General features: G+C 64.9%; 48 protein-coding genes and 1 pseudogene (2 of these 49 running past the window's edge). 31 read left to right on the top strand and 18 right to left on the bottom strand.

Going from position 1 to position 57,134, the window contains the following annotated elements:
• The 3 genes from J2R80_RS03810 to J2R80_RS03800 all read left to right on the top strand — a co-directional run.
• Window positions 1-378 carry the 3' portion of a carboxymuconolactone decarboxylase family protein gene (locus J2R80_RS03810; protein ID WP_083715163.1) on the top strand. The gene continues 12 nt to the left of window position 1, outside the view, so the window shows 378 of its 390 coding nt (coding positions 13-390); its start codon lies beyond the left edge, outside the window; its stop codon occupies window positions 376-378.
• A gap of 60 nt (window positions 379-438) precedes the next feature.
• Window positions 439-1,800 (top strand): adenylosuccinate lyase family protein, encoded by a 1,362-nt coding sequence (locus J2R80_RS03805; protein ID WP_076832646.1) that lies wholly within the window; start codon window positions 439-441, stop codon window positions 1,798-1,800.
• Window positions 1,801-1,914: 114 nt separating this feature from the next.
• A complete protein-coding gene (locus J2R80_RS03800; RefSeq protein WP_076832644.1) occupies window positions 1,915-3,171 on the top strand; it encodes an aminopeptidase in 1,257 nt (418 codons plus the stop codon).
• A 205-nt stretch (window positions 3,172-3,376) separates the two neighbouring features.
• On the opposite strand, the gene J2R80_RS03795 is transcribed toward J2R80_RS03800, so the two are convergent.
• The 3 genes from J2R80_RS03795 to J2R80_RS03785 form a co-directional block, all read right to left on the bottom strand.
• Complete coding sequence (locus J2R80_RS03795; RefSeq protein ID WP_253637991.1) at window positions 3,377-4,309, bottom strand: GNAT family N-acetyltransferase; 933 nt, start codon at window positions 4,307-4,309, stop codon at window positions 3,377-3,379.
• A gap of 11 nt (window positions 4,310-4,320) precedes the next feature.
• Window positions 4,321-5,370: an amidohydrolase gene (locus J2R80_RS03790; protein WP_076832638.1), complete on the bottom strand. Its 1,050-nt coding sequence runs from the start codon at window positions 5,368-5,370 to the stop codon at window positions 4,321-4,323.
• 133 nt (window positions 5,371-5,503) lie between these two features.
• Window positions 5,504-6,448 (bottom strand): EamA family transporter, encoded by a 945-nt coding sequence (locus tag J2R80_RS03785; protein WP_141340537.1) that lies wholly within the window; start codon window positions 6,446-6,448, stop codon window positions 5,504-5,506.
• A gap of 90 nt (window positions 6,449-6,538) precedes the next feature.
• Here J2R80_RS03785 and J2R80_RS03780 point away from each other — a divergent pair, with 90 nt between their 5' ends.
• Window positions 6,539-7,162, top strand: coding sequence for an ABATE domain-containing protein (locus J2R80_RS03780; RefSeq protein ID WP_076832632.1), 624 nt, complete (start codon window positions 6,539-6,541; stop codon window positions 7,160-7,162).
• A 12-nt stretch (window positions 7,163-7,174) separates the two neighbouring features.
• Here J2R80_RS03780 and J2R80_RS03775 read toward each other — a convergent pair whose 3' ends face one another.
• The gene (locus tag J2R80_RS03775) at window positions 7,175-8,002 is read right to left on the bottom strand and encodes an MBL fold metallo-hydrolase (protein WP_076832882.1); all 828 of its coding nucleotides are present in this window, start codon (window positions 8,000-8,002) and stop codon (window positions 7,175-7,177) included.
• A 174-nt stretch (window positions 8,003-8,176) separates the two neighbouring features.
• Between J2R80_RS03775 and J2R80_RS03770 the strand changes: the two genes are divergently transcribed.
• Entirely contained in the window at window positions 8,177-9,127 is a 951-nt protein-coding gene (locus J2R80_RS03770; protein WP_076832629.1) for an alpha/beta fold hydrolase, read from the top strand.
• Here J2R80_RS03770 and J2R80_RS03765 read toward each other — a convergent pair.
• Together J2R80_RS03765 and J2R80_RS03760 are read right to left on the bottom strand one after the other, a co-directional pair.
• Window positions 9,111-10,628 (bottom strand): permease, encoded by a 1,518-nt coding sequence (locus J2R80_RS03765; protein ID WP_076832626.1) that lies wholly within the window; start codon window positions 10,626-10,628, stop codon window positions 9,111-9,113. The genes J2R80_RS03770 and J2R80_RS03765 overlap by 17 nt on opposite strands.
• Complete coding sequence (locus J2R80_RS03760) at window positions 10,625-11,377, bottom strand: ABC transporter ATP-binding protein (RefSeq protein WP_076832624.1); 753 nt, start codon at window positions 11,375-11,377, stop codon at window positions 10,625-10,627. The genes J2R80_RS03765 and J2R80_RS03760 overlap by 4 nt, the downstream gene beginning before the upstream one ends.
• Before the next feature lie 295 nt (window positions 11,378-11,672).
• On the opposite strand from J2R80_RS03760, the gene J2R80_RS03755 reads away from it, so the two are divergent.
• The 6 genes from J2R80_RS03755 to J2R80_RS03730 all read left to right on the top strand — a co-directional run bounded on the left by J2R80_RS03755 (window position 11,673) and on the right by J2R80_RS03730 (window position 18,512).
• Entirely contained in the window at window positions 11,673-12,548 is an 876-nt protein-coding gene (locus J2R80_RS03755; protein ID WP_028336612.1) for a branched-chain amino acid ABC transporter permease, read from the top strand.
• Window positions 12,549-12,558: 10 nt separating this feature from the next.
• Window positions 12,559-13,710, top strand: a complete 1,152-nt coding sequence (locus tag J2R80_RS03750) for a branched-chain amino acid ABC transporter permease (protein WP_076832621.1) — start codon at window positions 12,559-12,561, stop codon at window positions 13,708-13,710.
• Window positions 13,707-14,465, top strand: a complete 759-nt coding sequence (locus tag J2R80_RS03745; RefSeq protein ID WP_028336610.1) for an ABC transporter ATP-binding protein — start codon at window positions 13,707-13,709, stop codon at window positions 14,463-14,465. The genes J2R80_RS03750 and J2R80_RS03745 overlap by 4 nt, the downstream gene beginning before the upstream one ends.
• 10 nt (window positions 14,466-14,475) lie before the next feature.
• Complete coding sequence (locus tag J2R80_RS03740) at window positions 14,476-15,255, top strand: ABC transporter ATP-binding protein (RefSeq protein ID WP_076832616.1); 780 nt, start codon at window positions 14,476-14,478, stop codon at window positions 15,253-15,255.
• 139 nt (window positions 15,256-15,394) lie between these two features.
• Window positions 15,395-17,233, top strand: a complete 1,839-nt coding sequence (locus tag J2R80_RS03735; RefSeq protein WP_057020092.1) for a long-chain fatty acid--CoA ligase — start codon at window positions 15,395-15,397, stop codon at window positions 17,231-17,233.
• Window positions 17,234-17,312: 79 nt separating this feature from the next.
• Entirely contained in the window at window positions 17,313-18,512 is a 1,200-nt protein-coding gene (locus tag J2R80_RS03730) for an ABC transporter substrate-binding protein (RefSeq protein WP_050382511.1), read from the top strand.
• A 126-nt stretch (window positions 18,513-18,638) separates the two neighbouring features.
• On the opposite strand, the gene J2R80_RS03725 is transcribed toward J2R80_RS03730, so the two are convergent.
• On the bottom strand, window positions 18,639-19,391 hold the full coding sequence (locus tag J2R80_RS03725; protein WP_229190241.1) for a transglutaminase-like cysteine peptidase: 753 nt from the start codon (window positions 19,389-19,391) through the stop codon (window positions 18,639-18,641).
• Between the two features lie 595 nt (window positions 19,392-19,986).
• Between J2R80_RS03725 and J2R80_RS03720 the strand changes: the two genes are divergently transcribed.
• Together J2R80_RS03720 and J2R80_RS03715 are read left to right on the top strand one after the other, a co-directional pair.
• The gene (locus tag J2R80_RS03720) at window positions 19,987-24,153 is read left to right on the top strand and encodes a VCBS domain-containing protein (RefSeq protein WP_253637990.1); all 4,167 of its coding nucleotides are present in this window, start codon (window positions 19,987-19,989) and stop codon (window positions 24,151-24,153) included.
• Window positions 24,154-24,253: 100 nt separating this feature from the next.
• Window positions 24,254-26,488, top strand: coding sequence for a CHASE2 domain-containing protein (locus J2R80_RS03715; protein ID WP_057020089.1), 2,235 nt, complete (start codon window positions 24,254-24,256; stop codon window positions 26,486-26,488).
• 148 nt (window positions 26,489-26,636) lie between these two features.
• On the opposite strand, the gene J2R80_RS03710 is transcribed toward J2R80_RS03715, so the two are convergent.
• A complete protein-coding gene (locus tag J2R80_RS03710; protein WP_057020088.1) occupies window positions 26,637-28,244 on the bottom strand; it encodes an ABC transporter substrate-binding protein in 1,608 nt (535 codons plus the stop codon).
• Window positions 28,245-28,453: 209 nt separating this feature from the next.
• Here J2R80_RS03710 and J2R80_RS03705 point away from each other — a divergent pair, with 209 nt between their 5' ends.
• The 7 genes from J2R80_RS03705 to J2R80_RS03675 all read left to right on the top strand — a co-directional run bounded on the left by J2R80_RS03705 (window position 28,454) and on the right by J2R80_RS03675 (window position 35,815).
• Window positions 28,454-30,106, top strand: a complete 1,653-nt coding sequence (locus J2R80_RS03705) for an ABC transporter substrate-binding protein (protein WP_057020087.1) — start codon at window positions 28,454-28,456, stop codon at window positions 30,104-30,106.
• Window positions 30,107-30,305: 199 nt separating this feature from the next.
• Window positions 30,306-31,259, top strand: coding sequence for an ABC transporter permease (locus J2R80_RS03700; RefSeq protein WP_050382524.1), 954 nt, complete (start codon window positions 30,306-30,308; stop codon window positions 31,257-31,259).
• A gap of 2 nt (window positions 31,260-31,261) precedes the next feature.
• Entirely contained in the window at window positions 31,262-32,149 is an 888-nt protein-coding gene (locus tag J2R80_RS03695; RefSeq protein WP_141340536.1) for an ABC transporter permease, read from the top strand.
• 3 nt (window positions 32,150-32,152) lie between these two features.
• On the top strand, window positions 32,153-33,226 hold the full coding sequence (locus J2R80_RS03690) for an ABC transporter ATP-binding protein (RefSeq protein ID WP_076832607.1): 1,074 nt from the start codon (window positions 32,153-32,155) through the stop codon (window positions 33,224-33,226).
• Window positions 33,223-33,432, top strand: coding sequence for a hypothetical protein (locus J2R80_RS03685; protein ID WP_076832604.1), 210 nt, complete (start codon window positions 33,223-33,225; stop codon window positions 33,430-33,432). Before J2R80_RS03690 ends, J2R80_RS03685 begins: the two co-directional genes overlap by 4 nt.
• Window positions 33,429-34,841, top strand: a complete 1,413-nt coding sequence (locus tag J2R80_RS03680) for an Asp-tRNA(Asn)/Glu-tRNA(Gln) amidotransferase GatCAB subunit A (RefSeq protein ID WP_076832601.1) — start codon at window positions 33,429-33,431, stop codon at window positions 34,839-34,841. Before J2R80_RS03685 ends, J2R80_RS03680 begins: the two co-directional genes overlap by 4 nt.
• Entirely contained in the window at window positions 34,838-35,815 is a 978-nt protein-coding gene (locus J2R80_RS03675) for an ABC transporter ATP-binding protein (RefSeq protein WP_076832598.1), read from the top strand. Before J2R80_RS03680 ends, J2R80_RS03675 begins: the two co-directional genes overlap by 4 nt.
• Here J2R80_RS03675 and J2R80_RS03670 read toward each other — a convergent pair.
• Window positions 35,812-36,765 (bottom strand): LysR substrate-binding domain-containing protein, encoded by a 954-nt coding sequence (locus J2R80_RS03670; protein WP_246786564.1) that lies wholly within the window; start codon window positions 36,763-36,765, stop codon window positions 35,812-35,814. The genes J2R80_RS03675 and J2R80_RS03670 overlap by 4 nt on opposite strands.
• Before the next feature lie 65 nt (window positions 36,766-36,830).
• Between J2R80_RS03670 and J2R80_RS03665 the strand changes: the two genes are divergently transcribed.
• The 3 genes from J2R80_RS03665 (at window position 36,831) to J2R80_RS03655 (ending at window position 40,834) form a co-directional block, all read left to right on the top strand.
• The gene (locus J2R80_RS03665) at window positions 36,831-37,625 is read left to right on the top strand and encodes an acyl-CoA thioesterase domain-containing protein (RefSeq protein WP_076832593.1); all 795 of its coding nucleotides are present in this window, start codon (window positions 36,831-36,833) and stop codon (window positions 37,623-37,625) included.
• 150 nt (window positions 37,626-37,775) lie between these two features.
• Window positions 37,776-39,527, top strand: coding sequence for a type I secretion system permease/ATPase (locus J2R80_RS03660; RefSeq protein WP_076832591.1), 1,752 nt, complete (start codon window positions 37,776-37,778; stop codon window positions 39,525-39,527).
• A complete protein-coding gene (locus J2R80_RS03655; protein ID WP_076832588.1) occupies window positions 39,524-40,834 on the top strand; it encodes an HlyD family type I secretion periplasmic adaptor subunit in 1,311 nt (436 codons plus the stop codon). The genes J2R80_RS03660 and J2R80_RS03655 overlap by 4 nt, the downstream gene beginning before the upstream one ends.
• 314 nt (window positions 40,835-41,148) lie before the next feature.
• Here J2R80_RS03655 and J2R80_RS03650 read toward each other — a convergent pair whose 3' ends face one another.
• Window positions 41,149-41,631 (bottom strand): CinA family protein, encoded by a 483-nt coding sequence (locus J2R80_RS03650; protein WP_076832586.1) that lies wholly within the window; start codon window positions 41,629-41,631, stop codon window positions 41,149-41,151.
• A 173-nt stretch (window positions 41,632-41,804) separates the two neighbouring features.
• Between J2R80_RS03650 and J2R80_RS03645 the strand changes: the two genes are divergently transcribed.
• The 4 genes and pseudogenes from J2R80_RS03645 to J2R80_RS43640 all read left to right on the top strand — a co-directional run bounded on the left by J2R80_RS03645 (window position 41,805) and on the right by J2R80_RS43640 (window position 45,080).
• Window positions 41,805-42,881 carry an amidohydrolase family protein gene (locus J2R80_RS03645; RefSeq protein ID WP_076832583.1) on the top strand — a complete coding sequence of 359 codons (1,077 nt, stop codon included), beginning with the start codon at window positions 41,805-41,807 and terminating at the stop codon, window positions 42,879-42,881.
• Entirely contained in the window at window positions 42,878-43,987 is a 1,110-nt protein-coding gene (locus J2R80_RS03640; protein WP_076832580.1) for an amidohydrolase family protein, read from the top strand. Before J2R80_RS03645 ends, J2R80_RS03640 begins: the two co-directional genes overlap by 4 nt.
• Before the next feature lie 53 nt (window positions 43,988-44,040).
• A complete protein-coding gene (locus J2R80_RS03635; RefSeq protein WP_076832577.1) occupies window positions 44,041-44,454 on the top strand; it encodes a Rieske (2Fe-2S) protein in 414 nt (137 codons plus the stop codon).
• 51 nt (window positions 44,455-44,505) lie between these two features.
• A pseudogene (locus J2R80_RS43640) lies at window positions 44,506-45,080 on the top strand (class I SAM-dependent methyltransferase).
• Window positions 45,081-45,119: 39 nt separating this feature from the next.
• Here the strand turns inward: J2R80_RS43640 and tcuB are convergent.
• The 4 genes from tcuB to J2R80_RS03610 all read right to left on the bottom strand — a co-directional run bounded on the left by tcuB (window position 45,120) and on the right by J2R80_RS03610 (window position 50,257).
• The gene (gene tcuB, locus J2R80_RS03625; protein WP_076832575.1) at window positions 45,120-46,223 is read right to left on the bottom strand and encodes a tricarballylate utilization 4Fe-4S protein TcuB; all 1,104 of its coding nucleotides are present in this window, start codon (window positions 46,221-46,223) and stop codon (window positions 45,120-45,122) included.
• Window positions 46,224-46,239: 16 nt separating this feature from the next.
• Window positions 46,240-47,640: an FAD-dependent tricarballylate dehydrogenase TcuA gene (gene tcuA, locus J2R80_RS03620; RefSeq protein ID WP_200844559.1), complete on the bottom strand. Its 1,401-nt coding sequence runs from the start codon at window positions 47,638-47,640 to the stop codon at window positions 46,240-46,242.
• Between the two features lie 128 nt (window positions 47,641-47,768).
• Window positions 47,769-49,079 (bottom strand): MFS transporter, encoded by a 1,311-nt coding sequence (locus J2R80_RS03615; protein WP_076832572.1) that lies wholly within the window; start codon window positions 49,077-49,079, stop codon window positions 47,769-47,771.
• A gap of 278 nt (window positions 49,080-49,357) precedes the next feature.
• Window positions 49,358-50,257, bottom strand: coding sequence for a transcriptional regulator GcvA (locus J2R80_RS03610; RefSeq protein ID WP_076832569.1), 900 nt, complete (start codon window positions 50,255-50,257; stop codon window positions 49,358-49,360).
• A gap of 118 nt (window positions 50,258-50,375) precedes the next feature.
• Between J2R80_RS03610 and J2R80_RS03605 the strand changes: the two genes are divergently transcribed.
• On the top strand, window positions 50,376-50,579 hold the full coding sequence (locus tag J2R80_RS03605; protein WP_076832566.1) for a DUF1127 domain-containing protein: 204 nt from the start codon (window positions 50,376-50,378) through the stop codon (window positions 50,577-50,579).
• Between the two features lie 70 nt (window positions 50,580-50,649).
• Window positions 50,650-51,273 (top strand): GNAT family N-acetyltransferase, encoded by a 624-nt coding sequence (locus J2R80_RS03600; RefSeq protein WP_076832564.1) that lies wholly within the window; start codon window positions 50,650-50,652, stop codon window positions 51,271-51,273.
• Between the two features lie 171 nt (window positions 51,274-51,444).
• Here the strand turns inward: J2R80_RS03600 and J2R80_RS03595 are convergent, their stop codons facing one another.
• The gene (locus tag J2R80_RS03595; protein ID WP_076832874.1) at window positions 51,445-52,275 is read right to left on the bottom strand and encodes an enoyl-CoA hydratase; all 831 of its coding nucleotides are present in this window, start codon (window positions 52,273-52,275) and stop codon (window positions 51,445-51,447) included.
• 238 nt (window positions 52,276-52,513) lie between these two features.
• Entirely contained in the window at window positions 52,514-53,215 is a 702-nt protein-coding gene (locus J2R80_RS03590; RefSeq protein WP_076832562.1) for an SDR family NAD(P)-dependent oxidoreductase, read from the bottom strand.
• 71 nt (window positions 53,216-53,286) lie between these two features.
• Here J2R80_RS03590 and J2R80_RS03585 point away from each other — a divergent pair, with 71 nt between their 5' ends.
• Window positions 53,287-55,068: an acyl-CoA dehydrogenase family protein gene (locus J2R80_RS03585; RefSeq protein ID WP_076832560.1), complete on the top strand. Its 1,782-nt coding sequence runs from the start codon at window positions 53,287-53,289 to the stop codon at window positions 55,066-55,068.
• Between the two features lie 53 nt (window positions 55,069-55,121).
• Window positions 55,122-56,210 (top strand): Zn-dependent alcohol dehydrogenase, encoded by a 1,089-nt coding sequence (locus J2R80_RS03580; protein WP_018269116.1) that lies wholly within the window; start codon window positions 55,122-55,124, stop codon window positions 56,208-56,210.
• 139 nt (window positions 56,211-56,349) lie between these two features.
• Here J2R80_RS03580 and J2R80_RS03575 read toward each other — a convergent pair whose 3' ends face one another.
• Window positions 56,350-56,703: a nuclear transport factor 2 family protein gene (locus tag J2R80_RS03575; RefSeq protein ID WP_057020071.1), complete on the bottom strand. Its 354-nt coding sequence runs from the start codon at window positions 56,701-56,703 to the stop codon at window positions 56,350-56,352.
• Between the two features lie 123 nt (window positions 56,704-56,826).
• Window positions 56,827-57,134 carry the 3' portion of an amidase gene (locus J2R80_RS03570; protein WP_076832557.1) on the bottom strand. Its footprint extends 1,165 nt past the window's final position, so the window shows 308 of its 1,473 coding nt (coding positions 1,166-1,473); the start codon falls outside the window, past its right edge — the gene reads right to left on this strand; its stop codon occupies window positions 56,827-56,829.

Genomic DNA, 57,134 nt, shown 5'->3' with positions numbered 1-57,134 from the left:
AGCGATCTCCATGCGCGCGGACTGCGCCGGCGCCAGAAGATGTTCGGCGAGGTCGATGTCGCCAAGCGGATGGCGGCTGCGGGTGACTTCGGCACGCCGCTGCAGAACATCATCAATGCCTATGTCTACGGCGACGTCTGGGAGCGTAGCGGGCTGTCCGACCAGATCCGCAGCCTCGTGATGCTCGGCATCACCGCGGCGAGCAGCAAGCCCGCCGAGTTCCGCGTCCATGCCAAGGGCGCGCTGGCCAATGGCTGCACCGCCGCGCAGGTGCAGGACGTGCTGCTGCTGGTGGCGATGTATTGCGGCATTCCGGCCGCGATCGAGACCAGCAAGATCGCAGCCGAGGTGTTCGGCGAGGCGCCGCCGGAGGGGTAGGGCACCGGCCTCTGCCGTGATAGGGACGTTGCCGACCGCGACCGGCAACAGGATCTGCCCATGTCCGCCTTCCCGACCTCGACCACCGTGCTTGATTCCGTATTGTTTCGCGATGCCTTCGGCACGCGCGAGATGCGCGAGGTGTTTTCCGACCTGCGGCTGATCGAGCGCTATGCCGAGGTCGAAGTAGCGCTGGCCAAGGCCGAAGCGCGCTGCGGCGTGATTCCCGCTGAAGCCGCCGCGGAGATCGCAAAACGTACCGATGTTGCCGCGCTCGATTTCGATCTGCTGCGGCAGGAGACCGACGTCGTCGGCTACCCGATCCTGCCGCTGGTGCATCAGATGGCCAAGCAGTGCGGCGAGGCCGGCCGCTACGTTCATTGGGGCGCGACCACGCAGGACGTCATGGACACCGCCGTCGTGCTGCAACTGCGCGATGGATTGAAGATCATCGAGGACGACATCGGTGCGCTGCGCGGCATCCTCGCCGATCTCTCGAAAAAATACCGCGACACGCCGATGGCCGGCCGCACCCATCTGCAGCAGGCGCTGCCGGTGACGTTCGGCTACAAGACCGCGATCTGGCTAGCCGCGTTCGATCGCCACGCCGCGCGGCTTGTGGAGCTGAAGCCGCGCGTGCTGGTCGGCCAGTTCGCCGGCGCCGCCGGCACGCTGGCCTCGCTCGGCGACAAGGGATTCGAGGTTCAGCGGGCGCTGTGCGAGGAACTCGGGCTCGGCGTGCCCGTCGCGACCTGGCATGTCGCGCGCGACGGTCTGGCCGAAGCGGTGAATTTCCTCGCGCTGGTCACGGGAACGCTCGGCAAGATCGCGCTCGACATCATGATCATGGCGTCGACCGAGTTCGCCGAGGTCTACGAGCCGTTCGTGAAGGGGCGCGGCGCGTCCTCGACCATGCCGCAGAAGCGCAACCCGATCTCGTCGGAGCTGATGCTCGCCGCCGCCAAGGCGGTGCGCCAGCATGCCGGCCTGATGCTGGATGCGATGGTGCAGGATTTCGAGCGCGCCACCGGTCCGTGGCACGCCGAATGGATGGCGATCCCGGAGAGCTTCGTGCTGACCGCGGGCGCGCTGCACCAGGCGAGGTTCGCGCTTGGCGGTCTGATCGTCGACGAGCAGCGAATGGCCGACAATCTCGACATCAGCCGCGGGCTGATCGTGGCCGAAGCCGTGATGATGGGCCTCGCGCCCGCGATCGGCCGGCAGGAGGCGCATGACGTGGTTTATGACGCCTGCCGCCGCGCCAACGACGAGGGCCTGACGCTGGCCGAGGCGCTGGCGGCGGATGATCGCGTTGCCAGCCGGATCGATCGGGCGACGATCGACCGCCTCACCGCGCCGAAAAACTATCTCGGCCTGGCGCCGCAGATGGTCGACCGGGTGCTGGCCTCGGTGAAGCGGTAAAATTCGAGGCAATTGCTCGCCGTCGCGTGATCGGGCGCGGCGGGCAGGAACCTTGCGGATGCGGATCGAATTGGACTACGAATCCCAAGGGTTCCTCAAACGACACGGCGCTTCATGACCGCACATCAACGCAACCTTTCCGCATCGATCGATCCCGTGAAGCTCGACCGGCTCGCCGAAGTCGCGATCAAGGTCGGCCTGCAGCTGCAGCCGGGGCAGGATCTCCTGCTCACGGCGCCCGCCGGAGCGATGCCGCTGGTGCGGCGGGTGGTGGAGCATGCCTACAAGGCCGGTGCGGGTCTCGTGACGCCATTCTTCTCGGACGAGGAGCTCACGCTGGCGCGCTACCGCTACGCCAACGATGCGAGTTTCGATCGCGCCGCAAGCTGGCTCTATGAGGGCATGGCGAAGGCGTTCGGCGCCAACACCGCGCGGCTTGCGATCGTCGGCGACAATCCGATGCTGCTGTCGGGCGAAGACCCGGTCAAGGTGGCGCGCGCCAGCAAGGCCAATTCGATCGCCTACCAGCCGGCACTGGAGAAGATCGTCAATTTCGACACCAACTGGAACATCATCGCCTATCCGAGCACGTCCTGGGCCAAGCAGGTGTTCCCCGACGATGCCGAGGACGTCGCGGTGGCCAAGCTTGCCGATGCGATCTTCTCCGCCTCCCGCGTCGATCAGGATGGCGCCGTCGCCGCCTGGGCACAGCACAATGCGAAGCTCCGCGAGCGCACCGAATGGCTGAACGGCCAGCGCTTCCACGCGCTGAAATATTCCGGACCCGGCATGGACCTCACGATCGGCCTCGCCGACGGTCATGAATGGGAGGGCGGTGCGTCGACTGCCAAGAACGGCATCGTCTGCAATGCCAACATCCCGACCGAGGAAGTCTTCACCACCCCGCACTGCCGCCGCGTCAGCGGCCACGTCGTCAGCTCCAAGCCGCTGTCCTATCAGGGCACGCTGATCGACAATATCTCGGTCAAGTTCGAGGAAGGCCGCATCGTCGAGGCCAAGGCCTCGCGCGGCGAGGAAGTGCTGAAGAAGGTGCTCGACACCGACGAGGGCGCGCGCCGCCTCGGCGAGGTCGCGCTGGTGCCGCATTCCTCACCGATCTCGAAGAGCGGGCTGCTGTTCTTCAACACGCTGTTCGACGAGAACGCCGCCTCGCACATCGCGCTCGGCCAGTGCTACTCGAAATGCTTCGTTAATGGCGACAAGCTGACGCCGCAGCAGATCGCCGAGCTGGGCGGCAACAAGAGCCTGATCCATATCGACTGGATGATCGGCTCCGCCCACACCGATATCGACGGCATCCATGCCGACGGTCGCAGCGTGCCGGTGTTCCGCAAGGGCGAGTGGGCGTAAGGGGGCCGACGCTCTTCACCTCGCCCCGCGTGCGGGGAGAGGTCGGATCGCATCTTCAGATGCGATCCGGGTGAGGGGGCGCCTCCGCGAATGCAGCTGTCACCGAATATGTGGAGAGGCCCCTCACCCCAACCCTCTCCCCGTAAGAACGGGGCGAGGGAGCGCAATCCCGTCGCCGTCGCTCCCGACCCAATCTCATCGCGCTCTACTGAAACCTCCGCCCCCGCGCGGCAATCAGCTCGCCCCGCGGCGCGCTGAAGCGGCAGGTCTCGTGCTGCGGCTTGAATCCGAGCCGCCGATAGATTTTCAGCGCGGGAGCATTGCGGCTCGAGACGTTGAGCCAGCAGGGGTGCTCGACCGAGACATCATGTGCAGCCAGCACGCGATAGACCAGCAGCTGGCCGAGCCCGCGTCCCTGCCGCACCGGATCGACGGCGACCGACTCGATCCACATCGAGTTCCGCTCCGGCTCGGTCAGGCAGAAGCCCGACATCTGTCCATCCTCCGACGCGATCCAGACTTCGCTCTCGGTCAAGACCTGCGCCATCTCCTCCGGCGAATACAGGCGGAAGGCGGCATCCGACGCATAGGCGGCGTTATGGATGCGCGCGACCTCGCCCGCGCAGGCGGTGACGTCGCTGACCTGCTCGATGGTGGCGCGCGCGGCCGCGAGCGTGCGCGCCGGCTGCAACGGCTCGACGCACTTCATCCCGATCTCGGACTCGACATGAACAAAGCCGAAGGCGGCCACGAAGGCCATTCCGGCCGGCCAGTCGCTGCTCACCAGCGTCTGAACGGTGAGATCGGCGTCGGCGTCGATCGCAAGCACCTCGTCGAACAGCGCGAGGCCAATCCGGCGGCGGCGCATCTCGGGCGCCACGACGATCTTGAGGAATCGGGTGTGATGCGCGCCCTGGTCGCGCAACGACGACTCGGCGAGGCCGACGAGCACGCCATCGCGCTCGGCTACGCGAAAGTCGCGCCCGCCGCGGTTCTGCGGCAGCTTCAGGAACTGGTCCCATTGCGGCAGCGTGACAGGGCCTAGCCGCGGTTCCACCGCGGCTGCCTTTGCGTAAAGTTCGACCACCGCTTCCGCATCAGCCTCTCGAAGCGGCCGGATGGTGATGCCGTCATCCATGAGTCGAGAGCTTACCCGATATCGAGCCGATAGACATCCTTTGCCGTCTTCAAGAACAACGCCGTCTTTTCGGCTTCGCTATATTGTGATGCAAGCCGTTTAAAGGTGTTGAAGATGACCTGGTAGCTGCATTGCCCCTTATCAGGTGGGAAGTTGCTCTCGAACATGCAACGGTCCGGACCGAACGCCTCGATGCAGGTCTCGACATAAGGCCGCCAGGCGGCAGCAAGTTCCTCCGACGAGGGCGGCCTGGGGCGGAGGTGGAAGTCGTAGCCGAGCAGGCACATCGCCAGCCCGCCGAGCTTGACCACGACGTTCGGGCATTTGGCGATCTCCTGGATCGACGCCTGCCAGACCGGAAAGGTCTCCGTGCGCTTGCCGGCGAAACGGCCGGTGCCGACCGGCCCGCCGCAATGATCGAGCACGATCCGAGTGTCGGGGAAGGTGCGGGCGAGGTCGGTCAGCTCGCCGATCTGCGGGTGGAACAACCAGGCATCGAAGCTGAGGCCGAGCGGTGCCAGGCAGGCGAACCCCCTACGAAAGGTGGAGTCCAGCAGAATGCCCTTCGGACGGTTCGCGTACATATGCGCGACGTTGGGGTCTTCATCCCAGGCCGAGGAGTGGCGGATGCCGCGGAACCGGCCGTTGCCGGCGGCAATCTCCGCCTCCAGCACCGCCTTGGCCTGATCGCCGATCAGAAGGTTAACGTGGCTGACGATGCCGGCGCAGATCGCCGCCTTGCCGTAGCCGCCGCTCGCCGCCATCGCCGCGACGCCGTTGGCGAACTCGACCTCGCCGACCGGACGGAACGCCTCCGGACCGTCGGCGCGGTACATCGACCGGCAATCGACATAGACGGTGGCCACGATGTTGTGGCCGGACGCGATGTCGTCGCGCATCTCCTCGATCAGATAGCGCAAGCCCCCGCGGTCCCAGAGATGGTGATGCGGATCGACGATCGGACGGGCCGGATCGATGATCTCCTCGGTGTATTGGGCGAGCCAGTCTTCGCGCGGATTGGCATAGAGCCCGCTGGCGGAGGCGGGCAGAGTGCTGGCCATGGATGATGCTCCCTGTTCTTGCTCTTGTCGGCCGCCGATACGATGTCGGCTTTGGGGAGGATAACGAGCCGCGCAGGAGCGCGTCAAACCGGGCCTCTGCCTGAGGAGGCATGCGTACGTCTGCGCGTGCCGGTCACCCCGACCGTATTGCCGGTCGCGACCATGTCATCGACTGAGCTTGCCTCGCCGACGCCGGCGATGCCTGCTCGGTGCGCCAGGTGATGATGACCGAGGCGATGACAAGAAGCGCTCCAAACAACATCGTGACGGAAAACGGCTCGCCCAGAATCAGCGTGCCGAGCAGCACGGCGATGATCGGGTTGACGAAGATGTAGGTCGAGACCATGAACGTCGACACATTGTCGAGCAGCCAGCGAAATGCCGTGAAGCCGATGACGCTGCCGGCGATGGCGAGATAGATCACGGCCGCGAGCGAGGGCGCCGAAACGTCGCGCGGCGAGAAGCCTTCCAGTTCACCCGACGCAAGACTGATTGCAAACAGGACCGCGCCGCCGATCGACAGTTGCATGCCTGACGACAATGTTGGCGAACCATGATCCGAAGTCCGACGCGACAGCACCGTGCCCACCGCCCAGGAGAACGCCGCAGCGAGCAGCAGCAGAATGGGAAGGATACTGAAATGGCCCTGTTCGGCCGATTGCCAGCCCACGATTGCCACACCAGCAAGGCCGGGCAGCAATGCGGCCAGCGTCATGGTCGCGGGACGCCGGGTTTGCGGATACAGGAAATCGATGAGCAACACCCAGAACGGGATCGTAGCCAGCATGATCGCGGCGATGCCGGACGGAACCGATTGCTGGGCATAAGCGAGAACACCATGGCAGCCGACGAAGAACAGCACGCCGCAGAGTGCTGCGGTCAGCCAGTTCCACCGCGAAACGCGCGTGACGTCAGCCCCGTTCAGCGCGATCAGGATCAGGCCGCCGCCAAGCGAGCGAAGGCCCATCAGCAGGAACGGCGGGATCGACTTCAAGCCGAGCGCGATCGCGAAGTAGGTGGAACCCCAAAGCAGATAGATGGCGGCGAACGCGCCGACAATCAAAAGGCGCTTGGGCATACGGGGCTCCCGAGCTAGATTCTAACCCCTTAATGGGTTATCAAATCCAACCCATTAAGGGGTTATGCGTTCCGGAGGAGTTGCTGGACCATGCCGCGCGTTCCTTCGCCTGAGGCGTCGTCCCGGGAAGAGCTCAGCATCAAGTTCGTCAATACGGTCGCATGGCGTCTCCGCGACCTGGTTGAGGATCGGATCGCGACCTCGGATTCCATTCTGAAATGGCTGGTCGATGCCGAACTGGCGGATAGCCGGATCGCCGCGCAGCTCAGGGCGCGATGGAAAGCCTCACCGCACGAGGCCGATGCCTTTCTGAATGCGGCGCATGGTCTGCGCGAGGCGCTCTACAGGATCTTTATCGCCCGCATCGGAGGCGGCCGGATCGATCCGACGGCGCTGGCCGATATCAACCGATACCTTGAAGCCGCGTTGGGCGGTGTTGCGCTCGCACCTGTCGGCGACACCCTGCGGTGGCTGCCGACAGCCGGGAAAGTTGCGCCCGAGACGCTGCTCAAGCCGATCGCATGGTCGGCGGTGAGCCTTCTGACCGGGCCCCGTGCGCTGAGGGTGAAGCAGTGCCAGGATGAGCGGGGTTGCGGTTGGTTGTTCGTTGACGAGAGCCGTACTCAGAACCGGCGGTGGTGCTCGATGGGCGATTGCGGCAATCTTGCCAAATCGCGGCGGCACTACCGGCGCAGCCAGGCGGCGGAGGAATGAGTGCGTTGAGCCTCACACCCCATCGAGGATGATCACCGTCGGCGTCGCCGGCAGGGTGTCGCGCGAAATCCGCAAAGTGCGCTCGCCGCCGCGGCGATCGATCTCGAACTGCTGGCCGATCAGGCGCATGAACTCGTCGAGCGGGGTGGCGAAGCGGTGCATCGGCAGCACGACGGCGGCGCGCAATCGCCTGGTGATCTCGGAGATGCCGTCGAGCGACATCGTATAGGTGCCGTCGATCGGCACCATCACGATGTCGAGCCGGCCGATCGCGGCGAAATGGCTGTCGTCGAGTTTGACGTGGAGGTGGCCGAGATGGCCGATGCAGAGGCCGGCGACCTCGAAGATGAAGATCGAATTGCCGTCCTTGATCATCTCGCCGCCGGGGTCTTCGCCCCAGTAGCGGCGAATGTCGGTGGTGACGTTGCGGATATAGACGTCGCCGATGCGCATCGCGTAATGCGCGGCCTGGCCGTTCTCGCCCCAGCCATGCAGCACGTGGGGAATCTTGGGGTCGGGAAACAGCGTGTAATGGGTCGCGTGGGCCCGGTTCATGGTCGCGACGTCGGGCAGCCGCCCGGTCCGATAGACGCCGTTGTAGTCGGTCGCGATCCGGATGCCGCCGGGCGTGTCGATATAGTAGGTCGAATGGCCGGCATAGGTGATCGCGACTTCGTCGGACTTGGTCGCGTTCTTGTCCGCGACGCGGCGGTAGCTCACGGGAACGGCGCGCGGCGGCGCATTTGCCATCGCCAGGCATTCGCTGCGCCGGGCGTCCTGCGCGAAGGCGTGACCGGTCAATGATCCCAGCAAGACGAGCGCGGCGAGCAATCTCAGCATGACCTGTTCCGTCTGCGGCGGCATCCGCGGACGGAAGAGTAGCGCGCAATTGGCGCGCCGTCATGATGAGGCCCGTGCATCGCTCCATGGCGCGGGCTGCAACACGAGCCGGGCGATTATTGCGTCGGGACACGCTAGGATGCCGCGCAAACGATCGAGATCAGGGAGTTCTGCGTGACTGATACCGTCTCTTCGCAGCGCGCGCCTTCGACCAAACGGCTCGAGCCATTGCGCCATGTCGACGCCGGTGTGCTCAACATCGCCTATTACGAAGCGGGCCCCTCCATTGGGCCGGCCGTGCTGCTGATGCATGGCTTCCCCTACGACATCCATTCCTATGTGGACGTCGCGCCCATGCTGGCGGCGCAAGGCTGTCGGGTCATCGTGCCCTATCTGCGCGGCTACGGACCGACGGCGTTCCGCGACAAGGCGACGCCGCGCTCGGGCGAGCAGGCGGCGGTCGGCGCCGACTTGATCGCGCTGATGGACGCGCTCGGCATCGCGCGCGCGGTGTTCGCCGGCTATGACTGGGGCGGCCGCGCCGCATCGATCGGTGCGGCGCTGTGGCCGGAACGATGCATCGGACTCGTCTGCACCAACGGCTACATGATCCAGGACATCGCGCATGCGATGGTGCCGGCGCCGCCTGATCGCGAGGTGCCGCTTTGGTATCAGTACTACTTCCAGCTCGAGCGGGGGCGGGCGGGGCTCGCCGCCAACCGGCGCGGCATCGCCAAAATCCTGTGGTCGCAATGGTCGCCGAGCTGGGCGTTCGACGACGCCTGCTTCGAGCGGACCGCGGTTGCGTTCGACAATCCTGATTATGTCGACGTCGTGATCCACAGTTATCGGCACCGTTACGGCGTTGTCGACGGGGATCCGCAATATGCGGATTTGCAGCGGCGGCTCGACACATTGCCTGTCATCAGGGTCCCCGCCATCTCGCTCGACGGCGCCGACGACGGCGTGACGTTCGCGACCGACGGCAGTCGCACCGCGGCAAAGTACACCGGCCGCCTTGCCCATCGCCTGATTCCGCATGCCGGCCACAATCTGCCGCAGGAAGCGCCCGAGGCGTTTGCCTCGGCGGTGATCGAGGTGATGAAGGCTAGCGCCGCGGGCTGATCTTCCAGGCGATGGCAAGCGTCAGCAGCGTCAGAATGCCGCTGACCAGCGCGGCCGTCGGGATTGTCAGGGCCAACGCCGCGGTTGCGGCCCAGCCGATCGAGGAAAAGGCTTCCGCGAAGGTGGCGATGCGGGAGGAGGTTTGGCGCCGGCGGAATTGGCTGCGCTTGGCCTGTGCGCGGAACCAGAGCTGGACCGCGGCGGCGGATGCGGTCGCGATGAGGATTGCGATCGCCGTGACCGCGGCCTGCCCTGGCGAGGCAAACGCCAGCGCGGCCACCAGCGGGGCGAAGATTGCGGCGATCGCGATCAGGACCACCTCGACCTTGGCGCGGGTCACGCGTGACGGCGGCAGCGGCGCGGTCGCCACCAGATCGGGCGCGTCCTCGCCGGAGATGGTCAGCCAGGCGAGCCCGCCGGCGAGCTGGCCTGCGGCCATCACGATGACGGGCGTAATCAGCACGATCGCGGTCGACGTACCGGAGAAGCTGCGCCACAGCATCAGCGCCGGCGGCAGCAGATAGAGCATCTGCATCAGGGTCTGCGACAGCAGCCACGGATCGCGGCGCAGCAGCAAGAATTCCTTGCGCCGCAGCGCCTGCTGCCGCGAGCCGGCCCGGAAGGCGCGGGCGCGTCCCCGCGTCACCGCAGCCGGATTGGCCGCGACGCTGGCGACCGTATCGGCAAACCGCGGTGCGAATAGCGCCATCACGCCGCCGAGCATCACCAGCGCCGCGGCGAGCAGCAGCAGCATGATTTCGAGGTCGCCGAGCGATGCCCGCGCCGGCCACCACAGCAGGCTGTCGGGGGCGGGGGCAATTCGCGCCGCGGTTTCCGAGGTCAGAAAGGCAAAGCGCGACAGCGTGCCGTAGGACAGCACGGCCACGACCTGCAGCGCGATGACGAAGCCGGCGCCGATCACGGCGGAGACGACCTGCGCTACCAGCCGCGTCCGGCTCGGCCCGATCAGGCGGAACAGGAACGCGGTGACGGCGATCGCGGCGGCTGCCGCCGACAGCCCGATCGCAAGGACGACGCCGAAGCCGGCGAGCCAGCGCGGGCCGCCGAGATAGATCAGCACGTCGATGAACGGCGTCGACAGCAACAGCGCCATGCTGCTCACCGTCAGCGCGATCGCGGCGATCCGGATCGAGAAGATGTTGGTGAGTTTTGCCGGCGACGACATGATCAGATCGAGATCGGCGCGGGCGTAGAACACGCGCGTCACCGACTCGATCGCCTGCGAGAGCATCAGCGCCCAGGCCAGGAAGATCGTCGCGGTCAGCACGATCAGCGACGACGGGTCGAGCGGAAACCGCAGGTCGGCATAGCGGTTGACCACGGCATAAGCCGGCAGATGCAGGATCGCCGCGAAGATCAGAAGGCCGATCACGGCGCGATTGCGCCGGCGACGGCCGCCGGTCATCATCGCCAGCCATTCGCGCCACGCCAGGCGGAATTCGTGCCGCGCGAACCAGGTGAGGTGGGCGACCGAGCTCACGCGGCCGCCGCTTCGGTATCGACCAGCGCGATGAACATGTCCTCGAGGGTGGTGTCGTTGCGGCCGTTCTGCGCGCGCAGCTCGGCCAGCGTGCCCTCGGCGATCAGCCTGCCGGCCGCGATCACGCCGATCCGGTCGGCCATCCGCTCGGCGACTTCGAGAATGTGGGTCGTCATGATCACGGTGCAGCCGGCGCGGACGCGCTTCTGCAGCAGTCCCTTGACGTGACGCGCCGACAGCGCGTCGAGGCCGGTCAGCGGTTCGTCGAGAATGATCAGGCGGGGATCGTGCACCAGCGCGCCGGCCAGCGCCACCTTCTGGCGCATGCCCTTGGAGAAGCCTTCGCAGCGCTCGTTGAGATGCGGCTCGAGCCCGAGCGACATCAGGAGATCGCGCGCCGAGCTCTCCGACGTGCGCGGATCGATGCCCCACAGGCCGGCGACGAATTCGAGATATTCCAGCGGCGTCAGCTTGTCGTAGATCATCGGCTCGTCGGACACCCAGGCCATGATCTGCTTGGCGGCGACCGGATCGGCCAGCGCGTCGATGCCGAGGATCGACACCGAGCCGGCATCGGGCCGCAATAGCCCCGCCACCATGCGCAGCGTCGTGGTCTTGCCGGCGCCGTTCGGTCCGAGCAGCGCATAGAACTCACCGACACGGATCGTGAGATCGAGCGCGTCGACCGCCGGGCGGTCAAAACGCTTGGTTAACCCTCGCACGGCGAGTGCGGACAGTTCAGGTGTCATGGCGGGGTGGCGATCCGGAATTTCGCTCGTCGGTTGCGCAAAGCTTGGACAAAAACCGTTTCGGTGCAGTGAATCGCACGGGGCAAATCAAAGGTGATATCCGTATTAGTCCGTGCTGCGGCAAATCTCCGCAAATGTGATGATACAGCGACAACAGCGGTTTGTTGACAGGGATCGGGCCTTTTGGCTCAATCGGGGCGGACATAGGCGGCTTTCGGCGCTCCAGACACAAGGGCGTGAAGGCGGGATGCAACGAGCGATCGGATAAGAATCGCCGGGCATCGGGGAGGGAACGATGCTGGACTTTGTTCAGCAGCTCGTCAGCGGCATCGCGCTCGGCTGCGTTTACGGCCTGATCGCGCTCGGCTTCGTGCTGGTCTACAAGGCAACCGAGGTCGTCAATTTCGCGCAAGGCGATTTGATGATGCTGGGCGGTTTTTTCGCCTTCACCTTCATCGGCATGCTCGGGCTGAATTACTGGGTCGGGTTCGCCGGCGCGGTGATCTGCATGGCGCTGTTCGGCATGCTGGCCGAGCGGCTCGTGGTGCGGCCGATCCTCGGTTACCCGCAATTCTCCATCATCATGGCGACGATCGGGCTCGGCTATTTCCTGCGCTCGGTCTCCGGCATGATCTGGGGCACCGACGACTTCAAGATCGAGACGCCGTTCAGCCAGGGCGTGCTTCGGATCGGCAGCCTGGTGCTTGCCTACGACAAGCTGTCGGTGATCGCGGCGACCATCATCCTGTGCGCGCTGCTCTATCTGTTCTTCAACCGGACCACGCTCGGCACCGCGATGCGCGCCAGCTCCGAGAACATGCTGGCTGCCTATTACATGGGCATTCCGGTCAAGCGGGTGGTCTCGATCGTCTGGGCGATCTCGGCCGCGGTCGCGACCTGCGCCGGCGTGCTGCTGGCGCCGATCACCTTCATTCATTCCAATGTCGGCCTGGTTCTGGGGCTGAAGGCGTTTCCGGCTGCGGTGCTCGGCGGCTTCGGCTCGATCCCGGGCGCCGTGGTCGGCGGCGTCCTGATCGGCGTGATCGAGAGCATGGCCGGCTTCTATCTGCCGCAGGGATGGAAGGACGTCGCGCCCTACATCGTGCTGCTCGCGGTGCTGCTGCTCAAGCCCGAGGGCCTGTTCGGCCTTCACGTCCGGAAGAAAGTCTGAGGAGCAACGGATGCGGTTTCTCTTCAAGACCGATTACGAAGACGACATCAAGCTGTTCCCGCATTCGGGCTACATCTATTCCTACGGCCTGTTGCTGGCGGTGCTGCTGATCGCGCCTTACGTGCTCTCAAGCTATCTGATGAGCCAGCTGGTCTTCGTCTGCATCTACGCGACCGTCGGCGTCGGGCTCTTGATCCTGACCGGCTTCACCGGACAGGCCTCGCTCGGCCATGCCGCGTTTCTTGCGATCGGCGCCTACACCGCGGCCTATCTGCAGCAGTTCAATGTGCCGTTTCTGGTCTACTTCCTCGCCGCGGGGTTGTTGACCGGCGTGGTCGGCGCGCTGGTCGGGTTTCCGGCGCTGCGGCTGCAGGGCATCTATCTGGTGATCGCGACGATCTCCTTTGCGTTCATCGTCGAGGAGATCCTGGCGCGCTGGGAAAGCGTCACCAACGGCAATGAGGGCATGCGGGTCAAGACCATGCAGCTGCTCGGCACGACGGTGTCGCGCGACGGCCCGACCTTCTATTACCTCTGCCTTGCGGTGCTGGTGCTGACCATCGTCGGCACGCTCAATCTGCTGCGCTCGCCGACCGGGCGCGCCTTCGTCGCGATCCGCGACAGCGAAACCGCGGCGCGCAGCATGGGCATCAATGTCGCACTCTACAAGGTGAAGTCGTTCGCGATCTCGGCGGCGATCACCGGCTTTGCCGGCGTGCTGTTCGCGCACAAGCTCTCCTTCATCTCGCCCGAGATGTTCACGCTGCAGCTTTCGATCGAGTTCATCATCGTGATCCTGATCGGCGGCACGTTCAGCCTGCACGGCGCGGTACTGGGCGCGATCTTCCTGGTCATGATCGATCCGTTCCTGACCTATCTGAAGGACGATATGCCGGGCGTGATCGGCGGCATTGCTGCGACCCTCGGCGCCGGCACCGAGCGCGCGGGCCATATCCAGGACGCGGTCGCAGCCTTCGCCTCCGCCAACGGACTGAAAGGCGCGATCTACGGCATCATCATCGTGCTGTTCGTGCTGTTTGAACCGCTCGGACTCTACGGCCGCTGGCTCAAGATCAAGCTCTTCTTCCAGCTGTTCCCGCTCTACAAACGCGCAACCTTCAAGCGGCAGAAGATCTACGTGAAATCGGAGCGGAACAGATGAGCTATTTCCGCGCCGAGAACCTGTCGCTGCACTTCGGTGGCCTCAAGGCGGTCGATGCGGTCAGCTTCGCGGTCGAGAAGGGCGAGATCCTCTCGATCATCGGGCCCAACGGCGCCGGCAAGAGCTCGATCTTCAACCTGATCTCGCGGATCTATCCGCCGACCTCCGGCAAGATCTTCTTCGAGGATCAGGACATCACCCAGGAGCCGGCCTACGACATCGCGAAACTCGGCATCGCCCGCACCTTCCAGAACATCGAGCTGTTCGAGAACGCGACCGTGCTGAGCAATCTGCTGGTTGGCCGCCATCGCCATTCCACCACGCGGCTGTGGCAGGAGCTATTGTTCCTGCCGAGCGTCCGCGCCGGCGAGAAGGCGCATCGCCGCCGCGTCGAGCAGGTGATCGAGTTCCTCGATCTCGAGCCCTACCGCGACAAGCTGATCTCGGGACTGCCTTACGGCGTGCGCAAGGTGATCGAGCTGGCGCGGGCGCTGTGCTCGGAGCCGAAGCTGATCCTGCTCGACGAACCGTCCTCCGGCCTCAATGTCGAGGAGACCGACGACATGTCGTTCTGGATCCGCGACATGAAGAGCGAGCTCGGCATCACCGTGCTGATGGTCGAGCACGACATGACGCTGGTCAACCGCGTCTCCGACCGCGTCATCGCGCTGAACTACGGCCGCGTGCTGGCGATGGGCTCGCCGTCCGAGGTGCAGCACCATCCCGACGTCGTCGCAGCGTATCTCGGCGCATGAGGATGATGCCATGAGCACAGCGGACATCATCCTGAAACTCTCCAACATCGAAAGCTATTACGGGCCGATCATGGCGATCCGCGGCATCAGCCTCGAGGTGCCGCGCGGCCGGATCGTGACGCTGCTCGGCGCCAACGGCGCCGGCAAGACCACGGTCCTGAAGACGATCTCCGGCATCCTCGACCCGCAGAAGGGCTCGATCGAATTCCTCGGCAAGCCGATCCAGCGCATGGAGGCCGACCGGATCGTGAGGCTCGGGCTGAGCCACGTGCCGGAGGGGCGCGAGGTGTTTCCGTTCCTGTCGGTGCGCGAAAACCTGATGATGGGCGCCTATCTGCGCAAGGACCGCGACGGTGTGGCGCAGGACCTCGAGCGCGTCTACGGCTATTTTCCGCGGTTAAGGGAGCGGCTCGGCCAGCCGGCCGGGCAGCTTTCGGGCGGCGAGCAGCAGATGCTGGCGATCGGGCGGGCGCTGATGAACCGGCCGACGCTGCTGTTGCTCGATGAGCCGTCGCTCGGGCTGTCGCCGATCCTGGTGAAGGAGATCTTCACCATCATCCGCCGCGTCAATGAGGAGCAGGGCATGTCGATCCTGCTGGTCGAGCAGAATGCCAAGATCGCGCTGGAGACGGCGCATTACGGCTATGTGCTGGAGATCGGCCGCGTCGTCATGAACGACAGCTGCGAGCGGCTGATGAATTCACCCGATATCCAGGAGTTCTACCTCGGCGCCAAGGAAGCCGGTGCGCGCGGCGAGCGGCGCTGGAAAAAGAAGAAGACGTGGCGTTGAGAATGACTGGGCGCTGGCAATGGCGCCGAGGAAGGTTTGGCACTGAACGAGAGTTGGAGCTAGATTTCAGGCCCGCTTCGCCAACAAGACCGGCAACACAAGCCGGCGCGTGAGACGGGCGGCAGAGGAGGGAGCGCGCATGGCCGGACCAGCGGTGCTGACGGTTGCCGACACGATCGCGAGGAGCTTTCTGCTCGCGGTTCAAACGCGTGGCGACAGGCCCGCGATCCGCGAGAAGAAGTTCGGCATCTGGCAACCGACCAGCTGGCGCGAATGGCTGCAGATCTCCAAGGACATCTCCTACGGCCTGCATGCCACAGGCTTCCGTCCCGGCGACGTTGGCTCGATCATCGCCAACGCGGTGCCGGAATGGGTCTACGCCGACATGGGCATCCTGTGCGCCGGCGGCGTCTCGTCCGGCATCTATCCGACCGATTCGGCGGCGCAGGTCGAATACCTCATCAACGATTCCCGCACGCGGGTGATCTTCGTCGAGGATGAGGAGCAGCTCGACAAGGTGCTGACCTGCCGGTCGCGCTGTCCGACGCTGGAGAGGATCGTCGTGTTCGACATGGAGGGCCTCTCCGGCTTCTCCGATCCGATGGTGCTGTCGCTCGCGGAATTCACGTCGCTCGGCCGCAATCATGCCTGGGGCAATCCGGCGCTGTGGGACGAGATGACCGGCAGCCGCACCGCCTCCGATCTCGCGATCCTGGTTTACACCTCCGGCACCACGGGCCCGCCCAAGGGCGCGATGCACTCCAACCGCAGCGTGACGCACCAGATGCGCCACGCCAACGATCTCTACCCCTCGACCGACAGCGAGGAGCGGCTGGTGTTTCTGCCGCTCTGCCACGTCGCCGAGCGGGTCGGCGGCTATTACCTCTCGCTCGCGCTGGGATCGGTGATGAATTTCGCCGAGAGCCCGGAGACGGTGCCGGACAATCTTCGCGAGGTGCAGCCGACCGCATTCCTCGCGGTGCCCCGGATCTGGGAGAAGTTCTATTCCGGCATCACCATCGCGCTGAAGGATGCGACCCCGTTCCAGAACTGGATGTATGCCCGCGCGCTCGCGATCGGCAACCGGATGACCGAGTGTCGGCTGCAGGGCGAGACGCCGCCCTTGTCGCTGCGGCTCGCCAACCGCGCGGCCTATTGGCTGGTGTTCCGCAACATCCGCCGCATGCTCGGGCTCGACCGCTGCCGGATTGCGCTGACCGGCGCCGCGCCGATCTCGCCGGATCTGATCCGCTGGTATCTCGCGCTCGGCATCGACATGCGCGAGGTCTACGGCCAGACCGAGAATTGCGGCGTCGCGACCATGATGCCGGCGGATCGCATCAAGCTCGGCTCAGTCGGCAAGGCCGCGCCCTGGGGCGAGGTGATGATCTGCCCGAAGGGCGAGATCCTGATCAAGGGCGACTTCCTGTTCATGGGCTATCTCAACCAGCCGGAGAGGACTGCCGAGACGATCGACGCCAAAGGCTGGCTGCACACCGGCGACGTCGGCACGATCGACAATGAAGGCTATGTCAAGATCACCGACCGGATGAAGGACATCATCATCACCTCCGGCGGCAAGAACATCACGCCGTCCGAGATCGAGAACCAGCTCAAGTTCTCACCCTATGTCTCGGATGCGGTCGTGATCGGTGACAAGCGGCCGTATCTCACCTGCCTGATCATGATCGACCAGGAGAATGTCGAGAAATACGCCCAGGATCACGACATCCCCTTCACCAATTACGCGAGCCTGTGCCGCGCCCGCGAAATCCAGGATCTGATCCAGCGCGAGGTCGAGGCGGTCAACGTGAAGTTCGCGCGCGTCGAGACCGTCAAGAAATTCTATCTGATCGAGCGCCAGCTCACGCCCGAGGACGAGGAGCTGACGCCGACCATGAAGCTGAAGCGCAGCTTCGTGAACAAGCGCTACGCGGCCGAGATCGCCGCCATGTATGGCGAACGCGCGGTGGCATAGCCGAGGAGAAAGAAATTGGCGAAGGAGCGAGCAGGCCCGACCCTTCGCTTAACATGGGCCATGTAAGGAGGAGACTGCAATGTCGAAATCGCTGAAGGCGCTGGGCCTTGCGGTGAGTGCGCTGGCGCTGACCTGTCTGCCGGCCGCAGCCCAGACCAAGGTCACCAATGAAGGCATCTCGCCGACCGAGATCGTGATCGGAACGCATCAGGACTTGTCCGGCCCGATCAAGGTCTGGGGCGTTCCGGTGTCCAACGGCATGAAGATGGCGGTTGAGGAGATCAACGCCGGCGGCGGCATCAACGGCCGCAAGATCAAGATGATCCTGGAGGACAACGGCTACGATCCGAAGAAGGCGGTGCTGGCCTCGCAGAAGATGGTCGAGCGCGACAAGGTGTTCGCGATGATCGGCCCGATGGGCTCGCCGACCGTGCTCGCCGCGCAGGACATCCTGTTCGATGCGGGCGTGTTGCAGCTGTTCCCGCTGACGGCCGCCGAATTCACCTTCAAGTTCGATCCCGCCAAGCCGCAGGAGCGGCTGAAGTTCAACAACCTCCTGCCCTATGTCGAGAGCACGCGCGCCGCGCTCAAATACATGATGGAGTGGAAGAACTTCAAGAAGCCCTGCATCATGCATCAGGATGACGAGTACGGCAAAAACGTGCTCGACGGCTTTACCCAGCAGCTTGGCGCGATGAAGGTGCAGCCGGCCTCGGTCACGAGCTACAAGCGCGGCGCCTCCGACTTCTCGGCGCAGGTCGCCAAGATGAAGGCCGACGGCTGCGACCTCGTGGTGCTCGGCACCGTGATCCGCGAGACCATCGGCGCGATGAACGAGGCCAAGAAGCTCGGCTGGGACGTGACCTTCCTCGGCGCCACCCCGACCAACGTGCTCGAAGTGCCGGCGCTCGGCAAGGAAGCCGTCGAAGGGCTCTATGCGGCCTCGGGCTTCGAGATTCCCTACGAGGACACGGCCAAGGGCAAGGTGAAGGACTGGCTGGTGAACTACAAGAAGATGTTCAACACCGACGCCAACACCCAGGCGATCATCGGCTACAACGCGGTGATGACCTTCGCCTTCTACGCCCAGAAGGCGGGCAAGGATCTCTCCGGCCAGAAGATGCTGGACTCGCTGGAGTCAGGCGACAAATTCCTCGACATCTTCAGCTCGCCGCCGACCAAGTTCTCCAAGACGGATCATCTCGCCAACACCATCACCCAGGTGCAGCAGGTCAAGGGCGGCCGCTGGGTGCTGGTGAAGGATAATCTGATGTTCTGACGGGTAGTCGCTCATCTGGATTCACTCGTCATTGCGAGGAGCGAGCGACGAAGCAATCCATCTTTCCGCGGAGGGATGGATTGCTTCGCTTCGCTCGCAATCACGGAAAGTATGTCTGGCCGGCTCTTAGTTCGTACGCGCCGCCGGCCGCCAAGCGGCCTCGGCGACGAGCGGGGCATCGACATAGCGGCTGACGCCGTGCTGGTCGATCACGAAGGTCGGCCGAAAACTCCTGATGTCGCTGTCCTCGATCATCGCCATGCGGCGGTTGTCGAGCGTCAGCCAGCGGCCGTCGAGCCGCGCGGCGAGCACCGCATGGTCTTCGCCGCCGACGAGGTCATGCAGGACGACGATCCGCAGATCTTCCGGCGCCACGCCGGCCTTGCGCAGCGCCACGAGTTTCGCGATCGCATAGTCCTCGCAGTCGCCGCTGCCGCGGGCGAAGGTGGCGAGCGGCGTCGCCCAGACGTCGGGCTCGCCATAGGCCGCAAGATCGCTGCCCGGACGGATCGCAAGGTTGATCGCGCGGTTGATCTCGCCGAGCCGGGCGCGACCCTGACGCGCCCGTCCGGCTTCGACGATCGCCAGGAATCGCAGCGCCGCCGGCGACGCGCAGCCGGCGCGGTCGCTCTCGCAGGCTGCCAGTTGCTCCAATTCGTCGGCAAGCTGGCGCTGCACGCCGAGCCATTTGTCGTGCAGGCCGCCGTCGGCAAGCAGGCTGGTCGTCAGGCCGAACGGCTCGGTCGATTTTCTGATCAGCGTCGCCGGACCGGGCGAAAGCAGCGAAGCGGCATTGAGCTCGGCAACCGGCGCGGCCAGGGCCAGGCCGAAGCCCAGCATGACGGCGCGCAGCGCAAGCGGGCGAAGCGAGAATCTCATCCGACACCCCCTGTCCGCTCTTCGGCGGGTGGAAATTGCACCGCGCACGCGATCGGATCGTTTCATGCCGGGCAGCATGGCGAACGATCCCTTCGAATCGACTTAAGATGTGGGGAATCAGGGGAAGAGGCTAAAGGGCGCCTGCTTGGGGTCCCGAAAACTTTACCGGTTTGTGAAAGGAAGCGGCGAACCTTTTTCCACTGCTTTGCAACTCATCCTTGCCCTCTGGTTAACCCGGCCGGTCCGCGCACGGGACTGCTGTGATTTGTAAGCTAAGTCACAGCTTTGGCCGGGAAATTGGGGTCAAATGGCCGCTCTGGGCTAAGGGGAAATAGAGGCAAGTACAGAAATGCCAATCAATACCACGAATACGTGGCTCAGTACGTATCTTGGCTTAAATCCCACCTTATGGTACCGTCAGGCGAATCCGAACTACACGGCTCTTCACAGCGTGAGCCAAGTCACATCCAGTCAAACCGCACAACAGGGCCACCTTGCGCAAGCACAGAGTGGTTTCGCCAAGCTTTATCCGATGATATGCAGGCATAATCATTCGGATATTTTAACAATATTAACTCTCGTGCGGTGATCCGCAGTGAACTTTGTCGAGAAATTCGACGGCCTGTTGCCGAACACGGACGCTTATGCCCGTGGATACGTGCACGTCGACAGCGTTTCCACGCATGCTCCGCCCGGCGCGATCATCGTCGACGACGGGCAATTGCTGTTCACCGGCGACTTCAAGCGGGCCGGGCTCGACCTCGTCATCGCGAAGGACGATCGGGAACTCGTCCTGCACGACTATTTCAAGGGCGAGAAGCGCGCGCCGCTGGCGTCGCCTGACGGCGCGCATCTCACCGGCGATCTCGTCAGCGCACTCACCGGCTATACTCAATATGCCCAGGCCGGCGGCGCGGCGGAGCCGGCCAAGGTCATCGGCCATGTCACCAAGCTGACCGGGAACGCGACGGCCATCCGCAACGGCGTCGCGATCGTCCTGAACCAGGGCGATAACGTCAACAAGGGTGACGTGGTGCAATCCGGCGGCGACTCGACGCTCGGCATCACCTTCATCGACGGCACCGTGTTCGGTCTCGGCCCGAACGCCAAGATGGTGCTGAACGAAATGATCTACGACCCGAACGGGTCGAGCAATACGTCGCTGATGAGTCTGGTCTCGGGCACGATCTCCTTCGTGGCCGGCGCGACCGCCAAGCACGGCGACATGAAGGTCGATACGCCGGTCGCGACCATGGGCATCCGCGGCACCGCGGTGCTGGTCGAGATCGATTTCGACGTGCAGGGCACCGGCGGCGTGCCGCCGGCCAAATTCCAGGTGCTGGTCGAGCCCGATGGCAGCACCGGCTCCTACATCCTGTTCGACAAGACGACGCTCAATCCGATCGCGACCGTCGATCAGGCCGGCACCCAGACCATTGTCAACGGCCAGGGCAGCGTCAGCTTCGTCTCGTCGGCGCAACTGTCGACCGATGCGCAGAAGCTGATCTCCGACGTCTTTGCGCTGAAGTTCACGGACAACAACAATCCCAACACCAAGCTCACCACCAACTTCACGGACAGCGTCGTCCCGGTCTCGAGCAGCTTCAAGCTCACCAGCAGCGACAGCGGCGCGCCGATCATCATTCTGCTGACCTTCGTCAACACGACCGGCCCTCAGGCCGGCGGCGTTCCCAACAGCAGGATCGAGCACATCCCGGGGCCGCCGCAGGTCGTGACCCAGGACGCGGCGTTTACCGAGCGGCCGGGGCTGACCCAAAGCGGGCTGTTCGACACCGCGACGGGCCAGATCAAATGGCTGGACCTCAATGTCGGTGACATACCGAGTGCGAAGGTCGACTATTCCGCGTTCAGCTACCGGGACGCCAACGGCAGCGACGTGACCTCATCGCTGACGGCAGCGCAGCTTGCGGCCATCAAGACCGTCGAGATTCCGTTGCTGCTCGAGCCCGATCCGAACAACAAGAATGCCGGTTCGGCGACCTGGACCTACAACCTTGCCGACAGCGCGTTCGACTTCCTGGCTGCCGGAGAAACGCTGACGCTGGCCTATGTCGCGCGCGTCGATAACAATTTCGCACCGAACAACGAGACCACGTTCAAGACCTTCACGATCACGATCACCGGCACCAACGACTCCCCGGTGGTGACGTCCTCGGCGCAGGCCGGTTCGATCACCGAACTCCCAGCAACGACGAATTCCGCCCAGCCTGATAAGGCGCACGGCACGCTGACATTTACCGATGCGGATCTGACCGACACGCATACGGTCACCATCACCGGCGTCACCGAGGCCGGCGTCACCACCGGACTTGCCAGCCATGCCACCGTGCTGAGCTGGCTGTCGTTGGGCGCGCTGACGGATTCGACCGATGGCGTGACGGGATTGCGCTCCTGGACGTTCTCGGCCGCCGACAGGAGCTTCGACTATCTCGCCACCGGCGAGACGCTGACGCTGACCTACACGGTCGAGATCGACGACCATCAGGGCGGCGTCGTCACGCTGCCGGTCACCATCACGATCGTCGGCACCGACGACAGGCCGGTGATCACCTCGCCGACCCAGGCGGCCGCCATCACTGAAGCCGAGGAGACGACCGGCTCGGTCGTGCCGGATACCGCATCCGGTACCGTGACCTTCGTCGATGTCGATCTCAGCGACACCCACAGCGTCACCGTTGCCGGCGTCACCGAAACGGGCGTGACCACGGGGCTTCCCGATCAGGCGACGATACTGGGCTGGATGTCGCTCGGCACGCTGACGGATTCGACCGGCGGCGTAACCGGATCGCGCGCCTGGACTTTCTCGGCCGCCGACAGGAATTTCGACTATCTCGCTGTCGGCGAGACGTTGACGCTGACTTACCTGATCCAGGTCGACGACCACCACGGCGGTGTCGTCACCCAGCCCGTCACCATCACCATCACGGGCACCAACGACGTGCCGACGTTCACGTCGGAGCCGCCGACCGCCACGGTCCCCGAGATGATCGGCGAGACCGGATCGATCAAGCTCGACGTGGCCCAGGGCGCGGTGACATTTGCCGACGTCGATCTCGGCGACACCCACATCGTGTCCATCACCGGCGTCGCGGAATCCGGAACGACCACAGGCCTGCCTGAGGACGAGTCCACGATTCTGAACTGGCTCACGCTGGGGACGCTGACCGATTCGACCGGCGGGGTCGCCGGATCCCAGGCCTGGACCTTCTCGGCCGCCGACCGCAATTTCGATTATCTTGCCGACGGTGAGACACTGACGCTGACCTATACGGTCGAGGTCAATGACCATCATGGCGGCGTGATCAGCCAACCGGTGACGATCACGATTACCGGCAGCAATGACGCGCCGATCGTCACGTCGGCGCCTCAGGCGGCCATCATCCCCGAACAACCCGATACGACCGGTTCATCGACGCTGGACAGCGCATCCGGCACCGTGACCTTCACCGATGTGGATCTCAGCGACACCCACACCATGACCATCACCGGCGTCGCCGAATCCGGGGCGACCACGGGCCTGCCCGACGAGGCCACGATCCTGAACTGGCTGTCGCTGGGGACGTTGACGGACGCGACCGGCGGTTCAACCGGATCGTCGACCTGGACGTTCTCGGCCGCGGACCAGAATTTCGACTATCTCGCCCTCGGCGAGACGCTGACGCTGACCTACACGATCCAGATCGACGACCACCATGGCGGCGTCGTCAACGAGCCCGTGACGATCACGATCAACGGCGCCAACGACGCGCCGACACTCGCCGACGTCAATGCCGGCACGCTCACCGATACCGCCGATAACGACACGTTCGGCACGCTGACCGGCACGCTCCATGGCAACGACGTCGACCATGGCGAAACCGCGACGCTGACTTATGCCGCGCTCAATTCGGACCACACTGCGGTCACGCAGATCGCGGGCCTCTACGGCTCGCTGACCGTCAACCCGGACGGCACCTACAGCTATGTTCCCGATGCTGCCGCGATCAACGCGTTGGGCAGGGGCACCTATGCCGACACGTTCGATGTGGAGACGATCGACGCGCATGGCGCCGTCGGGACCGCGAAGCTGACGATCGACGTGATCGGCGCCAACGACGCGCCCGTGATCCACACCGACAACGTCAGTATCACCGAACATCCCAACGGGACCGAGACGATCTCCGGCCTGACCGTGACGGACGCCGATGCGACGGCCGACGAGACCTTCAACATGGCCGCGGCGACGACGCCCGGTGCGGGCAGCAGCGTTGCGCCTTCGTCGCAGGAGGGGCTTCTCTCCGGCATCAACACCGCGCTTGGATCGTCGGGTCTCGTTTACAACCCCGGCCAGACGGCTCCGGCGACCGACACGATCGCGCTTTCCGTGACCGATGGCCATGGCGCAACCGATACGGTCAACCTGATCTTCAACGTCCAACAGGATCGGCCCGAGCCCGTGATTCTGACCGGGACCAGCGACAAGGACGTGTTTTTCGGGTCGGGTTACCAGGACAAGTTCGTGTTTGCGCCGAACTTCAACCACGACACGATCCTGAACTTCACGCCAGGCGAGGACCAGATCGATCTGTCCACGGTCGTCTCGATAAGCACCTTCAGCACCTGGTTCGATCAGCATGTTGCGATATCGCCGACCAATTCGGCGGATACGCTGATCACGATCGACAGCGCAGACACGATCACATTGCACAATGTCGCGAAGGCGAGCCTGTCCCAGAACGACTTCATTATTCATTTTGCGTGACGGGCGCGCGGCCGCGCCGCCGGGGGGCTGGCCCGGCTGATTGTGCACTGCGCATGCTTGCTCGATTGGAACAATTCTGCGCGCGTGATATCCAGATGGCATGAAACGGCTGAAGGCGATACGCAGGTGGTTCGCACGGCGCTTCGGCTATGCGCGGCTGGTCTGCGTGGCGCTGTTGATCGGCATTGCTGCGCTGCGGATCGTGGATCCGGCTCCGGTCCAGGAGCTTCGCGTCAGGACGTTTGACACATTCCAGGCGCTGCAACCGCGCCAGAAGACCGCGCGGCCGGTCACCATTGTCGACATCGACGAAAAGAGCCTCGCCGATCCCCGGCTCGGACAGTGGCCGTGGCCGCGGACCCGGCTCGCCGACATCGTCACCAATCTCACCCGGCTCGGCGCCGTGGTGATCGCGTTCGACGCGGTGTTCTCCGAGCCGGATCGTCTCAACCCCGATATCGCCGCCGATACGTTCAGCAGCCTCGATGAGGAGATGCGCGCGAGGCTGCGGCAGCTGCCGAGCAACGACAGCATCATGGCCGAGGCCATCAAGAACTCGCGCGTGGTGCTCGGCGAATCCGGCGGGCCCAACGTGCGCGCCGACCTCAACGAAAAGCTTCCGGTCACCGGACTTGCGATGCTCGGTGAGGAGCCGCAGCCTTTCATGTACATGTTCCCGGGGTTGCTGCGCAACGTGCCGGTGCTCGAGGAGGCGGCTGCCGGGCGCGGCCTGTTCACGATCAGGCCGGAGCGCGACGGCATCGTCAGGCGCGTGCCGATGATCATGGTGGCGCAGGGCATCACCATGCCGTCGCTGAGCTTCGAGATGCTGCGGGTGGCGAGCGGCTCCGGCACGATCCTGATCAAGGCCGACAAGGCCGGTATCAAGAGCCTGGGTCTCAAGGGCTTTGCGATCCCGACCGATCTCCACGGCCAACTCTGGATCCACTACGCCCGCCGCGATCCCTCGATCTATGTCTCGGCGGTCGATGTGCTGGACGGGCGCGTCTCACCGGACCGAATTGCCGGCAAGCTGATCGTGATCGGCACCTCAGCAACCGGGCTGAACGACATCAAGACGACGCCGGTGACGCCGGCGATGCCTGGTGTCGAGGTTCACGCCCAGGTGCTGGAGAGCGCGCTGACCGGCGATGTCGTTTCGCAGCCGAACTACGGCATCGGCATCGAGTTCTTCGCCGCGCTGATCATGGGGCTCCTTGTCATCGCCTTCGCGCCGAAGTTCGGTCCGATCACGTTGGTCGCCGTCGGCGGAATGTTTGCCTCGGTGCTGATCGGCACCTCCTGGTATTTCTATTCCCAGCACCGGCTGCTGATCGACTTCACCTATCCGCTGATGTCGACCACGGCGATCTATCTCACGCTGATCTTCTCCGCCTTCGTGCGCGAGCAGCAGCAGCGTCGACAGATCAGGTCGCAATTCGTGCAGTACATGTCGCCCGCGCTGGTCGAGCAGCTGGCACAGTCGCCGGAGCGGCTGGTGCTCGGCGGCGAGGAACGCGAGATGACCATCATGTTCTCGGACATGCGCGGCTTCACCTCGATCTCGGAAACCTACAAGAGCAATCCGCAGGGCCTTACGGCGCTGATGAACCGCTTCCTTACTCCGCTTTCCAACGCGATTCTCGCCCGCAAGGGAACCATCGACAAATATATGGGCGACGCCATCATGGCGTTCTGGAACGCGCCGCTCGATGACAAGCAGCACCAGCTCAACGCCTGCGATGCGGCGCTCGACATGCTGGAGCGCGTCGACGACCTCAACCGTGAGCGCGAGCAGGAGGCGAAGGACGGCGGCCACGTCTATGTGCCGCTCAACATCGGTGTCGGTCTCAACACCGGCTCCTGCGTGGTCGGCAATATGGGCTCCGATGTGCGCTTCGACTATTCGGTGTTCGGCGACAGCGTCAATCTGGCCTCGCGACTTGAGGGACAGTCCAAAGAGTACGGCTTCCCGATCATCGTGGGATCGAAGACTGCGCTTGCGGTGAAGGAGAAGTTTGCGATCCTCGAGCTCGATTTCATCATGGTCAAGGGCAAGAAGGAGCCCGAGGTGATCTATGCGATTGCCGGCCGCGAGGATGTCGCGAGCTCCGGCCGTTTCCAGCGGCTGCGCAACCTGACCATCGAGATGCTCGCCTGCTACCGCGGCCGCGATTGGGACGGCGCGCTCGGCGCGATCGAACGCGGCCGCAAGACCGACGAGGCGCAGACGCTGCAACATCTCTACCGCCTCTACGAGGCGCGCATCCACGCCTTCCAGAAGGAGCCGCCGCCCGACGACTGGAACGGCGCATTCGCGTTGACGACGAAATAGCCGACGCAAGCCCGCTGTCGTCCCGGCGAAGGCCGGGACCCAACCACGAATGGTCGTTGACGGAAGATCGTCTCGCCGCGTGCCCATTGCGGCGGCCGCGGCGTATGGGTGCGCAATTGCGCACCAGGCCGGGACGACGATGGAATGTCTATTCCAGCCCGATTTGGGTCAGATCCTGGAACCAGTGCTGCGCCTGCACGAAGGTCTTCACCTTCGGCGACAGCGCGTGCGGATTGGTGTCGTGCACCACCCACACCAGCGCGGCATCGTCGACGATCAGCGCGTGCGCCTGCGCCAGCAGCGCATCCTGTTTGGCGGAATCGAAGGTCTGCTTGGCCTCGTCGATCAGCGCATCGACCTTCGGGTTCTTGTAGCCGCCCCAGTTGACGCCGACCGGCGCCACCTGGCCGGAGTGGAAGAACCGCACGATGGCGTAGAGCGGATCCGACGTGACATAGGCGATGTTGTTGGCGGTGATGCCGGCATTCATCTCGTCCGCCGCGCCCTTGCGCCAGTGCGTATATAATGTCTCGAGCTCGACCACCTTGAAGTCGATGTCGATGCCGATCTCCTTGAAGCTCTGCTGCAGGAACTCGTTCATCGGCAGCGACAGCATCTGCCCGGTGCCGCCCTGGGCAATGATGAACGTCGTCTTCAGCGGCTTATCCTTCGAATAGCCGGCTTCCTCCACCAGCTTCTTCGCGGCCGCGAGGTCGTATTTCAGTTCGAACGTCGGCTTGCCGAACCACGGGCTCGACGGATCGACCTGGCCCTTGGCGGGCTTGGCGAGGCCGTTCATCAGTCCAACCACCGCGTCGCGGTCGATCGCGAGGTTGAGCGCCTTGCGCAGGCGGATGTCGGTCCATGGGGAGCCCGGCAGCACGCTCAAGTGATAGTTCCAGACATGCGGCGTCACGTTGTCGACGATCCGCATGCCGGCGGCCTTGAGCTGCGGCACGGCGTCGGGCGCCGGCGTTTCGATCAGGTCGACCTGGCCGGCCAGCAGCGCGTTGGTCCGGGTCAGCGCCTCCGGCATCGGAATCAGGATCATCTTGTCGACCTTCGCAAGCCGCTTCTTGTCCCAATAGTCCGGGTTCTTCGTCAGTTCGGCGAGCTCGCGCGGCACCAGCTTGGTCAACTTGAACGGACCGGTGCCGGAGGGCTGACTGGCGAACTTGTCCCAGTCCTTGCCGAGCTTTTCATATTGCGCGGGGCTGGAGACCAGGAACCAGAGCATCTGATAGGGGAAGAAGGAGTCGACCGTCTTGGTGGTGATCTCGATGGTGAAATCGTCGACCTTGGCGTAGCTCGCAACCGAAGGCAGGCGGGTCTTGACCTGCGCGCTCTGCCGCTTGTCGAATTGCGGTGCCTTGTCGTTCAGCACCTTGTCGAGATTCCAGATCACCGCGTCGGCATTGAAGTCGCTGCCGTCGTGGAATTTGACGCCCTTGCGCAGCGTGAAGCGCCATTTGGTCTTGTCGTTGTCGTCGACCTTCCATTCGGTCGCAAGCCCGGGCACCAGCTTGCCCGGCCGGTCGGCAACATCCATCTCCCAGGCAACCAGCGGATCGTAGATCGTGTAGGCGGTGAACTGATAGGCGCCCGCGCCGCGATCGGGCTGGCCGGTGGTCAGCGGAATGTCGGCCATCGAAATGCCGTAGCGCACAATGGACTCGGCTTGCGCCGACATGGCCGGCCAGCCCGCGGTCAAGGCAAGCGCCATTGCCGCCATCAGGATCGAATTGCGCGCACGCATATGAAGGCTCCGTTGGAAAGACGTTGGAGCCAAATCCTGCAAGCATGATGCCAGAATAGGCATCTTCGCTCCGTTCAGGCCCGAGGTGGGAAGAAATGACGCGCCCGGCGGTTATTTGCTGATGAACTATTCCCCTTGGCACAGGCATTGCATACGCTTGCCCAAGAAATAATCACCAAAACGTCACCAGACTCGAAGGGGCTGCTCAGATGCGTAACAGGAAAACCAATGCGACGGCGATCATGCTGGCGCTTGCGATAGCCACAGGCGTGCCGGCGATCGCCAGCGCCGAGACTGTGCTGCGCATTGGCATGACCGCTGCCGATATTCCGCGCACGCTCGGTCAGCCCGACCAGGGCTTTGAGGGCAATCGCTTCACTGGGCTTACGATGTATGACGCGCTGACGATGTGGGACCTGTCGTCGTCGGACAAGGCGAGCGCGATGATCCCCGGCCTTGCGACAGAGTGGAAGGTCGACGATGCCGACAAGACCAAGTGGATTTTCAAGCTGCGCTCCGGCGTCACCTTTCATGACGGCTCGCCGTTCAATGCCGACGCCGTGGTCTGGAACGTCGACAAGGTCTTGAAGCAGGACGCGCCGCAATACGATGCGAGCCAGGTCGGCGTCACCGCCTCGCGCATGCCGACGCTGGTCTCGGCGCGCAAGATCGACGACATGACGGTGGAGCTGACCACCAAGGAGCCGGACAGCTTCCTGCCGATCAACCTCACCAATTTGTTCATGGCGAGCCCGGCCAAGTGGCAGAAATTCTACGACAAGGCCGAAGGCGCCGACGCCAAGGCGAAGTCGCAGGCCGCGTGGGCCGCGTTCGCCAAGGACGCGTCGGGCACCGGCCCCTGGAAGATGTCGAGCTTCACCCCGCGCGAGCGGCTCGAGTTGGTGAAGAACGAGAATTACTGGGACAAGGCACGGGTGCCGAAGGCTGACAAGATGGTGCTGTTGCCGATGCCGGAGGCCAATGCCCGGACGGCGGCGCTGCTGTCGGGACAGGTCAACTGGATCGAGGCGCCGGCCCCGGACGCGCTGCCCGAGATCAAGCAGCGTGGTTTCAACCTCTATTCCAACGAGGAGCCACATGTCTGGCCGTGGCAGTTCTCGCGCGTCGAGGGCTCGCCGTGGAATGACATCCGCGTCCGCAAGGCGGCCAATCTCTGCATCGATCGCGAAGGGCTGCGTGACGGCCTGCTTGCCGGCCTGATGGTGCCGGCGACCGGCACGTTCGAGCCCGGCCATCCCTGGCGCGGCAACCCGACCTTCCAGATCAAGTACGACAAGCCGGCCGCGCAGAAGCTGATGCAGGAGGCGGGCTTCGGTCCGAACAAGAAGCTGACGGTCAAGATCCAGACCTCGGCATCGGGCTCGGGCCAGATGCTGCCGCTGCCGATGAACGAGTATCTGCAACAGGCGTTGGCCGAATGCTACTTCGATGTGCAGCTCGACGTCATCGAGTGGAACACGCTGTTCACCAATTGGCGGCGCGGCACCAAGGATCCGACCGCCAACGGCTCGAACGCCATCAACGTCACTTATGCGGCGATGGATCCGTTCTTCGCGCTGGTGCGCTTCCTGCAGTCGGGCATGGCGCCGCCGGTATCGAACAATTGGGGCTTCAACAACAACCCGAAGTTCGACGAGCTGGTCAAGAAGGCCCGCCAGACCTTCGAGCCGGCGGCGCGCGACGCCGCGCTGGCCGAGCTGCATGCGGCCTCGGTCGACGACGCGGCCTTCCTCTATGTCGCCCACGACGTCGCACCGCGCGCGATGAGCCCGAAGATCAAGGGATTTGTGCAGCCGAAGAGCTGGTTCGTCGACTTCTCGCCGGTCACGGTCGCGCCGTGAGGCGCTAGCCGCGCAATAGGTACACCCTCTCCCCTTGTGGGAGAGGGTGGCTTCGCAAAGCGAAGCCGGGTGAGGGGTTGTCTCCGCGGACGCTCCTTTCTCGATCGGAAATGACTGTATCCGCGGATAGAAACCCCTCATCCGGCGCGCTCGGCGCGCCACCTTCTCCCACAAAGTGAGAAGGAAGAAAGAACGCAACGTGTTCGCCTATACGTCCAGACGGATCGTCTACGTCATTCCGATCGTGCTCAGCGTGGCGCTGGTGTGCTTCCTCTTGGTGCACATCACGCCCGGCGACCCCTTGGTCGCGGTGCTGCCCGCCGATGCCTCGCAGGAGCTCGCCGCGCAATTGCGCACGGCCTACGGCTTCGATCGCCCATTGCCGGTGCAATTCGGCCTGTGGCTGTGGCGCGCGATCCATGGCGATCTCGGCAATTCGATCGCGACCGGGCGGCCCGTCCTGACCGAGGTGATGCGCGCCGTCGGCAACACCGTGATGCTGGCGATCGCGGCCGCGATGATCGGCTTTACGCTCGGCCTGCTGTTCGGCCTGATCGCCGGCTATTTCCGCGACACCTGGGTCGACAAGGTCGCGACCTCGGTTGCGATAGCCGGCGTGTCGCTGCCGCATTACTGGCTCGGCATGGTGCTGGTCATCATCTTCTCGGTGCAGCTCAACTGGCTGCCCGCGGTCGGCGCCGGGCCGGGCGGCTCCGGCGCCTGGGCGTGGGACTGGGAGCATCTGCGTTATCTGGTGCTGCCGGCGATCACCACCTCGGTGATCCCGATGGGCATCGTCACCCGCACGGTGCGCGCGCTGACCGGCGACATCCTGAGCCAGGATTTCGTCGAGGCGCTGCGCGCAAAAGGCCTGCGCGAGACCGAGGTGTTTCGCCACGTCATCAAGAATGCGGCGCCGACCGCGCTCGCGGTGATGGGCCTGCAGCTCGGCTACATGCTGGGCGGCTCGATCCTGATCGAGACCGTGTTCTCCTGGCCGGGTTCGGGCCTGCTGTTGAACTCGGCGATCTTCCAGCGCGATCTGCCGCTGCTGCAGGGCACGATCCTGGTGCTGGCGCTGTTCTTTGTGCTGCTCAACCTCCTGGTCGACATCGCGCAGGCCGCGATCGATCCGCGCATCAAGCGGAGCTAGCCATGAGTGCGATGTTGGATACCGCATTGCAGGCCGTCCCCGCGACCAAGGCGCGTGGCTATTGGGCGACGGTTGGCCGCCGCATCAGGCGCGACAAGGTCAGCATGGCTTGCGCCATCATCCTGGTGCTGATCTTTGCCTCGGCGCTGCTGGCACCATGGCTGCATCTTGCCGATCCCTATCAGGGCTCGATGATCCGCCGTCTCCGCCATATCGGCGCGCCGGGCTATCCGCTCGGCACCGACGAGCTCGGCCGCGACATGCTGGCGCGGCTGATCTATGGCGGACGGCTGTCGCTGGTCATCGGCATTCTGCCGGTGATCTTCGCCTTCGTGATCGGCACCTCGCTCGGCCTCGTCGCCGGCTATGTCGGCGGCAAGCTCAACACCGCGATCATGCGCACGGTCGACGTGTTCTACGCCTTCCCGTCGGTGCTGCTGGCGATCGCGATCTCGGGAGCGCTCGGCGCCGGCATCACCAATTCGATCGTGTCGCTGACCATCGTGTTCGTGCCGCAGATCACGCGCGTCGCCGAAAGCGTCACCACCGGCGTGCGCAACATGGATTTCGTCGAGGCGGCGCGCGCGTCCGGCGCCGGGCCCTTCACCATCATGCGCGTCCACATGCTCGGCAATGTGCTCGGCCCGATCTTCGTCTACGCCACTGGCCTGATCTCGGTGTCGATGATCCTCGCCGCCGGTCTGTCGTTCCTCGGGCTCGGCACCAAGCCGCCGGAGCCGGAGTGGGGCTTGATGCTGAATACGCTGCGCACCGCGATCTACGTCAATCCGTGGGTCGCGGCGCTGCCGGGCGCGATGATCTTCGCGGTCTCGATCTGCTTCAATCTGCTGAGCGACGGCATGCGCAGCGCCATGGACATCAGGAATTAGAGCATGAGCGACGCCAATCTCTCCGTCGATATGCTGGAGCCGGTCGCCGACATCGGCGGCGCCGCGCAGCCGCTGCTGCAGGTCAAGGGACTGACCAAGCACTTCCCGGTGCGCGGCGGCCTGTTCAGTCCGCGCAAGACCGTGCGCGCCGTCGACGACGTCACCTTCGCGGTCATGAAGGGCGAGACCGTCGGCATTGTCGGCGAATCCGGCTGCGGCAAATCGACCACCGCGCGGCTGTTGATGCACCTGATGGCACGCGATGCCGGCGATATCATCTATGACGGAAGGCAGGTCGGCCCGTCGCTCTCGCTGCGCGATTTGCGGCGCGGCGTGCAGATGGTGTTCCAGGACAGCTACGCCTCGCTCAATCCGCGCCTCACCATCGAGGAATCGATCGCCTTCGGGCCAAAGGTCCACGGCATGGCCGACGACACGGCGCGGACGCTGGCGCGCGAATTGCTCGGTAAGGTCGGCTTGCGGCCGGAGATTTTCGCCAACCGCTATCCGCACGAGGTGTCCGGCGGCCAGCGTCAGCGCGTCAATATCGCGCGTGCGCTCGCGCTGTCGCCGCGGCTCGTGATCCTCGATGAAGCGGTGTCCGCACTCGACAAATCGGTCGAGGCGCAGGTGCTCAATCTGCTCGCCGACCTGAAGCGGGAATTCGGCCTGACCTACCTGTTCATCAGCCACGACCTCAACGTCGTCCGCTACATCTCCGACCGCGTGCTGGTGATGTATCTCGGCGAGGTCGTCGAACTCGGCCCGGTCGATGCGGTCTGGGATGCGCCGGCGCATCCCTATACCCGCGCGCTGCTGGCGGCGATGCCGTCATCCGATCCCGACAAGCGCACCGAGGTGCCGCCGATCTCGGGCGATCCGCCCAATCCGATCGATCCGCCATCGGGCTGCCGGTTTCACACCCGTTGTCCGTTTGCGGAGCCGCTCTGCGCAAACGACACGCCAAAACTCAGCGATCTCGATACAATGGGCCATCAAGCGGCGTGCTACATGGCCATTCCTGGCTCGGGGCACAGCCGCGCGCCGGCAAAAGCAAAAGGAGAAAACGCGGCATGACTAGACCCACACCCAAGGATGTCAAGGTGATCGCGCACGTCGCCGACGTGCCCGCCGACGACGAAGTCGCCACCCGGATCGCCAATTCGATCGGGCCGGCATTCGACGGCTTTGCACCGATCTCCGGTACGCTGCCCTTCGATCTCGAACCCGCGAGCTTCCTGCTGGCGCAGATCGCGCAGAAGATCGAGAAGGTGTCTAAATGAGCTCTGATCCGGCCCTGATGACGCTGACCGCGGTCGCCAAGGCGATTGCCGACAAGAAAGTTTCCTCGCATGAGGTGACGCGCGCCGTGCTGCATCGCGTTGCGGAATGGCAGCCGCGCCTCAACGCCTATATGGCGGTCGAATCCGAGCAGGCGCTGGCCGCCGCCACCGAGGCCGATACCGCGCTTGCCAGGGGCAATAGTCGCGGTGCGCTGCACGGCGTGCCGCTGGCGCACAAGGACATGTATTATGATGCCGGCAAGGTCGTGACCTGCGGCTCGCTGATTCGCCGCGACTTCGCGCCGAAGACGACCGCGACCGCCCTGCAGCGGCTGAAGGATGCCGGACAGGTCCGCCTCGGCTCGTTGCAAATGGTCGAGTTCGCCTATGGGCCGACCGGCCACAACGTGCATTACGGCGCGGTGCGCAATCCCTGGAACACCGAGCACATCACCGGCGGCTCGTCGTCGGGCTCGGGCTCGGCGGTCGCCGCGCGGCTCACCTTCGCGGCGCTCGGCTCCGACACCGGCGGCTCGGTGCGCATGCCGGCGCATTTCTGTGGCGTCACCGGCCTGAAGACGACGGTCGGCCGCGTCAGCCGCGCCGGTGCGATGCCGCTGTCGCAGTCGCTCGATACCGTCGGTCCGCTGGCGCAGACCGCGGAGGACTGCGCGCTGCTGCTCGGCCTGATGGCCGGGGCGGACCCGGAGGACCTGACAGCGTCGACACAGCCGGTGCCGGACTATATGGCCGCGACCAAGCAGTCGCTGGAGGGTCTGAAGATCGGCGTCCCGACGGCGTTCTATGTCGACGACCTCGACCCTGAGGTGGCGCGTATCCTCGACGAGACTATCGCCACCTTGAAGAAAGAGGGCGCCGAGATCGTCAAGGTCGAGCTGCCCGATCAGCGCCAGCTCTCTTCGGCTTCGCAACTGGTGCTCGCGGTCGAGGCTGCCGCCTTCCACAAGCGCTGGATGATCGAGCGGCCGCAGGATTACGGTGCGCAGGTCCTGATGCGGCTGCAGAACGGCCTGACCATTCCGGCGGTCACCTATCTCGAGGCGATGCGCTGGCGCGGACCCGCGCTCGCCGCGCACAACGCGGCGGTCAACGGGGTCGATGCGGTGATCGCGCCGTCGTCGCCGGTGCCGGCGCCGACGATCGCGGAGAGCGATGTCGGCAATGGTCCGGGCGCCGACGCGGTGCTGCAGCGGCTGACGCGGTTCACCCGCCCGGTCAACTATCTCGGCCTGCCGTCGCTCTCGATTCCCTCCGGCTTCACCAAGACGGGTCTGCCGGTCGGCATGCAACTGATTGGTCGCTCCTTCGAGGAAGCGGTTCTGCTCCGGATCGGCGCCGCGTTCCAGCGCGCCACTGATTTCCACGCCAGGGTGCCCAAGCTCGCATGACCAACCTCGTCGAGATCAACAACCTCAATATCCGCTTCACCGGCGATCGCACGGTCCATGCCGTGAACGATCTCAGCCTGCAGCTCGGCGAGGGCGAGGTGTTGGGGCTGCTCGGCGAGTCCGGCTCGGGCAAGAGCGTGACGCTGCGCGCGTTGATGCGGCTGTTGCCGAAGAAACGCACGCAGATCTCCGGCAGCGTCAAGGTGCTGGGACAAGAGGTGCTGGCGATGGACGATGAGGCGCTGTCCGGATTTCGCGGCCAGACCGTCTCGATGATCTTCCAGGAGCCGGCGCTGGCGCTCGATCCGGTCTACACCATCGGCCGCCAGATCGCGGAGACGGTGATGCGCCACGAGGGTAAGAGCGAGCGCGAGGCCACGGCCCGCGCGCTCGAAATGCTCGAGGTGGTGCGGATCCCCTCCGCGAAGCGGCGGCTGGACTCCTATCCGCACGAAATGTCGGGCGGGATGCGCCAGCGTGCGATGATCGCGCTGGCGCTGGCTTGCAAGCCGAAGATCCTGCTCGCCGACGAGCCGACCACGGCGCTCGATGCCACCGTGCAGATCCAGATCCTGCTGCTGCTGCGCGAATTGCAGCGCGAGTTCGGCATGTCGGTGATCTTCGTCACTCACGACATCGGTGTCGCGATCGAGATCTGCGACCGCGTTGCGGTGATGTATGCCGGCCAGATCGTGGAGCAGGGCGCCTTGCGCGATATCGTGCGCTCACCGGTGCATCCCTATGCCAAGGGCCTGCTGGCCTCGACCATTCACGGCGCGATGCGCGGCCAGCGGCTGGAAACCATTCCGGGCACCCCGCCCTCGCTCGATCATGCGCCGGCCAGTTGCTCCTTTGCACCGCGTTGCAAGTTCGCCGAGCCGCGCTGCAGCGAGCGCTTGCCGCCGGTCGTGCAGGTCGCTCCCGGCCGTTTGGCACGGTGCATCCTGGCCGAGCCGGCGCCCGCCACGGCCTAGCTCGCCCGCGCGACGGCGTCCGTGATCCAGCGCCGCACCGCCGCGATGCGGCGGTCCCGCGCCTGCTCGGTGCGGGAGACCAGGTAAATCGTCTCACTGTGCGCCGCCTCGAACGCAAACGGCGCCACCAGCCGCTTGCCGAAGCCCGGCCGCGCCTTGATCAGCGGCGCGATCGCAATCGCGACGCCGAGCCCGTGTTCGGCGGCCTCCAGCATCGCCGGCACGCTGTCGAGCCACAGATGTCCGCGCGGAGCGAGATTCGGCAGCCCGGCCTCCCTCAGCCAGGCCGGCCACGCCCGCGGCTGCGTCGTGACATGGATCAGCACCTCGCGCGACAGGTCCGCAGGGGTCCGAAGACCAGCCTTGACCAGCGCCGGCGTGCAGACTGGCAATCCTTTGACCTGTACCAGCGGCTCGACCTTCAGCCCGGTGGCATGTTCCCGCCCGTAGCGGATCGCGACATCGACGCGCGATCCGTTGAAGTCGGCATATTGGTGGGTGGCCTCGATCCGCAGCGTCAGTTGCGGATGGCGCCGCTTGAACTCCGGCAGCGCCGGCAGCAGCACGGCACTGGTGAAGAACGGCAATGAGCTGATCCAGAGCTCGCCGCTGGCCTCGCCGCGTCGCCGCAGCATGTCACGGCTCGCCTCCTGCAGCGTCGCCAGCGCGGCCGACACTTTTGCAAGGTAGCGCTCGCCGTCGTCGGTCAACCGCACCTGGCGCGCGCCGCGGACGAACAGTTTGGTGCCGAACTGCTCTTCCAGCCCGCGGATCTGGTGGCTGATCGCCGACGGGCTCAGCGACAGGTCTCGCGCGGCACGCCGGAAGCTGAGTTGAGTGGCCGCGCGCTCGAAGGCGAGCAGCGCCGGCAGCGGCGGGATCACCCGCGGATCGGGGGCATCCAATGGATGAATCTTGCTCACCTGAAGTGATGAATGGCCTTTTGTCATGGCCGCTATTCTTGGATCAGATTGGCCAAACGCTCAATCCTGCTCATCTCAGGGGATCATTCGCCTTGGCCATCTTCGAACCGCTCGCCACGTCCCATCACTGGAAGCCGGCGGCGCTGGCGGCCGGGCCGTTCACAGGCCTTCAGGGCGGCGCGGTCGCAAGCCTGCTGACCGGCGAGGTCGAGGCCATGGCCGGCGCGCGCAATTGGGGCACCGCGATCTCGGCGGCGGCCTGGTTCCTGCGGCCGACGCCAATGGCGGAACTGCGCACGCACGTCACCGTGGTGACCGAAGGCGGCCGGGTCAGTGTCGTCGACAACACGCTCTGGCCGGCCGGCGAGGAGCAACCCTGCGCGACGGTACGCGTGACGCTGTCGCGCGAGCGTGCCGTCGAGGTCCCGGGATTTTACGGGAGCGCAGCCGATCCGGTGGATCCCACGGTGTTTCCGTTGCGCAGCCCACACGCGGTCCATGGCCGCAGCTGGTTCATGGATGCGATGGAAGCCCGTGCCGGCGGCGATACCGCCTGGTTTCGCTTGCATCACGCCGTCATCGCGGACGCCGGCCCGTTGGCGCGGGTGCTCGGCCCGGCTGACTGGACCCACGGCATCGCGCGGCCGGTCCAGAACGTGGTGGCAGACCCCAATCCGAACCTTGCGGTGCAGCTGTTCCGGTCGCCGCGGGGCGCCTGGATCGGCGTTCGCGCCGATGCGCGCTGGCGCCCGGAGGCGGGGCTCGGCGTCGGCAGCGGGGTGTTGCTCGATGTGGATGGCGAGATCGGCCGGGTCTCGATGTCGGTCATTCTCGTGCCGCTTCCGGGAAGCGCGCCCGCGCGAGGCCAGGGTTCCGCCGCCGGTTAACCCTAATTTATTCCGTCAACTGTCGGTGCGATCACAAAATGAGGCCGCGAACCATGCTTTGGTTCACGCGACTTAAAATGGACGGTGGTCGCAAACGTCTATACAACGTGGCGATCACGTAACTCTTTTGTTTTGCAGAGATCAGTTTTTATGGCAGCCGCGCCCGCTGTCCGGCGTTCCGAACTGGCTGAGGCGCTGCGCGCTTGCCGCAGCGCCTTTATCGGCGTCGGCCTCATCAGTTGCATGATCAACCTGCTCTACCTGACAGGTTCGATGTTCATGCTGCAAGTCTACGACCGGGTGCTGCCGAGCCGCAGCGTTCCGACCCTGGTCGGCCTCGTGGTCATCGCCGCGGTCCTCTACATGGCTCAGGGCGTGCTCGACCTGCTGCGCGGACGGATCCTCGGCCGCGTCGGCACCTCGCTCGACGAAGCGCTCAATGCGCGGGTGTTCGACACTGTCGTGCGGCTGCCGCTGATGGCCGGCAATCGCAGCGAAGGCCTGCAGCCGCTGCGCGACCTCGACAATGTGCGCTCTTTCCTCGGCAGCATGGGTCCCGGCGCGTTCTTCGATCTGCCATGGCTGCCGTTCTACATGGTGATCTGCTTTGCCTTCCATTGGCTGCTTGGCGTCACGGCGCTGGTCGGCGCGATCATCCTGGTGACGCTGACGCTGATCACCGAATACTTGTCGCGCACGCCGGCCAAGGAAGCGATGACGCTCGCGGCGCGGCGCAACGATCTTGCCGCCTCCAGCCGCCGCAACGCCGAGGTGCTGGTGGCGATGGGCATGGCCGGCCGCATGAACAGGCGCTGGAACGAGGCCAACGAGGAATATCTGTCCGGCAACCAGCGTGCGAGCGACGTCACCGGCGGGCTCGGCGCGGTCGCCAAGGTGCTGCGCATGATGCTGCAGTCCGCCGTGCTCGCGGTCGGCGCCTATCTCGTGATCCATCAGGAGGCCACCGGCGGCATCATCATCGCCGGCTCGATCCTGAGCGCGCGGGCACTGGCGCCGGTCGATCTCGCGATCGCGCATTGGAAGGGCTTCGTCGCCGCGCGGCAGAGCTGGCAGCGGCTCAACCGCCTGCTGCAGCAAATTCCGGCGCGGCCCGAGCAGACGCTGTTGCAGGCGCCGGAGAAGAAGCTTTCGGTCGAGGCCGTGACCATGGTCGCGCCGGGCGACCAGCGCGCCATCGTGCAGGACATCACCTTCGCCGTCGAAGCCGGCAGCGGCGTCGGCGTGATCGGCCCGAGCGGCTCCGGCAAGTCGTCGCTGATCCGGGCGCTGGTCGGCGTCTGGATGCCGGCGCGGGGCAAGGTACGGCTCGACGGCGCCGCGCTCGACCAATGGTCGTCCGACCAACTGGGGCGCCACGTCGGCTATTTGCCGCAGGACGTCGAACTGTTTGCCGGTACGGTCGCCCAGAACATCTGCCGGTTCGATCCCGACGCCAAGTCCGACGGCATCATCGCGGCGGCCAAGGAGGCCGGCGTGCATGAGATGATCATCAAGATGCGCGAGGGCTACGACACCCAGGTCGGCGAGCAGGGCACCGCGCTCTCCGCGGGCCAGGCGCAGCGCGTGGCGCTGGCGCGGGCGCTGTACGGCAACCCGTTCCTGATCGTGCTGGATGAGCCGAACTCCAATCTCGACAGCGAAGGCGACGAGGCGCTGACCCGCGCGGTGCGCGGCGCCCGCGAGCGCGGCGCGGTCGTCATCGTGGTTGCGCACCGGCCGATCGGCATCGAGGGCGTCGACCATCTGCTGGTGCTGAAGGACGGCCGCATGCAGACCTTCGGGCCGAAGGAGGCTGTGCTCGCGCAGGTGCTGCAGCGTGCCGCGCCGCCGGTGCCGACGCCGATCAAGATCGTCGCGGATGCGGGAGCCGCAAAGTCATGACCGATCAACCGCGCAACGCACATCGCTCGATCCGCAAGCATCTGATCGTCGGCCTCGCCGTGGTTCTGGTTCTCGGCGGGGGCGTCGGCGGCTGGGCCGCAACGGTGCCGATCTCGGGTGCGCTGATCGCGCCGGGCTCGGTGGTGGTCGAATCCAACGTCAAGAAGGTGCAGCATCCGACCGGCGGCGTGGTCGGCGAGGTGCGGGTGCGCGACGGCGACGTGGTCAAGGCGGGCGACATCGTCGTGCGCCTCGACGAGACCGTCGTGAAGGCCAGCCTTGCGATCGTGGTCAAGACGCTGAACGGTCTTTATGCGCGCGCGGCCCGGCTCGAGGCCGAGCAGCAGGGCCGCGACAAGATCACCTTCCCGCCGCAGCTGCTCGAGCAGGCCAAGGATCCGGACGTTCGCGACATCATGGCGAGCGAAACCAAGCTGTTCGAGGTTCGCGTCAACGGCCGCACCGGCCAGAAGGCGCAGCTGCGCGAGCGCGTCACCCAGCTCAACGAGGAGATCTCCGGCCTGCAGGCGCAGGAGAGCGCCAAGGACAAGGAGATCGCGCTGGTGCAGCAGGAGCTGGTCGGCGTCCGCCAGCTCTATGAGCAGCATCTGGTGCAGCTGACGCGCCTGACCACGCTCGAGCGCGACGCGGCGCGGCTCTCCGGCGAGCGCGCGCAGTACATCGCCTCGCGCGCGCAGGCCAAGGGCAAGATCACCGAGACCGAGCTGCAGATCATCCAGGTCGACAAGGACATGCTGGCGGAGGTCTCGAAGGACCTGCGCGAGACCAACGACAAGATCGGCGAGTTCGTCGAGCGCAAGGTCACCGCAGAGGACCAGCTCCGCCGCATCGACATCCGCGCGCCGCAGGACGGCGTCGTGCTGCAATCGACCGTGCACACCGTCGGCGGCGTCATTACCGCGGGCGATGCCATCATGATGATCGTGCCGAAGGCCGACGATCTGTCGGTCGAGGCCAAGGTCAATCCGCAGGACATCGACAAGCTGCAGGTCGGACAGAAGACAGTGCTGCGGCTCTCCGCCTTCAACCAGCGCACCACGCCGGAGCTGAACGGCGTCGTCACCCGCGTCTCCGCCGACGTCACCACCGACCAGCGCACCGGGCAGAGCTATTACACCATCCGCGTCTCGATGCCGCCGGAAGAAGTGGCGCGCCTCGGCAGCGAGGTGAAGATCATCCCGGGCATGCCGGTGGAAGCCTTCGTCCAGACCGGCGACCGCACCATGCTGTCCTATCTGATGAAGCCGATGAGCGACCAGTTCATGCGCTCGTTCCGCGAGAAGTGAGCCGCGCGCTGCTCTTGTAGCCCGGATGAAGCGCAGCGAAATCCGGGAACAGTCGCTCAGCGGATGAAGTCGTCCCGGATTGCGCTTCGCTTCATCCGGTCTACGCAGTCCTCGTTAGATTGCAGGCTCTTTCCCCAAGTCGTCCCTGCGAAACCAGGGACCCATAACCACAGGATCGAGTTGTTGAAGCAGGCTGTGGCTCCAGCGGACCATCGTCAATTGCCATCGGTGATTATGGGTCCCGGGTCGCGCTTCCGCCTCCGCTCTTCGAGCCTCGGTGAGACAAGTAGCTTGCCCGGGACGACAGGGAAAAATTACCGTTCCAGATTCTTCAACAACAGCTCCAGCGCCGCCTTCGCAAATGCCTGCATGTTCGCCTGCCGGTCGCCGCTCGCGGTCTCCAGCGTGATCACCTGCTGGTGGGGGCCTGCGACAGCCATGCAGCTGTGGCCGGCGGCATCGCCGTAGCGGTTGCCGGTCGGGCCGGCGGCACCGGTCTCCGACAATCCCCAGTCGGTCGCGAGGCGCTCGCGGATCTGCCGCGCCAGCAATTGCGCGTAAGGTTCCGACGCCGAGCGGATGCCGCGCATGGCGTCGTCGGGAATGTCCATCAGCGCGCGCCGCGCGTCGCGGGTGTAGATCACGCCGCCGCCGAGGAAATAGGCCGACGCGCCGGGAACCGCGAGCAGCGATGCGGAGATCAGTCCGCCGGTTGAGGATTCCGCGACCGCAATCGTCTGCTTGTTCGCGATCAGTTTTGCGGCGACCTGTTCGGCGATGGATGTGAGCGCGTTCATCGGCCTTCTTTCTCGTTGCTTGCCATGAAAATCCCGTGGGGCGTCCTGCCCTCCTAGCACACCACGCAGCCCTTTGCCGAGTTGCAGGCCGCGGCATGGCCTGATTGAATGCAAGACAAGAACCAGGCGCCGCCCGACAAGCTTGTCGTGAGAGCGTGCGCGGAGGAAACATCATGACGTCGCCGATCGCGGGCGGCGTGGATTGCGATCTGCATCCCGCCGTGCCTCACCTCACCAGCCTGCTGCCGTACATGAACGACTACTGGCGCGACCAGGTGACGACGCGCGGCATGACCGACCTGATCTCGCAATCCTATCCGACCAATTCGCCGATCTCGTCGCGGCCGGACTGGCGTCCAGCGCAAGGCAAGCCGGGCTCGAGCCTTGCGGACATGCAGCGGCAGGCGCTCGACCAGTTCGGCACGGCCTACGGCATCTGCAATCCGCTCTACGGCGTGCAGATGGTGTTCTCCGAGGACATGGCCGATGCGTTCTGCCGCGCGCTGAACGACTGGCTGGTCAAGGAATGGCTCGACAAGGACGATCGCCTGCGCGGCTCGATCGTGATCCCGGTGCAGAGCATCGAGAAGGCGGTCGCCGAGATCGAGCGCTGTGCGCAGGACAAGCGCTTCGTGCAGGTGTTGATGCTGGTGATGGGCGACATGCCGCTTGGCAAGCGGCACTACTGGCCGATCTACGCCGCGGCGGAACGGCTCGGCCTGCCGGTCGGCATCCATGCCGGCAGCGCCTATCACAATCCGCCGACCTCGGTCGGCTGGGGCTCCTATCACATCGAGGATTATGTTGCGCAGGCGCAGGCGTTCCAGACCCAGCTCACCAGCCTGATCGTCGAGGGCGTGTTCGCGCGCCATCCGAACCTGAAAATGGTGATGCTGGAGTCCGGCTTCACCTGGCTGCCGCCATTCCTGTGGCGGCTGCACAAGTTCTGGCGCGGCGTGCGCATGGAGACCCCGTGGGTCGACCGCGCGCCGCTGGAGATTGTGCGCAGCAACATCCGCTTCTCGCTGCAGCCGGTCGATGCGCCGCCGGACGGAGACACGCTGAACCGCCTGTTCGACCATATGCAGTCGGACGAATTGATCCTATTCTCGTCAGATTATCCGCATTGGCAGTTCGACGGTGACGAGGTGCTGCCGCACGGGTTGTCGCAGGATCTGGTACGCAAGATCATGATCGATAATCCGCATGCGACCTATGGCCGGCTCAAGGTGAAGGAGAAGACGCCATGAACATCCAGCTCCGCGAGCGTCCCAAAACCGCATCGCCGACCAGCATCAAGACCGCGATCGCCGACTGCGACATCCATCCGGCCCGCGCCACCAAGGATGAATTGTATCCTTATCTCGAAAAGCGCTGGCATGCGCATCTCGAGACCTTCGGCGTCCATGCCTATCAGGGCATGATGGGAGGCCCGCCCTATCCGAAGGCGCAGCCGAATGCGTCGCGCCGCGATGCCTATCCGCCGGAAGGCGGCCCGCAGGGCTCGTCGCTGTCCTTCATGCAGAGGCAGCATCTCGATCCCAACAATGTCGCGCTCGGCGTGCTCAACCCGCTCAACACCGGGCAAGGTACCCGCAATCAGGATCTCGCCGGCGCGATCTGTTCGGCAATCAACGACTGGCAAATCGAGAAATGGACCAGCAAGGATACCCGGCTGAAAGGCTCGGTCGTCGTCGCCAATGAGGATGGCATGTCGGCCGCCGCCGAAATCCGCAAGCGCGCAGGCGACACAAATTTCGTCCAGGTGCTGCTGCTGAGCCGCAATGTCGAGCCGCTCGGCCAGCGCCGCTACTGGCCGATCTATGAGGCGGCACAGGAAGCCGGCCTTCCGATCGGGGTGCACGCATTCGGCTTCGGCGGCAACCCGATCACCGCGTCGGGCTGGCCGAGCTACTATATCGAGGAGATGGTCGGGCATTCGCAGTGCCAGCAGACCGCGCTGGCGAGCCTCGTGCTCGAGGGCGTGTTCGAGCGCTTCCCGAAACTGAAGATGGTGATGGTCGAGGCCGGCTTCGGTTGGGCGCCGTCGCTGGCCTGGCGGCTCGACAAGGTGTTTTCGCGGCTGCATGCCGAGGTGCCGCATCTGAAGCGCAAGCCGTCGGAATATATCCGCGACCACATCTGGTGGACGACGCAGCCGATGGAGGATCCGGAGAGCCGCGACCATCTGTTCCAGACCATCGAGTGGATCGGCTGGGACAGGCTGCTGTTCGCGACCGATTACCCGCATTGGGATTACGACGAGCCGTCGCGCGTGCTGCCGGCCGGCGTCAGCGATGCCAATCGCCAGGCGTTCTATCTCGACAACGCCAAGCAGTTGTACGGTATCGCATGATCCGAAAAAGTGGGAACCGGTTTTTCGAATCAGATCATGCGTGAGAACGATTGATGACGCGGCATGTGATAGCCCCGGTGGACGAGCTGCCGCCGGGTTCGCGAAAATTTCTCGAGATCGACGGACGGCCGATCGCGGTCTTCAACGTCAAGGGCGAGTTCTTCGGCCTGCTGAACCGCTGCCCGCATCAGGGCGCGGCGCTGTGTGAGGGGCCGCTGATCGGGCTCGCGTCGTCGTCGGACCCCGGCGAAATCGAATACACCAAGCTCGGCGAGATCCTGCGCTGCCCCTGGCACGGCTGGGAGTTCGACATCCGCACCGGCCAGTCCTATTGCGACCCGCGCCGCTTCCGCGTGCGCGCCTATCCGGTCAGCGTCGAGCCGGGCACCAATGTGGTGAAGGGACCGTATGTCGCCGAGACCATCAAGGTCGCGGTGGAGAGTGACTACGTGGTGGTGGATTTGTAGCCGCGACCGTCCCGAAATCCTGTTCACCGGAGATGGCAGTCGGTGAGCGTCATGCAAAGCATCCTCTTGCGTGCGTTTGGCCGTCCTCGGGGCCTCCTGGGGAGGCTCGGCGGCATGATCATGTCGCGCACCAATGCAGATTGCGGCGCGTGGGTCGCAGATCGCCTCGAGATCGGACCTGACGACAGCGTGCTCGAAGTTGGGTTTGGTCCGGGCGCCGTCATTCATCGTCTGTCGACATTGGTATCGGCCGGACGCGTCGCGGGCATTGATCCGTCGCAGGAGATGGTCGGGCAAGCTCGCGCCCGGAACGCGGCCGCGATCGAGGATGGTCGTGTCGAGCTTCGGCTTGGCTCCGTGAGCGCATGCCATTCGATGCGGACAGCTTCGATGCGGCGCTGGCGATCAACTCGATGCAGGTCTGGCCGGATGCCGTCGCCGGGCTACGTGAGGTCCGTCGCGTGATGAAGCCGAGCGGCAGGATCGCACTCGGCTTTACGCGCTACTCCGGACAGCCCAAGGAAGGGGTGACGGAAAAGCTGGCAGCGGCCGGCTTCACGCAGGCTCAGCTGGTCGAGACAAATGAGTGGTTCTGTGCGCTGGCGACAAAGCCCGATGCAAGATGAGTTCGTAAGCCGGGCTACGCTGCGCTAACCCACCACCATTCATTCCGCCATCATCTGCCGTTCGCGCGCATAGCGCACCAGCGCGACAAAGCGGTAGATACCGTGCACGAATTTGCCGTAGGGCATGGTGATGAACAGCGCGAACACCACGCCGAGATGCAGCGCCAGCAGCGGGCCCATCGCGGCGGTCTCGCGCCACAGCAGCAAGGCGAGGCCGGTGATGCTGGTCAGGAACAGCATCAGGATGAACGCGGTGTCCATGCCCATGCGCTGCTCGTCGACCAGCACGCGGTCGCGCTTCCATTTCTCGCCGAGCAGGCCGAGCGGGCCGACCACGAGCCCGATGCCGCCGAGCGTGCCGAGCACGACGGGCAGGTCCCACCACGCATAGGGTGCCTCGCGCGCCAGGAGGTAGTGATACAGCGTGCCGACGCAGGTCGCGGCGAAGCACAGCGCGAAGCCATAGAAGGTGAAGTGGTGATACAGCTTGCGGCGGTCGGTCGGCTGGTCGTCCTCGTTGAAGCAGCCGACACCGCCGCCGTCGAGGTAGCGCAGCTCGCCGGCGTCGCGGACCGCCTGCAACAGCGCCTTCGCATCCGTCGTCATGCCGACCGGCTCGCCGATGTCGCGCCAGAAGGCGCGCACGCCCATTACCAGCGCCAGGATCGCGTAGAGCAGGGCTAAGCCGAACAGCAGCGCCATCGCATTGTGCGGCATCAGTTTGTAGAACGCGCCGGGACCGGTGTGGATGCCGGTGAGCACGCCGCGATCACTGACCGCGGCGAAGCCGAAGATAAAGGCGGCGACGCTGAGCGCTGCGATCAGGCTGATGACGAGGCCGTTGTGCGCGAACGCACCGGCAAAGGCGCGCGGCCAAGCATAGGCGGCATAGGATTCGGCGCGCGCGACCGCGAGCGTCTTCGGTACATTGACGTTGAATTCGTGCGGCGGCGAGAACTGGCAGTCGGTGTAGCAGGCGCCGCAGCTATGGCAGAGGTTGGCGAGGTAGTTGAGATCGCCGTCGGAGAAGGCGCGGCGCATCTCCATCGCGGGAAACACCGCGCACAGGCCCTCGCAATAGCGGCAGGAATTGCACACCGTCATCAGACGGTCGGCTTCCTGCAAGATACTCGTCCCGTGCATCGCGTCAGTCCCGCCTTCAGTTCCGCGCATTCTTGGCTGCTTCCCGGCCGGCGACGCGGCCGAACACGCTGCCGATGGTCATGCCGATGCCGGCGGCATAGCCCTTGCCGAGCACGTTGCCGGCCATGATCTCGCCGGCGGCGAACATGTTGGCGGACGGCTTGCCGTCCTTCATCAGTATCCGCGCCTCCCTGTTCACGCGGGTGCCGAGATAGGTGAAGGTGATGCCGGGCCGCACCGGATAGGCGAGATAGGGCGGCGTCTCGATCCGGCGCGCCCAATGCGTCTTCGGCGGCGTGATGCCTTGGGTAGCGCAGTCGTCGAGGATGGTGTGGTCGAAGGTGCCGGGCTGCACCGCGGCGTTGAACTCGGTGATGGTCTTTTCCAGCGCGGCCGCGTCGAGCTCGAGCTTGCCGGCGAGCTCGGCAATCGTCGCACCCGCGATCGGCGGAAACAGCGTCGGCATGAAGCTCGTCACCACGGTCGAGTCGAAGATGATGTAGGCGATCTGGTCCGGCTGCGCGGCGACCAGCCGGCCCCAGATCGCATAGCGCTTGGGCCAGATGTCCTCGCCCTCGTCGTAGAAGCGCTCGGCATGCTTGTTGACGACGATGCCGAACACGACCGAATCGTGACGCGTGATGATGCCGCCGTCGAATTTCGGCGCGCGGGCGTCGATCGCCACGGCATGGCATTGCGTCGGATCGCCGATCTCCTGCACGCCCTTGGCGAGCAGCATCTTGAGGATCGCGCCGCGATTATAGGGCGTGCCGCGGATCAGGAAATTGTCGGCCGCATCGCCCCAGGATTCCTTCAGCCATTCGATGTTGGCCTCGAAGCCGCCGGCGGCCGCAACCAGGGTCGAGGCGCGGACCTCGGTCTTGCCGCCGACCGGCTGCTTCAGCTGCGCCGAAAGGAACATGCCGTCCTCGACCGTGAGATCGATGACCTCGGCATCGTAGAGGATGTCGACGCCGAGCTCCTCGGCGGTGCGATAGAGCGCGTTCAGCATCGCGCGGCCGCCGCCGAGGAAGAACGAGTTGGTGCGGCCAAGGCTCAGCGTGCCGCCGAGCGACGGCTGCCAGCGCACGCCCTGCTCGACGATCCAGTTCAGGATGTCCTTGGACTCGTGGATCATGAAGCGGGCCAGTTCCTCGTCGGTCTGGCCGCCGGTCACCAGCAGCAAATCCTTCCAGAACTCCTCCTCGGTGTAGGGACCGGTGAGGATCTCGGTCGCCGCGTCATGGGCGCAGCGCATGTTGCGGGTGTGGCGGGTGTTGCCGCCGCGATAGAATTTCGGGGCGCCTTCCAGCACCAGGACGGAAGCGCCGGCGCGCCGTGCGCTGATCGCAGCGCACAGCGCGGCGTTGCCGCCGCCGATCACCAGCACGTCGAACCTGCGCGTCAGATCAACCATGCGCTCTTGTTATCGTTGTTGGCATGGAAAGCAACACGGCCGGGCGCATGAGCATGATCCGGAAAAGCGTGTCGCGATTTTCCGGAGAAGTCATGCCCAGCGAGCCCACCCGGCCGCGAAGTGGAATATCAGGCCGCAACCGTCTCGCGCTGCTCGATGGTCTGGCCGCCACGATAGACGATCAGCGCGGCGACGATGCCGAGAGCTGCGGCGCACATCAGCCAGTAGCCGGGCGAAGCCTTGTCGCCAGTTTGCTGGATCAGCCAGGTCGAGGCGAACGGCGTGAAGGTGCCGAACAGCCCGGCCGCCAATGCAAAGGCCAGCGAGAAGCAGGTGGTGCGGACATGCGCCGGCACGATCTCGACCAAGCAGCCCAGCATGGTGCCGCTGTAGACGCCGAAATAGAACGAGAACATCATCTCGACCGCCAGCATCTTGCCGAACGAGGGATTGGTCACCAGCCAGTGCAACGCCGGATAGGCCGTGATGAGGGACAGGCCGGCGATCGCCAGCAGCACCGGCTTGCGGCCGATCCGGTCGGACACCGCGCCGCCGACCGGATTCCAGATGAAATTGGTCACCGCAACCAGCAGCGTCACCAGCAGCGCATCCTGGGTCGAGAGCTTCAGCACGGTCTTGCCGAAGGTCGGCGTATAGACGGTGACGAAGTAAAAGGTGGTGGTGGTCAGCACCGCGATCATCATGCCGAGCACGACGATGCGCCAGTTCGCGATCGCCGAGGCGAACACCTCGCTTGCGGTCGGATGCTTCTTCATCGCGAGGAACGCCGGGGTCTCCTCCAGCGTCCGGCGCAGGAAGAAGATCACCGGGATGATCAGGCAGCCGACGAAGAACGGGATGCGCCAGCCCCAGGAGGCCACGGTCGCGGCCGGCATGCTCTCGCTGAGGACGAAGCCGAGGATCGAGGCGACGAAGATCGCGACCTGCTGGCTCGCCGACTGGAACGAGGTGTAGAAGCCGCGATTGCCGGGCGTGGCGATCTCCGCGAGATAGACCGAGACGCCGCCGAGCTCGACGCCGGCGGAGAAGCCCTGCAGCAGGCGCGCGATCAGCACGATGATCGGCGCCGCAATGCCGATGGTCGAATAGCTCGGGCAGAGCGCGATCACCACGGTGCCGATAGCCATGATCGACAGCGTCACGATCAGGCCCTTGCGGCGGCCGATGCGGTCGATATACGCGCCGAGCACGACGGCGCCGACCGGGCGCATCAGGGCGCCGAGCCAGAAAACGCCGAACGCGTTGAGCAGCGCCGCGGTCTCGTTCTCGGAGGGGAAGAAGGCCTTCGCAATCGCCTGGGCGTAGAAGCCGAACAGGAAGAAGTCGAACTGCTCGAGGAAATTGCCGCTGGTCGCGCGAAGGATGGCGCCAAGACGCGATTTGATCTGCGGGACTTGCGATGAACTCGACTGCGACATAACGCCCTTTCCTCCCCGTGACAAAAACGGCCGGCGCAAATTGTCTCGCCGGCCAAAGCAGTTAACTGCCATGTGCGGCAATTTGGCACGGCTGTCCGGCGCGACCAACCCGGAATCACGCGGGGGGCTATGGGAAAAAAGCCGTAGGTGGAAATCGCAGGGAGCCTTTCGAGCGAAGGGGATATTGGTTCGCGCGAAGAAACCTCGTCAAAACAACGATCTGGCGCTTCGGCCCAGGTCCAATCAGAACCGAAGCTCCGGCCGGCGCGTGCGGCGCATCAAGGCGCCGCGTGCGCCGTTGTGCCGAGCCAGCTCCGGAACGCGGAGAGCTTTGGCGTATCGGCGCGTCCCTGCGGCGAAACCAGGTAGAAGCCGGCGTCGGCCGGTAGCGCGATCTTGAAGGGAACCACGAGGCGACCCTTGGCGATGTCGTCCTGCACATAGGAGGTGCGGCCCATCGCGATGCCGATGCCGTCGATCGCGGCCTGGATCGTCACGAACAGCAGGTCGAAGGTGACGCCGGGCTGCTTGGAAATATCGGTCGGCAGCCCCGCCGCGGTCAGCCACAGCCGCCAGTCGTCGCTGTTGGCGTTGCTGGTGTGCAGGAGCGTGTGATCCCTGAGGTCTTCAGGGCATTTCAGCGGCCTGGTTCCCTGCAGCAGCGACGGGCTGCACACCGGAAACAGCTCATCCGCCATCAACCAATCGGCACGCAGGCCCGCCCATTGGCCGCGGCCATAGCGGATCGCCGCGTCGACCTTGTCGCGCTGGAAGTCGACCAGGCTGGTCGAGGTGGTGATGCGAACGTCGATGCCGGAATGCGCCTCTTGGAAGGCCGACAGCCGCGGCAGTAGCCATTTGGCGGCAAGCGATGCCAGCGTCGAGACCGTCAGCACGTGATCGTCGTCCCGGCGCAACAGGCGATCGGTGGCGAGCCTGAGGTCGTTGAAGGCGGCCCGGACGCCGGGAAGGTATTCGGCAGCCTCCGGCGTCAGGCTCAGCGAGCGGTTTTGGCGGACGAACAGGCGGGCGCCGAGCTCCTCCTCAAGCCGCCGGATCTGATGGCTGATCGCGGTCTGCGTCACGTTCAGTTCGGACGCCGCCAGCGTGAAGCTCATATGCCGCGCGGCGGCCTCGAACGCCCTCAGGCCATTCAGCGAAGGCAGGCGGCTGGTCATCTCTGGGGCGTCTCCAAATACATGACTTTGATTCATGCGAAACGGTACAAAGTGTCGTTTGTGAGCGGGCCGAATAGCCCCGATATTACCGCCAACAGGTTACCGACAGGAGCCGCAGATGTCCATTTTCACCCATGAACCGATGACAAATCATCATACCCCCGGATTGCTGAACCAGGTCGGCGAGACGCTGCATGTCTGGTGGGAGCGCTACGAGCGCCGCCGCGAGCTGTCGCAGTGGACCGAGCGCGACCTGCACGACATCGGCATGTCCCGCAGCGACATCGTGTTCGAGACCGAGAAGCCGTTCTGGCGGGCCTGAGAAGGACGCCACCGCTGGCGTCGCCTCGATCGAGGGACGCCGGCTAATTTCTTCACCCGAGGAGCGTGTCATGGTTGCGCTGCATCTCGACGATCTCAAGCAATACTCTGACGTGCTGCGCGCCAAGAACGGCAGCGAGGTCAAGGTGCGCTTCGTCGAGCCGCGCGACCGCGAAGAGCTGCAGAGCTACATCCGCTCGCTCTCCGCGGGGTCCCGTTACAACCGCTTCCTGGGCGCGTTGAGCGAGCTGCCGAAGACGGAGCTCGAACGTTTCATCCATGTCGGCGAGGCTGACCGGTTCACGGTGGTCGCGACGATGCTGGTCGATGGCTTTGAGACCATCGTCGGCGAAGCCCGCTACGCCTTCCATGCCGATACGTCGAGCGTCGAGTTCGGCCTGTCGATCGATGACCGGTGGCAGGGCCACGGCATTGGCAAGGCGCTGCTCAGGAATCTCGAATGCCGTGCGGCGTCCTTCGGAGCCGAACGCATCTTCGGCGACACGCTGCGTTCCAATGCGACGATGATCGGCCTCGCCCGCAAGTCGGGCTACGCCTTCACCCAGAGCCCCGGCGACTGGAAGCTGGTGCGCTTCGTGAAAGAGATCCACGTCGAACCGCAAGACATTCCCTGTGCCAGCTGGCGGCTTGCCGCCACTTCCCGCTTGGCCGCGATGTCCTCGCTTGCGGTTTGACTGACTAGGCCCGGTTCTGGCCCCTCCAGAACCGGGCCCTTTTCTTTTCCCAACCGGTGCCGCGACTGCTACTCGTCATGCGCGGGCTTGACCCGCGCATCCATTGAGCGAAAGCGTTTCTTTCGATGCATTGCCGGGTCAAGCCCGGCAATGACGGACATCGAACTAGGATCAACTCCCCCGAAACACCGGCTTGCGCTTCTCGATGAAGGCCTGCACCGCCTCCTTGTGATCGGCCGTCGTGGTGAGCCGGATCAGCCGCTCGGCCTCGTGGTCGCGCGCGGTGGCGAAGTCGAACTGCAGCGCCTCGTCGAGATTGTCCTTCATGTAGCGCAGCGCGAGGGTCGGGCCTTCGGCCATCGACTTCGCCAGCGCAAAGGCCTCGTCCTGCAGCGTTTCGTCCGGCACCACGCGATTGACGAGACCGATCTGCTCGCATCTCGCGGCGTCGACCTTCTCCGAGGTGAACATCAGCTCGCGGGCGCGCGAGGTGCCGACCAGCCGCGTCAACAGCCATGCCATGCCGTAATCGCCGCTCAGCGCCACGCGCAAGTAACCGGTCGAGATGAAGGCGGATTGCGCCGCGATCCGGATGTCGCAGGCCATCGCGATCGCAAGGCCGGCGCCGACCGCGGGACCGGGAAGGGCAGCAATGGTCGGCTTGCGCACCGAGGCCAGCGAGCCGGTGAGCAGGCGCTGGCGCTCCTGCAAATCCGCGACCTTGTCCTCATAGGACATTTCGAGCTTCTTCTTGTCGCGATGCGCGCCCATGCCCTTGACGTTGCCGCCGGCGCAGAACGCCTTGCCGGCGCCGGTGACGAGCAGCACGCCGACCTCGGGGTTCTCGCCGCAGGTCCTGATCATCGTGCGCAGCGCCGGCGTCAGCGTGTCCGACAGCGAGTTGCGGGCATCCGGGCGGTTCAGCGTGATGACGGCGACGCGATCGCGGATTACGCAGAGCAGTTCGTCGGTGCCGGTCTCGATCTTGATTTCAGCGGTCATGTCGTCGCTCCCCATGTCTGTTTGTTTCGTCATTCCGGGGCGATGCGAAGCATCGAGCCCGGAATCTCGAGATTCCGGGTCTGGTGCTAGCGCACCATCCCGGAATGACGGTGAAAGTTACTTCACGCGGTAAGCAAAAGGCGCCAAGCCTCGTGCGCACCGCCTCACAGCTTGCTCGCGATCTTGATCACGTTGGCGTTTGCGTTCAGCCTACGCCGCTTGCATGATCTCCGTCATCTCAAAACTTCTCAACCCAGGGCCGCAATTCCAGCTCCCAGGTCCAGGCGCTGCGCGGCTGCTGCAGCACGTTCCAGTAGCTCAATGCAATCGCGTCGGGATCGAGCATCGAGTCCGGCCGGTCGGCGGGCTCGGCGCGGGCAGCGCTGCGGATGCCACCGTCGATCACGAAATGCGCGACGTGAATACCCTGCGGCGACAGTTCGCGCGCCATGCTCTGCGCGAGGCCGCGCAAGGCGAACTTGCCCATCGCGAACGGCGCCGATTGCGCATAGCCCTTCACGCTGGCGGAGGCGCCGGTGAACAGGATTGCGCCCTTCTTGTTGGGCAGCATGCGCTTCGCCGCCTCCTGCGCCACCAGGAATCCGCCGAACGCCGAGACCGCGATCGCCTGTTCGACCTCTGAAGGGACCAGTTCGACGAAGGGCCCGCGCGAGCGGCCGGAGGCGTTGTAGACCACGAGATCAGGCGTTCCGATCTCGCGCTCGACCAGACCAAAAAGACGTTCGACATCCTCGGCCTTGGTGGCGTCGCAGGCATAGGCCCGCGCGCCTGTTTCGGTGCAGAGCGCGCCGAGCTTCTCGATGCTGCGGGCGCCGAGTGCCACACGAATTCCCTCCCGCGAAAATAGCCGCGTCAGCGAGGCGCTGAGGCCCTCGCCGGCGCCGACGATCAGGGCGATCTTGTATTTTGGAATATCCATTGGGCTTTCCTTTGCTCGGCCGGAGGAGGATAGTCGTGCCCAAACAAATGAGCACCGAAGCCGGGAATTCAATGCAGCCGCACAAGCAGGATCCGAAAACGTCAGCCGCCAGCCAGCCGGGCCTGCTGGCGCCCGACACGACGGGAATGAATTTCTACCGGGCCGATCCGGCGCTGACCGACCTTCTGAAGCTGCATTTGCCCGATGCATTGTTCCGCCATATCGAGTCGCATCTCGACCGCCTCGGTGGATTGGCCGGAGGCTATCTCGACGAATGCGCGCGGCTTGCCGACCGGCATACGCCGGTGTTGCACCAGCGCGACAAGTTCGGCCGCGACGTGCAGCACATCGAATATCATCCGGCCTATCGCGAGATCGAGAAGGCCGCGTTCGGCGAGTTCGGCATTCACGCGCTGTCGCTCCGCAAGGGCATCATGGGCTGGCCCGACAAGTATCCTGTCGTCGCCAAGCACGCCTTCACCTTCCTGTTCAACCAGACCGAATTCGGCATGGGCTGCCCGATCAACGTCACCGACGGGTGCGCCAAGCTGCTGGCAAATTTCGGCAGCGAGGCATTGAAGGCGAAATATCTCGACGGCCTGACCCAGACCGACATGAGCAAGCTGACGCAGGGCGGCCAGTTCATGACCGAGAAGGAGGGCGGCTCCGATGTCGGCACGCTGACCACGCGCGCCGTGCAGGAGGGCGACCACTGGCGGCTCTATGGCGAGAAGTGGTTCTGCTCCAACGCCGATGCCAAGGTGGTGATGCTGCTGGCGCGGCCGGAAGGCGCCGGGCCGGGCACCCGCGGCGTCGGCCTGTTCCTGATGCCGCGTTTCCTCGACGACGGTTCGCAGAACCATTACCGGATCGTGCGGTTGAAGGACAAGCTCGGCACCCGCTCGATGGCCTCGGGCGAGATCAAGTTCGACGGCGCGATCGCCTACGCCGTCGGCAAGCTCGACCGCGGCTTCGTGCAGATGGCCGAGATGGTGAACTCGTCGCGGCTCTCCAACGGCGTGAAGTCGACCGCGCTGATGCGCCGCGCCTGGCACGACGCGATCACCGTGGCGAAGGGCCGCGTGGTGTTCGGCCAGCGCATCATCGACCTGCCGCTGGCGCGGCGGCAGCTGATGAAGATCATGCTGCCGACCGAGCAGGCGCTGTCGATGAGCTTTTTGACCGCTGACGCGCTCGACCGCGCCGAGGCAGGCAGTCAGGACGCCGCGGCGCTGCTTCGCATCCTGACGCCGACGCTGAAATTCCGCGCCACTCGCGACGCCCGAAAGGTCTGCGGCGATGCGATGGAGATGCGCGGCGGCATCGGCTACATCGAGGAATTCGTCACGCCGCGGCTGCTGCGCGACGCGCATCTCGGCTCGATCTGGGAGGGCACCGGCAATATCGTCGCGATCGATGCGCTGAAGCGTGCGGTCGGCCGCCATGGCGCCGACAATGCGCTCGCCGCCGATCTGCATGCGCGGCTCGATGATAGCGCGAATGTTCCGCAAGCCTGGCGCAACCGGCTGCGCGATCTTAGCGACCGTGCGGTCGCGTTTGCGCGCGAGGTGGCGAGCCGCATCGACAATGAGGGCGATGCGCGCCGCGCCACCAGCCTGCTCTATCATGTCGCAAGCGCGGTCGCGCTGGCGTGGGAGGGCGGGCGCATCCACCAGATGCGCGGCGATGCGCGTCGGCTGTTGCTGTCGCGGATGGTGATCGACCACCGCGTGCTGCCGGGCGATCCGTTCCGGCTAACGGAAAATACCGTTCAGCGCAGGATGACCGAGCACCTGCTCGGCGATCGCGCGGTCGGCATGGCCGAGGTTGGCGAATTGCTTGACGCAGCGTAGGCTGCTGCGCGAGCGAACTTTTCAAACAATCAAAAACGTCAAGGGAGACCCCGATGAAGGCCGCCGTCCTGCATGAAGTCAATCAGCCGCTGGTGATCGAGGACGTCAGCGTGCCCAATCCGGGGCCGCGCGAGGTCCTGATCCGCACCGCGGTCGCGGGCCTCTGCCATTCCGATCTGCACTTCATGGAAGGCCTCTATCCGCATCCGCTGCCGGCGGTGCTCGGCCATGAATCGGCCGGCGTGGTCGAGAAGGTCGGCTCCGACGTCAATTACGTGAAGCCCGGCGATCACGTCGTCACCTGCCTGTCGGTGTTCTGCGGCACCTGCGACAACTGCACCACCGGCCGCACCGTGCTGTGCACCGACACCACGGTGAAGATGCTGCCCGGCGCCTCCAACCGCCTGTCATGGGGCAGGAAGGAGAAGCTCAACCAGTTCCTCAATCTGTCGTCGTTCGCCGAGCAGATGCTGGTGCACGAGAACGCCATCGTGAAGATCAAGAAGGAGATGCCGCTCGATCTCGCCGCGCTGATCGGCTGCGGCGTCATCACCGGTTATGGCGCGGTGGTGAACACCGCGAAGGTGACCGCCGGCGAGACGGTGGCTGTGATCGGTTGCGGCGGCGTCGGCATGGCCGCGATCAACGGTGCGCAGATCGCCGGCGCCGGCCGCATCATCGCGATCGATACCAATCCGGCCAAGTTGCAGCTTGCGACCAAGCTCGGCGCCACCGATATCGTCGATCCGGCCCGCGGCGACGTGGTCCAGCAGGTGCGCGAGCTCACCGGCGGCGGCGTGCAGCACTCCTTCGAGGTGCTCGGCCGCAAGGACACCGCCGAGCAGGCCTTCGCCATGCTGGCGGCGGGCGGCACCGCGACCATCGTCGGCATGATCCCGTTCGGCCAGAAGATCGAGCTGCACGGCTTCGACTTCCTGCGCGAGCGCCGCATCCAGGGCTCGTCGATGGGCTCCAACCACTTCCGCGTCGACATGCCGCGCCTCGTCGACTTCTACATGCGCGGCAAGCTGCATCTGGAAGACTGGATCTCGGCCAAGCTGAAGCTCTCCGAGATCAACGAGGGCTTTGCCAACATGAAAGCCGGCAAGACGCTGCGCAGCGTGATCATGTTTGATAGCTGAGCGTGTGTCGTCCCGGCGTAGGCCAGGGACCCATACGCCGCGGCCTCGCTTTGGGCACGTGGGTGGACGACTTTCTTTACTCACCACAAGCTGCGGTGGTTATGGGTCCCGGCCTGCGCCGGGACGACACCTGAATCGCTCACCGCGCGACATGCGCGGATACCGCGCGCCATTTTCCGTTCTGCCGCGCCCAGCAATCGGTATAGCGGCCGTGCGCCGGCTCACCGTCCGCGTTGGTGTAGCTGGTCTGGGCGTGGATGATGGCGAAATCGCCGAGGATGCGGATTTTGACGTCCTCGGCCTTCAGGCCCTTGATCTTCACCGGGATCGCGGTCTGCTTCAGGAAGGCAGCGCGGTCGACCAGGCTCTTGTCGGGATTGGTGCAGTAGAAGTCCTGCGCCAGAATTTCGTCGAAGCGCTTGACGTCGCAGTTCTGAACGGAGTCAACGTAGTCCTTGTTGAGCTTTGTCAGCTCCTCGAGATCGTTGCTCATTGGCCTTCTCCCTGGTTTTGTTGTCCGTCATTGCGAGCGCAGCGAAGCAATCCATCTCGCCGCTCGTTGAGATATGGATTGCTTCGTCGCTTCGCTCCTCGCAATGACGGTTTTTTCCAGCACCTAATCATCGAACATCTTCGGCGGCACGAAGCCGCCGAATTCGTGCTCGATCAGCTCGGCGAGCTTGAGCGGCGTGCGGTCCTCGAGCCATGGGCCGACGATCTGCACGCCGACCGGCAATCCGTCGGGCGCAAAGCCGGTCGGGATCGCAGTCGAAGGCAGGCCGGGCAGGGTCGCGATGCCGGGCCAGGCGAGCTGGTCGGTGTAGATGTAGGGCTCGCCGTCGATCAATATCCGCCGCTGCTCCTGGTCGGGCTCATGATCGTGCGGATAGGCCGGCGTCGGCATGATCGGGCAGATCACCGCGT

Source organism: Bradyrhizobium sp. USDA 4541 (genome assembly GCF_024171085.1).
GTDB lineage: Bacteria > Pseudomonadota > Alphaproteobacteria > Rhizobiales > Xanthobacteraceae > Bradyrhizobium > Bradyrhizobium australafricanum.
The sequence above is the reverse complement of the archived record's forward strand: the minus strand, read 5'-3'. Positions and strand labels throughout refer to the sequence as shown.

What these genes read in the sequence shown, in the direction of transcription:
- J2R80_RS03705 (WP_057020087.1), top strand. Translation starts at nt 28,454, where the DNA reads ATGCGTAACAGGAAAACCAATGCGACGGCGATCATGCTGGCGCTTGCG.
- J2R80_RS03590 (WP_076832562.1), bottom strand. Translation starts at nt 53,215, where the DNA reads ATGGATATTCCAAAATACAAGATCGCCCTGATCGTCGGCGCCGGCGAG.
- J2R80_RS03670 (WP_246786564.1), bottom strand. Translation starts at nt 36,765, where the DNA reads ATGACAAAAGGCCATTCATCACTTCAGGTGAGCAAGATTCATCCATTG.
- J2R80_RS03760 (WP_076832624.1), bottom strand. Translation starts at nt 11,377, where the DNA reads ATGACACCTGAACTGTCCGCACTCGCCGTGCGAGGGTTAACCAAGCGT.
- J2R80_RS03785 (WP_141340537.1), bottom strand. Translation starts at nt 6,448, where the DNA reads ATGCCCAAGCGCCTTTTGATTGTCGGCGCGTTCGCCGCCATCTATCTG.
- J2R80_RS03685 (WP_076832604.1), top strand. Translation starts at nt 33,223, where the DNA reads ATGACTAGACCCACACCCAAGGATGTCAAGGTGATCGCGCACGTCGCC.
- J2R80_RS03595 (WP_076832874.1), bottom strand. Translation starts at nt 52,275, where the DNA reads ATGACCGCTGAAATCAAGATCGAGACCGGCACCGACGAACTGCTCTGC.
- J2R80_RS03655 (WP_076832588.1), top strand. Translation starts at nt 39,524, where the DNA reads ATGACCGATCAACCGCGCAACGCACATCGCTCGATCCGCAAGCATCTG.
- J2R80_RS03610 (WP_076832569.1), bottom strand. Translation starts at nt 50,257, where the DNA reads ATGACCAGCCGCCTGCCTTCGCTGAATGGCCTGAGGGCGTTCGAGGCC.
- J2R80_RS03650 (WP_076832586.1), bottom strand. Translation starts at nt 41,631, where the DNA reads ATGAACGCGCTCACATCCATCGCCGAACAGGTCGCCGCAAAACTGATC.
- J2R80_RS03755 (WP_028336612.1), top strand. Translation starts at nt 11,673, where the DNA reads ATGCTGGACTTTGTTCAGCAGCTCGTCAGCGGCATCGCGCTCGGCTGC.
- J2R80_RS03695 (WP_141340536.1), top strand. Translation starts at nt 31,262, where the DNA reads ATGAGTGCGATGTTGGATACCGCATTGCAGGCCGTCCCCGCGACCAAG.
- J2R80_RS03775 (WP_076832882.1), bottom strand. Translation starts at nt 8,002, where the DNA reads ATGCTGAGATTGCTCGCCGCGCTCGTCTTGCTGGGATCATTGACCGGT.
- J2R80_RS03580 (WP_018269116.1), top strand. Translation starts at nt 55,122, where the DNA reads ATGAAGGCCGCCGTCCTGCATGAAGTCAATCAGCCGCTGGTGATCGAG.
- J2R80_RS03675 (WP_076832598.1), top strand. Translation starts at nt 34,838, where the DNA reads ATGACCAACCTCGTCGAGATCAACAACCTCAATATCCGCTTCACCGGC.
- J2R80_RS03780 (WP_076832632.1), top strand. Translation starts at nt 6,539, where the DNA reads ATGCCGCGCGTTCCTTCGCCTGAGGCGTCGTCCCGGGAAGAGCTCAGC.
- J2R80_RS03600 (WP_076832564.1), top strand. Translation starts at nt 50,650, where the DNA reads ATGGTTGCGCTGCATCTCGACGATCTCAAGCAATACTCTGACGTGCTG.
- J2R80_RS03615 (WP_076832572.1), bottom strand. Translation starts at nt 49,079, where the DNA reads ATGTCGCAGTCGAGTTCATCGCAAGTCCCGCAGATCAAATCGCGTCTT.
- J2R80_RS03795 (WP_253637991.1), bottom strand. Translation starts at nt 4,309, where the DNA reads ATGGATGACGGCATCACCATCCGGCCGCTTCGAGAGGCTGATGCGGAA.
- J2R80_RS03725 (WP_229190241.1), bottom strand. Translation starts at nt 19,391, where the DNA reads ATGAGATTCTCGCTTCGCCCGCTTGCGCTGCGCGCCGTCATGCTGGGC.
- J2R80_RS03575 (WP_057020071.1), bottom strand. Translation starts at nt 56,703, where the DNA reads ATGAGCAACGATCTCGAGGAGCTGACAAAGCTCAACAAGGACTACGTT.
- J2R80_RS03800 (WP_076832644.1), top strand. Translation starts at nt 1,915, where the DNA reads ATGACCGCACATCAACGCAACCTTTCCGCATCGATCGATCCCGTGAAG.
- J2R80_RS03710 (WP_057020088.1), bottom strand. Translation starts at nt 28,244, where the DNA reads ATGCGTGCGCGCAATTCGATCCTGATGGCGGCAATGGCGCTTGCCTTG.
- tcuA (WP_200844559.1), bottom strand. Translation starts at nt 47,640, where the DNA reads ATGGTTGATCTGACGCGCAGGTTCGACGTGCTGGTGATCGGCGGCGGC.
- J2R80_RS03660 (WP_076832591.1), top strand. Translation starts at nt 37,776, where the DNA reads ATGGCAGCCGCGCCCGCTGTCCGGCGTTCCGAACTGGCTGAGGCGCTG.
- J2R80_RS03745 (WP_028336610.1), top strand. Translation starts at nt 13,707, where the DNA reads ATGAGCTATTTCCGCGCCGAGAACCTGTCGCTGCACTTCGGTGGCCTC.
- J2R80_RS03740 (WP_076832616.1), top strand. Translation starts at nt 14,476, where the DNA reads ATGAGCACAGCGGACATCATCCTGAAACTCTCCAACATCGAAAGCTAT.
- J2R80_RS03805 (WP_076832646.1), top strand. Translation starts at nt 439, where the DNA reads ATGTCCGCCTTCCCGACCTCGACCACCGTGCTTGATTCCGTATTGTTT.
- J2R80_RS03690 (WP_076832607.1), top strand. Translation starts at nt 32,153, where the DNA reads ATGAGCGACGCCAATCTCTCCGTCGATATGCTGGAGCCGGTCGCCGAC.
- J2R80_RS03715 (WP_057020089.1), top strand. Translation starts at nt 24,254, where the DNA reads ATGAAACGGCTGAAGGCGATACGCAGGTGGTTCGCACGGCGCTTCGGC.
- J2R80_RS03635 (WP_076832577.1), top strand. Translation starts at nt 44,041, where the DNA reads ATGACGCGGCATGTGATAGCCCCGGTGGACGAGCTGCCGCCGGGTTCG.
- J2R80_RS03605 (WP_076832566.1), top strand. Translation starts at nt 50,376, where the DNA reads ATGTCCATTTTCACCCATGAACCGATGACAAATCATCATACCCCCGGA.
- J2R80_RS03640 (WP_076832580.1), top strand. Translation starts at nt 42,878, where the DNA reads ATGAACATCCAGCTCCGCGAGCGTCCCAAAACCGCATCGCCGACCAGC.
- J2R80_RS03790 (WP_076832638.1), bottom strand. Translation starts at nt 5,370, where the DNA reads ATGGCCAGCACTCTGCCCGCCTCCGCCAGCGGGCTCTATGCCAATCCG.
- J2R80_RS03585 (WP_076832560.1), top strand. Translation starts at nt 53,287, where the DNA reads ATGCAGCCGCACAAGCAGGATCCGAAAACGTCAGCCGCCAGCCAGCCG.
- J2R80_RS03645 (WP_076832583.1), top strand. Translation starts at nt 41,805, where the DNA reads ATGACGTCGCCGATCGCGGGCGGCGTGGATTGCGATCTGCATCCCGCC.
- J2R80_RS03750 (WP_076832621.1), top strand. Translation starts at nt 12,559, where the DNA reads ATGCGGTTTCTCTTCAAGACCGATTACGAAGACGACATCAAGCTGTTC.
- J2R80_RS03680 (WP_076832601.1), top strand. Translation starts at nt 33,429, where the DNA reads ATGAGCTCTGATCCGGCCCTGATGACGCTGACCGCGGTCGCCAAGGCG.
- tcuB (WP_076832575.1), bottom strand. Translation starts at nt 46,223, where the DNA reads ATGCACGGGACGAGTATCTTGCAGGAAGCCGACCGTCTGATGACGGTG.
- J2R80_RS03735 (WP_057020092.1), top strand. Translation starts at nt 15,395, where the DNA reads ATGGCCGGACCAGCGGTGCTGACGGTTGCCGACACGATCGCGAGGAGC.
- J2R80_RS03730 (WP_050382511.1), top strand. Translation starts at nt 17,313, where the DNA reads ATGTCGAAATCGCTGAAGGCGCTGGGCCTTGCGGTGAGTGCGCTGGCG.